This is a genomic window from Shouchella lonarensis (genome assembly GCF_900096965.1).
GTDB lineage: Bacteria > Bacillota > Bacilli > Bacillales > Bacillaceae_D > Shouchella > Shouchella lonarensis.
The window spans coordinates 57,672-115,173 of the sequence record NZ_FMYM01000009.1 but is presented as its reverse complement, the minus strand read 5'-3'; the positions used below and the strand labels follow the sequence as shown (position 1 = coordinate 115,173).

General features: G+C 42.1%; 66 protein-coding genes (2 of these 66 only partly in view). 8 read left to right on the top strand and 58 right to left on the bottom strand.

What is annotated here, in order from left to right; translation table 11 throughout:
- The 16 genes from BLT29_RS10570 to rocF all read right to left on the bottom strand — a co-directional run.
- A protein-coding gene (locus tag BLT29_RS10570) for a non-ribosomal peptide synthetase (protein WP_090776293.1) crosses the window boundary here: on the bottom strand, positions 1–582 show its beginning. 5,229 nt of this gene lie to the left of the window's left edge; 582 of the gene's 5,811 nt are visible here — the first part of the coding sequence; it begins with the start codon at positions 580–582; the stop codon falls past the left edge of the window.
- A gap of 24 nt (positions 583–606) precedes the next feature.
- Positions 607–3,885 (bottom strand): non-ribosomal peptide synthetase, encoded by a 3,279-nt coding sequence (locus tag BLT29_RS10565; protein ID WP_090776292.1) that lies wholly within the window; start codon positions 3,883–3,885, stop codon positions 607–609.
- A 12-nt stretch (positions 3,886–3,897) separates the two neighbouring features.
- Positions 3,898–9,756 (bottom strand): non-ribosomal peptide synthetase, encoded by a 5,859-nt coding sequence (locus BLT29_RS10560; protein WP_090776291.1) that lies wholly within the window; start codon positions 9,754–9,756, stop codon positions 3,898–3,900.
- A 633-nt stretch (positions 9,757–10,389) separates the two neighbouring features.
- A complete protein-coding gene (locus BLT29_RS14045; RefSeq protein ID WP_218124004.1) occupies positions 10,390–10,458 on the bottom strand; it encodes a class III lanthipeptide in 69 nt (22 codons plus the stop codon).
- 329 nt (positions 10,459–10,787) lie between these two features.
- Positions 10,788–12,077, bottom strand: coding sequence for an EF-P 5-aminopentanol modification-associated protein YfmH (gene yfmH / locus BLT29_RS10555; protein ID WP_090776290.1), 1,290 nt, complete (start codon positions 12,075–12,077; stop codon positions 10,788–10,790).
- Positions 12,074–12,301: a hypothetical protein gene (locus BLT29_RS10550; protein WP_090776289.1), complete on the bottom strand. Its 228-nt coding sequence runs from the start codon at positions 12,299–12,301 to the stop codon at positions 12,074–12,076. The genes yfmH and BLT29_RS10550 overlap by 4 nt, the downstream gene beginning before the upstream one ends.
- Positions 12,291–12,497 carry an insulinase family protein gene (locus BLT29_RS10545; RefSeq protein WP_090776288.1) on the bottom strand — a complete coding sequence of 69 codons (207 nt, stop codon included), beginning with the start codon at positions 12,495–12,497 and terminating at the stop codon, positions 12,291–12,293. Before BLT29_RS10545 ends, BLT29_RS10550 begins: the two co-directional genes overlap by 11 nt.
- Positions 12,498–12,623: 126 nt before the next feature.
- On the bottom strand, positions 12,624–12,968 hold the full coding sequence (locus tag BLT29_RS10540) for an insulinase family protein (RefSeq protein ID WP_090776287.1): 345 nt from the start codon (positions 12,966–12,968) through the stop codon (positions 12,624–12,626).
- On the bottom strand, positions 12,952–13,146 hold the full coding sequence (locus BLT29_RS10535; protein WP_090776286.1) for a hypothetical protein: 195 nt from the start codon (positions 13,144–13,146) through the stop codon (positions 12,952–12,954). Before BLT29_RS10535 ends, BLT29_RS10540 begins: the two co-directional genes overlap by 17 nt.
- A gap of 302 nt (positions 13,147–13,448) precedes the next feature.
- Positions 13,449–15,107, bottom strand: a complete 1,659-nt coding sequence (locus tag BLT29_RS10530; RefSeq protein WP_245701227.1) for an ABC transporter ATP-binding protein — start codon at positions 15,105–15,107, stop codon at positions 13,449–13,451.
- Between the two features lie 1,084 nt (positions 15,108–16,191).
- Complete coding sequence (locus tag BLT29_RS10520) at positions 16,192–16,641, bottom strand: hypothetical protein (protein ID WP_090776283.1); 450 nt, start codon at positions 16,639–16,641, stop codon at positions 16,192–16,194.
- 58 nt (positions 16,642–16,699) lie between these two features.
- Positions 16,700–17,281, bottom strand: coding sequence for an antiterminator LoaP (gene loaP / locus BLT29_RS10515; RefSeq protein ID WP_090776282.1), 582 nt, complete (start codon positions 17,279–17,281; stop codon positions 16,700–16,702).
- A gap of 37 nt (positions 17,282–17,318) precedes the next feature.
- Positions 17,319–17,696, bottom strand: a complete 378-nt coding sequence (locus BLT29_RS10510) for a hypothetical protein (protein WP_090776281.1) — start codon at positions 17,694–17,696, stop codon at positions 17,319–17,321.
- 248 nt (positions 17,697–17,944) lie between these two features.
- Entirely contained in the window at positions 17,945–19,621 is a 1,677-nt protein-coding gene (locus BLT29_RS10505; RefSeq protein ID WP_090776280.1) for a nicotinate phosphoribosyltransferase, read from the bottom strand.
- A gap of 67 nt (positions 19,622–19,688) precedes the next feature.
- A complete protein-coding gene (locus BLT29_RS10500) occupies positions 19,689–20,879 on the bottom strand; it encodes an ornithine--oxo-acid transaminase (protein ID WP_141769885.1) in 1,191 nt (396 codons plus the stop codon).
- 13 nt (positions 20,880–20,892) lie between these two features.
- On the bottom strand, positions 20,893–21,783 hold the full coding sequence (gene rocF / locus BLT29_RS10495) for an arginase (RefSeq protein WP_090776278.1): 891 nt from the start codon (positions 21,781–21,783) through the stop codon (positions 20,893–20,895).
- A gap of 201 nt (positions 21,784–21,984) precedes the next feature.
- On the opposite strand from rocF, the gene BLT29_RS10490 reads away from it, so the two are divergent.
- Together BLT29_RS10490 and BLT29_RS10485 are read left to right on the top strand one after the other, a co-directional pair.
- Positions 21,985–23,298, top strand: coding sequence for a sigma-54 interaction domain-containing protein (locus BLT29_RS10490; protein ID WP_090776277.1), 1,314 nt, complete (start codon positions 21,985–21,987; stop codon positions 23,296–23,298).
- 118 nt (positions 23,299–23,416) lie between these two features.
- Positions 23,417–25,075: a glycoside hydrolase family 13 protein gene (locus BLT29_RS10485; protein ID WP_090776276.1), complete on the top strand. Its 1,659-nt coding sequence runs from the start codon at positions 23,417–23,419 to the stop codon at positions 25,073–25,075.
- Positions 25,076–25,106: 31 nt separating this feature from the next.
- Here the strand turns inward: BLT29_RS10485 and murB are convergent, their stop codons facing one another.
- Complete coding sequence (gene murB / locus BLT29_RS10480; protein WP_090776275.1) at positions 25,107–26,030, bottom strand: UDP-N-acetylmuramate dehydrogenase; 924 nt, start codon at positions 26,028–26,030, stop codon at positions 25,107–25,109.
- A gap of 310 nt (positions 26,031–26,340) precedes the next feature.
- Between murB and ribD the strand changes: the two genes are divergently transcribed.
- On the top strand, positions 26,341–27,432 hold the full coding sequence (ribD, locus tag BLT29_RS10475; RefSeq protein WP_245701225.1) for a bifunctional diaminohydroxyphosphoribosylaminopyrimidine deaminase/5-amino-6-(5-phosphoribosylamino)uracil reductase RibD: 1,092 nt from the start codon (positions 26,341–26,343) through the stop codon (positions 27,430–27,432).
- Between the two features lie 59 nt (positions 27,433–27,491).
- Here the strand turns inward: ribD and brnQ are convergent, their stop codons facing one another.
- On the bottom strand, positions 27,492–28,853 hold the full coding sequence (brnQ, locus tag BLT29_RS10470) for a branched-chain amino acid transport system II carrier protein (RefSeq protein WP_090776274.1): 1,362 nt from the start codon (positions 28,851–28,853) through the stop codon (positions 27,492–27,494).
- Between the two features lie 487 nt (positions 28,854–29,340).
- Here brnQ and BLT29_RS10465 point away from each other — a divergent pair, with 487 nt between their 5' ends.
- From BLT29_RS10465 to BLT29_RS10445, 5 genes are all read left to right on the top strand, one after another.
- Complete coding sequence (locus BLT29_RS10465; protein ID WP_090776273.1) at positions 29,341–29,559, top strand: hypothetical protein; 219 nt, start codon at positions 29,341–29,343, stop codon at positions 29,557–29,559.
- An 85-nt stretch (positions 29,560–29,644) separates the two neighbouring features.
- Entirely contained in the window at positions 29,645–30,394 is a 750-nt protein-coding gene (locus BLT29_RS10460; protein ID WP_090776272.1) for an ABC transporter ATP-binding protein, read from the top strand.
- Entirely contained in the window at positions 30,369–31,838 is a 1,470-nt protein-coding gene (locus BLT29_RS10455) for a hypothetical protein (RefSeq protein WP_090776271.1), read from the top strand. Before BLT29_RS10460 ends, BLT29_RS10455 begins: the two co-directional genes overlap by 26 nt.
- Positions 31,831–32,688 (top strand): PqqD family protein, encoded by an 858-nt coding sequence (locus tag BLT29_RS10450; RefSeq protein WP_090776270.1) that lies wholly within the window; start codon positions 31,831–31,833, stop codon positions 32,686–32,688. Before BLT29_RS10455 ends, BLT29_RS10450 begins: the two co-directional genes overlap by 8 nt.
- The gene (locus BLT29_RS10445; RefSeq protein ID WP_090776269.1) at positions 32,685–32,975 is read left to right on the top strand and encodes a hypothetical protein; all 291 of its coding nucleotides are present in this window, start codon (positions 32,685–32,687) and stop codon (positions 32,973–32,975) included. The genes BLT29_RS10450 and BLT29_RS10445 overlap by 4 nt, the downstream gene beginning before the upstream one ends.
- A gap of 49 nt (positions 32,976–33,024) precedes the next feature.
- Here BLT29_RS10445 and BLT29_RS10440 read toward each other — a convergent pair whose 3' ends face one another.
- From BLT29_RS10440 to fusA, 40 genes are all read right to left on the bottom strand, one after another.
- Positions 33,025–33,621 (bottom strand): flavin reductase family protein, encoded by a 597-nt coding sequence (locus BLT29_RS10440; RefSeq protein ID WP_090776268.1) that lies wholly within the window; start codon positions 33,619–33,621, stop codon positions 33,025–33,027.
- Between the two features lie 509 nt (positions 33,622–34,130).
- Positions 34,131–34,523 carry a 30S ribosomal protein S9 gene (rpsI, locus tag BLT29_RS10435; RefSeq protein ID WP_090776267.1) on the bottom strand — a complete coding sequence of 131 codons (393 nt, stop codon included), beginning with the start codon at positions 34,521–34,523 and terminating at the stop codon, positions 34,131–34,133.
- Positions 34,524–34,543: 20 nt separating this feature from the next.
- Positions 34,544–34,981: a 50S ribosomal protein L13 gene (rplM, locus tag BLT29_RS10430; RefSeq protein ID WP_090776266.1), complete on the bottom strand. Its 438-nt coding sequence runs from the start codon at positions 34,979–34,981 to the stop codon at positions 34,544–34,546.
- 271 nt (positions 34,982–35,252) lie between these two features.
- The gene (locus BLT29_RS10425) at positions 35,253–36,146 is read right to left on the bottom strand and encodes a phosphotransferase family protein (protein ID WP_176763891.1); all 894 of its coding nucleotides are present in this window, start codon (positions 36,144–36,146) and stop codon (positions 35,253–35,255) included.
- A gap of 73 nt (positions 36,147–36,219) precedes the next feature.
- Positions 36,220–36,996, bottom strand: coding sequence for a tRNA pseudouridine(38-40) synthase TruA (gene truA / locus BLT29_RS10420; protein WP_090776264.1), 777 nt, complete (start codon positions 36,994–36,996; stop codon positions 36,220–36,222).
- Positions 36,997–37,015: 19 nt separating this feature from the next.
- Positions 37,016–37,810: an energy-coupling factor transporter transmembrane component T family protein gene (locus BLT29_RS10415; RefSeq protein ID WP_090776263.1), complete on the bottom strand. Its 795-nt coding sequence runs from the start codon at positions 37,808–37,810 to the stop codon at positions 37,016–37,018.
- A complete protein-coding gene (locus tag BLT29_RS10410; protein WP_090776262.1) occupies positions 37,807–38,664 on the bottom strand; it encodes an ATP-binding cassette domain-containing protein in 858 nt (285 codons plus the stop codon). Before BLT29_RS10410 ends, BLT29_RS10415 begins: the two co-directional genes overlap by 4 nt.
- On the bottom strand, positions 38,640–39,467 hold the full coding sequence (locus BLT29_RS10405; RefSeq protein ID WP_176763890.1) for an energy-coupling factor transporter ATPase: 828 nt from the start codon (positions 39,465–39,467) through the stop codon (positions 38,640–38,642). The genes BLT29_RS10410 and BLT29_RS10405 overlap by 25 nt, the downstream gene beginning before the upstream one ends.
- 127 nt (positions 39,468–39,594) lie before the next feature.
- Entirely contained in the window at positions 39,595–39,951 is a 357-nt protein-coding gene (gene rplQ, locus BLT29_RS10400; RefSeq protein ID WP_090776260.1) for a 50S ribosomal protein L17, read from the bottom strand.
- Between the two features lie 24 nt (positions 39,952–39,975).
- Positions 39,976–40,920 (bottom strand): DNA-directed RNA polymerase subunit alpha, encoded by a 945-nt coding sequence (locus BLT29_RS10395; protein WP_090776259.1) that lies wholly within the window; start codon positions 40,918–40,920, stop codon positions 39,976–39,978.
- Positions 40,921–41,087: 167 nt separating this feature from the next.
- Positions 41,088–41,480 carry a 30S ribosomal protein S11 gene (rpsK, locus tag BLT29_RS10390; RefSeq protein ID WP_090776258.1) on the bottom strand — a complete coding sequence of 131 codons (393 nt, stop codon included), beginning with the start codon at positions 41,478–41,480 and terminating at the stop codon, positions 41,088–41,090.
- A 20-nt stretch (positions 41,481–41,500) separates the two neighbouring features.
- Positions 41,501–41,866, bottom strand: a complete 366-nt coding sequence (gene rpsM / locus BLT29_RS10385; RefSeq protein WP_090776257.1) for a 30S ribosomal protein S13 — start codon at positions 41,864–41,866, stop codon at positions 41,501–41,503.
- Between the two features lie 21 nt (positions 41,867–41,887).
- A complete protein-coding gene (gene rpmJ, locus BLT29_RS10380; protein WP_090776256.1) occupies positions 41,888–42,001 on the bottom strand; it encodes a 50S ribosomal protein L36 in 114 nt (37 codons plus the stop codon).
- Between the two features lie 32 nt (positions 42,002–42,033).
- Positions 42,034–42,252 carry a translation initiation factor IF-1 gene (gene infA / locus BLT29_RS10375; RefSeq protein WP_010896341.1) on the bottom strand — a complete coding sequence of 73 codons (219 nt, stop codon included), beginning with the start codon at positions 42,250–42,252 and terminating at the stop codon, positions 42,034–42,036.
- Between the two features lie 75 nt (positions 42,253–42,327).
- Positions 42,328–43,074: a type I methionyl aminopeptidase gene (map, locus tag BLT29_RS10370; protein WP_090776255.1), complete on the bottom strand. Its 747-nt coding sequence runs from the start codon at positions 43,072–43,074 to the stop codon at positions 42,328–42,330.
- Complete coding sequence (locus BLT29_RS10365) at positions 43,071–43,724, bottom strand: adenylate kinase (protein WP_090776254.1); 654 nt, start codon at positions 43,722–43,724, stop codon at positions 43,071–43,073. Before BLT29_RS10365 ends, map begins: the two co-directional genes overlap by 4 nt.
- A gap of 113 nt (positions 43,725–43,837) precedes the next feature.
- Positions 43,838–45,151, bottom strand: coding sequence for a preprotein translocase subunit SecY (gene secY, locus BLT29_RS10360; RefSeq protein WP_090776253.1), 1,314 nt, complete (start codon positions 45,149–45,151; stop codon positions 43,838–43,840).
- Positions 45,151–45,591: a 50S ribosomal protein L15 gene (rplO, locus tag BLT29_RS10355; protein WP_090776252.1), complete on the bottom strand. Its 441-nt coding sequence runs from the start codon at positions 45,589–45,591 to the stop codon at positions 45,151–45,153. Before rplO ends, secY begins: the two co-directional genes overlap by 1 nt.
- Before the next feature lie 36 nt (positions 45,592–45,627).
- Positions 45,628–45,816 carry a 50S ribosomal protein L30 gene (gene rpmD, locus BLT29_RS10350; protein ID WP_090776251.1) on the bottom strand — a complete coding sequence of 63 codons (189 nt, stop codon included), beginning with the start codon at positions 45,814–45,816 and terminating at the stop codon, positions 45,628–45,630.
- A gap of 13 nt (positions 45,817–45,829) precedes the next feature.
- Positions 45,830–46,330: a 30S ribosomal protein S5 gene (rpsE, locus tag BLT29_RS10345; RefSeq protein WP_090776250.1), complete on the bottom strand. Its 501-nt coding sequence runs from the start codon at positions 46,328–46,330 to the stop codon at positions 45,830–45,832.
- A gap of 21 nt (positions 46,331–46,351) precedes the next feature.
- Positions 46,352–46,714, bottom strand: a complete 363-nt coding sequence (gene rplR, locus BLT29_RS10340; protein ID WP_090776249.1) for a 50S ribosomal protein L18 — start codon at positions 46,712–46,714, stop codon at positions 46,352–46,354.
- A 29-nt stretch (positions 46,715–46,743) separates the two neighbouring features.
- Positions 46,744–47,280, bottom strand: a complete 537-nt coding sequence (gene rplF, locus BLT29_RS10335; protein ID WP_090776248.1) for a 50S ribosomal protein L6 — start codon at positions 47,278–47,280, stop codon at positions 46,744–46,746.
- 29 nt (positions 47,281–47,309) lie between these two features.
- Complete coding sequence (rpsH, locus tag BLT29_RS10330; protein WP_090776247.1) at positions 47,310–47,708, bottom strand: 30S ribosomal protein S8; 399 nt, start codon at positions 47,706–47,708, stop codon at positions 47,310–47,312.
- 26 nt (positions 47,709–47,734) lie between these two features.
- Positions 47,735–47,920, bottom strand: a complete 186-nt coding sequence (rpsN, locus tag BLT29_RS10325) for a 30S ribosomal protein S14 (protein ID WP_090776246.1) — start codon at positions 47,918–47,920, stop codon at positions 47,735–47,737.
- Between the two features lie 30 nt (positions 47,921–47,950).
- Entirely contained in the window at positions 47,951–48,490 is a 540-nt protein-coding gene (gene rplE, locus BLT29_RS10320) for a 50S ribosomal protein L5 (RefSeq protein WP_090776245.1), read from the bottom strand.
- 28 nt (positions 48,491–48,518) lie between these two features.
- Positions 48,519–48,830: a 50S ribosomal protein L24 gene (gene rplX, locus BLT29_RS10315; RefSeq protein WP_090776244.1), complete on the bottom strand. Its 312-nt coding sequence runs from the start codon at positions 48,828–48,830 to the stop codon at positions 48,519–48,521.
- Positions 48,831–48,868: 38 nt separating this feature from the next.
- Positions 48,869–49,237 (bottom strand): 50S ribosomal protein L14, encoded by a 369-nt coding sequence (gene rplN / locus BLT29_RS10310; protein WP_090776243.1) that lies wholly within the window; start codon positions 49,235–49,237, stop codon positions 48,869–48,871.
- A 30-nt stretch (positions 49,238–49,267) separates the two neighbouring features.
- Positions 49,268–49,528: a 30S ribosomal protein S17 gene (rpsQ, locus tag BLT29_RS10305; protein ID WP_090776242.1), complete on the bottom strand. Its 261-nt coding sequence runs from the start codon at positions 49,526–49,528 to the stop codon at positions 49,268–49,270.
- A 14-nt stretch (positions 49,529–49,542) separates the two neighbouring features.
- Positions 49,543–49,746, bottom strand: a complete 204-nt coding sequence (gene rpmC / locus BLT29_RS10300; protein WP_090776241.1) for a 50S ribosomal protein L29 — start codon at positions 49,744–49,746, stop codon at positions 49,543–49,545.
- Positions 49,733–50,170 carry a 50S ribosomal protein L16 gene (gene rplP / locus BLT29_RS10295; RefSeq protein WP_090776240.1) on the bottom strand — a complete coding sequence of 146 codons (438 nt, stop codon included), beginning with the start codon at positions 50,168–50,170 and terminating at the stop codon, positions 49,733–49,735. Before rplP ends, rpmC begins: the two co-directional genes overlap by 14 nt.
- Positions 50,171–50,172: 2 nt before the next feature.
- A complete protein-coding gene (gene rpsC, locus BLT29_RS10290) occupies positions 50,173–50,835 on the bottom strand; it encodes a 30S ribosomal protein S3 (RefSeq protein WP_090776239.1) in 663 nt (220 codons plus the stop codon).
- A 2-nt stretch (positions 50,836–50,837) separates the two neighbouring features.
- Positions 50,838–51,182: a 50S ribosomal protein L22 gene (gene rplV / locus BLT29_RS10285; RefSeq protein WP_090776238.1), complete on the bottom strand. Its 345-nt coding sequence runs from the start codon at positions 51,180–51,182 to the stop codon at positions 50,838–50,840.
- Positions 51,183–51,208: 26 nt separating this feature from the next.
- A complete protein-coding gene (gene rpsS, locus BLT29_RS10280) occupies positions 51,209–51,484 on the bottom strand; it encodes a 30S ribosomal protein S19 (RefSeq protein WP_090776237.1) in 276 nt (91 codons plus the stop codon).
- A 60-nt stretch (positions 51,485–51,544) separates the two neighbouring features.
- The gene (rplB, locus tag BLT29_RS10275) at positions 51,545–52,375 is read right to left on the bottom strand and encodes a 50S ribosomal protein L2 (protein WP_090776236.1); all 831 of its coding nucleotides are present in this window, start codon (positions 52,373–52,375) and stop codon (positions 51,545–51,547) included.
- A 26-nt stretch (positions 52,376–52,401) separates the two neighbouring features.
- On the bottom strand, positions 52,402–52,689 hold the full coding sequence (gene rplW / locus BLT29_RS10270; protein WP_090776235.1) for a 50S ribosomal protein L23: 288 nt from the start codon (positions 52,687–52,689) through the stop codon (positions 52,402–52,404).
- On the bottom strand, positions 52,689–53,312 hold the full coding sequence (gene rplD, locus BLT29_RS10265) for a 50S ribosomal protein L4 (protein WP_090776234.1): 624 nt from the start codon (positions 53,310–53,312) through the stop codon (positions 52,689–52,691). The genes rplW and rplD overlap by 1 nt, the downstream gene beginning before the upstream one ends.
- A gap of 24 nt (positions 53,313–53,336) precedes the next feature.
- Complete coding sequence (rplC, locus tag BLT29_RS10260) at positions 53,337–53,957, bottom strand: 50S ribosomal protein L3 (protein WP_090776233.1); 621 nt, start codon at positions 53,955–53,957, stop codon at positions 53,337–53,339.
- A 60-nt stretch (positions 53,958–54,017) separates the two neighbouring features.
- Positions 54,018–54,326 (bottom strand): 30S ribosomal protein S10, encoded by a 309-nt coding sequence (rpsJ, locus tag BLT29_RS10255; RefSeq protein WP_017729599.1) that lies wholly within the window; start codon positions 54,324–54,326, stop codon positions 54,018–54,020.
- 277 nt (positions 54,327–54,603) lie between these two features.
- A complete protein-coding gene (gene tuf, locus BLT29_RS10250) occupies positions 54,604–55,794 on the bottom strand; it encodes an elongation factor Tu (protein WP_090776232.1) in 1,191 nt (396 codons plus the stop codon).
- Positions 55,795–55,909: 115 nt separating this feature from the next.
- Positions 55,910–57,502 carry the 3' portion of an elongation factor G gene (gene fusA, locus BLT29_RS10245; protein WP_090776231.1) on the bottom strand. It continues 486 nt past the right edge of the window, so only the last 1,593 of its 2,079 coding nucleotides appear in the window; its start codon lies beyond the right edge, outside the window — the gene reads right to left on this strand; it ends in the stop codon at positions 55,910–55,912.

Below are 57,502 nucleotides of genomic sequence, written 5' to 3'. Positions count from 1 at the left end.
CTTTCCCTTCCAAAAATCCAATTGGAGATCAAACTTCCCGTTTGTAACTTGTTTCCGTTGCCAATCCGCATAATCACCATACTGAATAGATAATTCCGGTAATGTTTCACCTTGATAAAGTCTAAATAACTCGTTCATGAACACTCCAATTGACCAACCATCTGAGATAATATGGTGCATATTCATAAACATGTGATGCTCTTTGTGATTATTTTTAATGAGAACTACTTTAAATAAAGGCCCCGTCGACAAACTGAAAGATTCTTCTACTAGTTGCTGTAGCGTTTGTTGAAATAATTCTGTGTCAATACTGCAATCTATATAATAAACCTTTGATTCTACTTGTTTTTTAACAAGTTGTTGTAACTCCCCATTTTTTAAAGAAAAACTCGTCCTCAATATCTCATGTCTGTCAACTAGTTGCTTCAAAGCAAAGTCCAACTTTTCAATACTGAGCTCTTTGTTTATCTTAATTAACTGGGGCATATTATAAGAAGGCGTACCACCACTATCCATATTTTCTAGAAACCAAATACGTTGTTGCTGAAAAGAAGCTGGAAACTTAATTACTTTTTCACTCAAAAAAATCACCCCATTGTTATTATGTTAAATCCTTCTACTCGAACGCGCTATTGTCACTTGACAATTACTTGATTGACTATTTTTAATAATCATTGCCATGTCCTCCACAGTTGGATTGTTGAATATTTCTTGAATAGTTATATCCGTGTTAAAATTACTTTTCACGCGTGAAATAATTTGAAATGCTTTCAAAGATTGTCCTCCAACCTCAAAGAAGTTTTGAGTAACACCTATTGAATCCTTATTTAAAACATCTTCCCAAATTTCCAGAAGCTTTTTTTCTATATCGTCTTTAGGTTTTACTAATGACAATTTTTCATCTCTTATCTCCGGAGTAGGTAATGCCTTTATATTTACCTTCCCGTTTGAATTTAATGGTATTTTATCTATTTCTACAATCATTTCAGGAATAACTGATAAAGGCAACAATCCTGCAATTTTTTTCTTAATTTCAATATGAATTAGTTCATCATCTCTTTTATAATTTTCTAAAACCACATAAGCTATTAAATATGTTGTATTCGTCTTGAGTACTTTTGATCCATCTATCACCACTGCATTTTTTACGTATTTTAATTGCTTTATCACTGAAGAGATCTCACTCAAATGTACCCTTACACCATTAATCTTAAGTTGATCATCCAACCTTCCTTTAATCTCTAAGAGCCCGGCAGAAGTAACTCTTCCTATATCACCAGTCCTATATATCATATCTTTACTCATAGAGATAAACGGATTTTCAATAAATTTATCCTTATTATTTGCTTTATCAAGATAACCCTTAGTCATATAAGGGGTTCTAATGACAATTTCACCTATTTCTCCAACTCCACAAACTCTATTTCCCTTCATAATAAATATCTGGGTATCGGAAATAGGCTTTCCGATTGGTTGTACACCTTCTTGAGTATTATCTATTACATGATATGATTTTGCCAACGTTGTTTCAGACGGACCATATAAGTTTACAAACTTGTAGTTACCTAAGAAAGCACCTTGGCTCTTATTAATAAGTATTTCAGTAAGAGGTTCACCTGCCGAAAAGATCCATCTAAGCTTACCTAAATAATATTGGAAACGGTTTTCAGCAATCCATGCTTCTAAAACAGACGGAACTGTATGAAAGAATGTAATTCCTTCACTTTTCAACCAATCAAAAAGGTAATTTAAATCATTTTTCTTGTTTTGATCGGGAATAACTAATGTAGCACCACTGATCAATGGTAGAAAAATATCCCTAATGACAACATCAAAGGATAAGCTAGTAAATTGCGCTCCCTTATCCTCTGCGCTTATACCAAATGTATCTTTCTGCCACTTAAGAAAATGAGATACTCCTTTGTGATCTCCCACAATTCCTTTGGGGGTTCCAGTGGATCCTGATGTGAAGAATATATAGGAAGGGTCCTCACCATTTACATCCCTCTCCATTATAAATTCATCTAAGTTTTTATCTTGGGACTCCTCAAATAAATAAACATCCATTCCATCTGCTTTAATGAAATTTCCATTTACATCAAGTATCTTTTTTACACCTGATCCACTTATCAGAAGTTCTTTTCTCCCTCTAGGTAACTCTTCATCAATATTAACAAGGACGGCCCCAGCTTTAAAGATCCCCAGCATACCAACAATTGCCTTATAGCTCCTTTCTCCGTACAATGCAACAGGCTCACCTTTCCGTACCCCTTTATTTATAAGAAAGTTCGCTAACCTTGCTGAATCTTGAGACAAATCCTCATATGTTTTGTTGGCTTCATTATGCTTAATCGCAACTTTATGCAAATTAAGCTTTACTTGCTCCTCGAATAATTCTATTAGTGTGTCATTCGGACCGGTGGCAATTGTTTGAGTCGGATCTGGAATATACTTATCACTGTCTCCATCAACTAACCTAAATTCAGCAACTTTTTTGGTTTGATCATTCAATATTTGTTCTAATATATTGATAAATTGATTCATAAACACATTCATTGTCTCCGCCGTTAAATAGGCTCTCTGATAAACAATATTAAATTTCAATTTATCTCTTTTTTCCTCAATATACAACGTGAACAGAAATTTGGATTTGGAATCTTTAAATTCTATTGGTTCATAACCAATTTGATCGTATACACCTTCAGAAGTTTGACTCACATAGTTAATCATTATATCAAAAAGCGAATTATTATTTGTTCTGTTTTTTTGTGTTTCTTCGATTACTTTTTCATACGGGATATCCTGGTTTTCAATAGCCGATAAAATTGTTTTCTTTAGCCTGTAAAGCAATTCTAAAAATGTTGGATCCCCACTCAAATCTGTCCTTAGGGCTAACGTGTTTAGAAAGCATCCTATCAAATCATGCGTTTCTCTTCTCGTTCTATTTGCTATTGGTGTACCTATTATAATGTCTTCCTGATCAGTATAACGATTCAACATGATTTTAAAGGCAGCGGTGATAACCATAAATAAACTCATTTCATTTTCTTGAGCGATCTTTTTCAGGCCCAAAGATAGTTCCGTATTTAGCTCTTTTTTCACCTCACAACCTTCAAATGATCTTTCTTTACCCATCATCTTATCCAGAGGAAACTCTAAGATCTCAGGAGAGTGATCTAATTTATCCTTCCAATATACTAATTGATCGTCATACACCCCCTTTTCTATTTGCTCATTTTGCCAGACAGAATAATCCGCGTACTGGATTTCAAGATCCTTTTCATCAAGTTGCTGATCGTTAGCAAGTTTGATGTAGTTATCCAAAAGTTCATTTATAAATATCTCTATAGACCATGCATCAGCAATAATATGATGAAATGTAAGATAAAGTACACTTTCGTCTTGATTCAAATGTAATAATTTCACCTTAAATAAAGGACCTTTTTCTAAATCAAATACAAAGCTACTTTCTTCCTTGTACACATCATTTATCTTCTCACCTATTTTGGAACCCTTAGAGCAACATTGCTCGTAATCAATGCTCATCTCCAAATTACCTTCCACGCATTGTTTGAGTTGATTGTCTATACTTATAAAACTTGTTCTTAAAGATTCATGCTTAGAAATTAAGTAATCAAGACTCCTAGATAATATCTTAATATCAAGTTTCTCTGATATCCGGTAAGCCGTTGGTATATTATATAAAACATTATTAGACTCAAATTTATTCATTATCCACAGTCGTTGCTGAGAAAAAGATACAGCTGATTTTCTCAGCCCGTATCTTTTAATTGTATTACTTCTTTTGTTACAACTTGATCTGTTGCCTAATTTCTGTTTTAACAACTCTTTCTTTTTATCGGATAATAATCCTAATCTGTTCATGATTTCACCTCATTAGTTATTTAACACTAACTCTACTTCTTCTTCGTTCATTTCTATAACTTGAAGTATAGTTTCCGATGTAGATGCAATATCTTGAGAAGCATCGGAGTTACTCAAAAGAAATTCAGATAGGCTTCTCACACTTGCATTTTCAAAAAAGTCTTCTATCATTATTTCTACCTCGAATAACTCCATAATTTGACCAATGGTTCGAGTGACTAACAATGAATTACCTCCTAAATTAAAAAAGCTTTCATTGGTATCTTTTATTTCAGCACCAATCATTTCTTCGAATATCATTTTTACTACTTTTTCTGTGTCATTCTCAGGCAACTTAACTTGATTACTTATTTCTGGGTCCGGCAAAGACTTCACATCTACTTTTCCATTCAAGGTAAGAGGAATACGACTTAAAGGGAAGAATTTTGAAGGCACCATATAATCTGGCAGCTGACTCTTAACCGCCTTCTCGACATTCTTCAAAGAACCTTCATTTAACACAACATAACTAACAAGGTACTTATTACGCTCGTGTCCCTGGAGAACAACAACACATTCTTGAACACCTTCCACAGCATTAATTGTTTCTTCAATTTCACCTAATTCAATTCTGAATCCTCTCAATTTTACCTGGTTATCATTTCTCCCAAGATAATCTAACTCTCCATTATCTAGTAGCTTAACCATGTCGCCAGTTCTATATAATTTCTTTTCATGACCAAAAACGTCCACCTCAATGAATCTTTCTATAGTTAAATCATGTCTATTCAAATACCCTTCTGCTAAACTTCTTCCCCCTATATACAGCTCCCCCCTAACTCCTATAGGAGCAACATTCAAGTTTTTATCTAATACATATACTTCTGTGTTATTAAGAGGTTTTCCTATTGTCGGTTTGACGACTTCATTATCATCAAAATGTTTCACTGTCGCCATAATTGTAGCTTCTGTAGGTCCATAGGCATTAAATAAATTTGTCTTTTCAGACCATCTTCTCACTATTTCTGTCGTACATGGCTCTCCCCCACTAATAACTACTTCTACTGATGGAACATCGTCAGGCCCCATTCCCTTTAGTACAGGAGGTGGTAAAACAACATGTGTGATCTTTAAGTCGTTAATCGTCTTAATTAATGGATTGAACGGTAAAATATCTTCATTATCGCTAATACATAGTGTTGCTCCATTTAACAAAGCAGAAAATATCTCCAATACAGAGGGATCAAACCCTAATGAAGCGAATTGTAGTACTCTTTTCCCTCTCTCTACACTTACTATTTTACAAGTAGCATTTACTAATTCAACTAAACTTTTTTGGCTAATCACAACTCCCTTAGGTTTACCAGTTGATCCAGAAGTATAAATCACGTACCCTGATGAGCTTGGTAGCGATGAGTCTACTACATGAGAATAACCGTTGTTTAAACGATTCTCGAGAGCGTCCAATTCTAATAAATGTATATTACTAATTGATTCTACATTTTCTTTTAGTTCTTCGTCAGTAATCATATAGCTGCTCATAGAGTCTTCTACTATAAACTTGAGTCTTTCATAAGGAACTTTGGGATCTAAAGGTAAATATTTCTTTCCAGCTTTTAGCACCCCTAAAATAGCAATAATCATTTTGTGTGAGCGATTAATATGAATTCCTATAGGAGTAGAATGTTGACTGATTTCCTTTCTACATAAATTCATAGCTACAATATCTGAACGCTCATCCAATTCTCGATAAGTAATCTCTTTCTCATAATACTTTAATGCTATAGCATCTGGCTGCTCTTTAACTATCTTTTTAAACTTATCTATTATATTTTCTGAATTTCCCCCTTTTTTGCTCTCGGTTGTTGATGGAGCGCCAGAATAATCCTTTATTTCTTGCATTTCATCTGACGATACGATACTTAATGTTTTAATTCGATTATATTCATCACAAGTGATGTGATCTAGTAGCTGAATAAAGTTACACGCAATCCTTTTAATAGTTCTTTCTATAAACAAATCTGTACTATATTCAATCGTACAAGCTAAACCTCTGTCTTCTTCAGTAATAAGTAAAGATAAGTCAAATTTAGATTTCTGATTGTTAACCTCATTAATGACCAATTCTAGATCTGAATTTGTATACTTCATCTTGTATGCATTCTGAAAGACAAACATGACTTGAAATAGTGGGTTCATACTTAAGTCCCTATGAGGGTTTATTTCTTCTACCAATTTATCAAAAGGAACATCTTGATTTGAGAATGACTCTAATAATTGCTTATTCATTCTTTCTAGTACACCGAGAAAAGTATCATCATCATTTACGACAGATCTAATTGGTAATGTATTCACAAAAAATCCGATGATGTCCTCCAATCTACTGTACTGCCTGTTAGCTACTGGTGTGCCGATAACGATGTCTTCTTGACTCGAATACTTATATAGCAATATGCCAAATGCAGTCAATAAAGTAGTATATAAGGTACAACCATTCTCCTTACTTAATCTCCTTAATGAATCAGAAAGCTCTTGTGAAATTGTAAATTCATATCTATTTCCCGAGTTTGATAGTTTTTTAGGTCTAGGTTTATCCGTCGGTAAGTCTATTTTTGGACTAGTACCCTTTAAATATTCTTTCCAGTAATTAAGCTGTTTTTGAGCTGAATCCGACTGTAAGTAATTATTTTGGTATCTAACATAGTCTGTGTATTTTACGTCCCGTCGTGACTGATTACATTGTTTGTTGATAATGATATTTTCGTAGTTATCCATAATTTCATTAAAGAAGATGTTCATTGACCACCCGTCAAATACAATGTGATGAAAATTAACTATAATATGATTAGTTAGATTACTGCTGCTTATTATATGAATCCTCGCTAGTGAATCTTCCGAAAGATCGAATTCATAATTAGATTCTATGTTTTTTAAATTTAAAATAAAATCATTGTCTAGATCTGAAATTAAGCTTTTATCATGTAGATAAATACAGTCACCTTCTGTTCTACTTCTAATCACTTGTACTGGTGTGTTATTCTTTTTGATAAAATTAGTTCTTAACATATCATGTCTCAAAATAACATTCATAATACTCTGTTTTAAAATAAGAATATTTAGGTTACCCTTAATTTCAGCCTCAAATATCACATTGTATACAGCAGGATCATTTTCCATTTGGTTCAAAAACCACAATCTTTTTTGGGGATACGAAAGCACCTCATATTCTCTACGCTCCCCATTCAGTAACTCTATCTTTGAAACATTCTCCTCTCTTAACTGCTCATTTATTAGACTGGCTAGACTATCTATTCGTTTAGCTTTTAAAATGTCACTGATCTTAATATCAGTTTTAAAATTTTCGTATATTCTAGTACATATTTGTGTTGCTATTAAAGAATGTCCCCCCAAATCAAAGAAATTGTCTGTTATGCCTATTACATCTGTTCCAAAGCATTCATTCCAAATGCCCACCAACTTTTCTTCAGTATAGTTTGTAGGACTGACGTAATTAAAGACGGTCTCATTAGATATGCTAGCTAATTTCTCTCTATCTACTTTTCCATTGGATGTGAGTGGAAAGTCATCTACTTTTACACATTGAGATGGTATCATATAACTTGGTAAAACATCTCCCAAATATTTTTTTACCTGATCACTGCTTAACTCACCAATAAAGTAAGAAATAATTGATTGATTATCGTTAGCATCATTCTTAATAATGGTCACTGTATCCTTGATGCCCGATATATCCCTCATTTTATTTTCTACTTCTCCTATCTCTATCCGGAACCCTCTTACTTTTACTTGATCGTCTTTTCTTCCAATGAAGTCAATGTTTCCATCCGGTCTCATCCTAGCAATATCTCCTGTTCGATACATTGTTTCGCCCAGAAAGAACGGATTTGGCAGAAATCTTTCCGACGTCAATCCCGGTTTGTTCAGATAGCCTTTCGCAACGCCATCTCCGCTGATATACAGCTCTCCGGCAACCCCAACTGGTTGCAATTCCTGACGATCATTCAAAATATAAATATGAACATTGTGAGCTGGCTTGCCGATTGGAACAGAAGATTGGAGATCCCGCCCAACATCATATTGATAAACCATGCATCCTACGACCGCTTCTGTTGGTCCGTACTCATTATAAATTTCTATTTTACCGTCAAATTCTGCAGTAATTTCTTTAGCCAATTCAGTTTTTAAATCTTCTCCCCCGACGATCAAGCGTTTGATGCTTGACCCACTAGCACACATGTCCTTCACAAGTCGTAAATGGGATGGAGTCAATTTGACAACGCCTGCTTGTTTGTCTCTGAACACTTTTCGAATCAGCGGTTCCCCGTCATCAGTATCCTGATAAACAATCACTCGATTTCCTGAGACTAGAGGCGTGAATATCGATGTTATCGTTAAATCAAAGGCAATGGATGAATAGAAGGCAAAATCGAGCTGTTCATCTCGGACATATACATGGTCAGCCCACATAATATAGTTTACCAAACCTCGTTGCGTGATCATCACCCCTTTCGGTTTACCTGTAGAACCTGACGTGTAGATGATATAGGCGAGGCTATCGACCCCACTGATCGGTTCCAAATTGTCAGCTGGGAAACTGCTAAAATCTCCATTTAATTGGATGACCTCTAAAGGAAACCTGCTCGTCTTCTTCCCGCTATCCACAAGAATGATTTCCACACCACTATCTTGGAACATATATTTGATCCTCTCTTCCGGATAATTAGGATCAATCGGTAAATAGGCTCCCCCGGCTTTGAGAATACCCATGATTGCGATTATCATCTCCGGTGAACGTTCTGCCATGACGGCAACAATCGTGTCTGCTTTGACTCCTCTCTCCCTGAGGTACCCTGCGAGCTGATTTGATTTTGCATTGAACTCGCGATAACTCAATTTATCATTGCCGCAGACAACTGCAGCAAGCTCTGGGGTTTTTTCCGATTGTTCCTCAAACAGCTGGTGAATGGTTTTATCTCTTGGATATTCGGCTTTCGTATCATTCCATTTGTACAACATATTATTTCTTTCGCCTTCCGAAAGGATAGTAATATCGTTTAATAACTGAGCTTCATTTTGGACCACTTGTTCAATAACTTGTTGAACATGTCCTTTGATACACGCTATGATATAGTCGTGATAGATATTTCCGTTGTAAATCAATTTAATGACCAAATGGTTTCCTGGAAACACCAAAATATTAAATCCGTAACTAGGTTGTTCTTCCACATGAGTTTCTTTAGAGATAAAACCCGCATAACGCTTGTCGCCTTCAAATCCATTCTGATCAACCGCGTATTCTTCGAAAACCAGGATATGATCTAACAGCTCTCTTTTTAATTTGCTAAGCGACTGCACTTCCGACAAATTCATGTCATGATACGTTCTTCCTTTCAAAACCTCTTCCTGAACGTTTTTGATGACATCTTTAAAACTTTGATCCTTTTCGAACCTAATTCTCGTCGGTATGGTATTGATTTGAGATGCTAATTTATTTTCGATTCCTACTGATTTTGTATCTCTTCCGAAAATGACTGTACCAAATACAACATCATCCGTTTGGTTATACCTTGCCAGCAACACCCCCCACATACATTGTAAAACAGTATGAAGGGTGACATTGTTCCGCCTGGCGAGCTTCATAATCCGACGGGTCAATTGTTCAGGAAACTCTATTATATCTTCCTTTCTATTATGTTGCGTGTTTTCGGGTGAACTTGTCAGAATCGAAATCGGTGATTTTTCAACAAAGCCCGATAAATAATTTCTCCAGTACGCTTTTGCATCTTCTTTGTCCTGTCGCTCCGACAAATAGTTATTACCAATGCCGTTAACCATATTATATGATTTGTTTTTTCCACTATCTTTAAACATATATTATTCCATCTCCTTATATCTATATTAAAAGATCACCTATAGTAGTTTTTAAAAGTGTATTGAGCCACATCAAGTTATCATGTCGTCGATCTATCTATTTGTTGTTTCATTAGTTCCATTTACTTCCTGTTAATTCGGCTGTTAACCTGATAGTTGGTTTTACTACAGGCAGTGTTGGCGTTGGAGGACGAAATAAGGGCGTCACCTCTACTCCTGGTTGACCCTATTCATCGGGCGCAAGCTTCTGCATTTCCAATACTTGATTCATTTCTTTTTCACCTTTTTTCGTCACCATTTTAACGCTGGAAACCTTCCTACTACTTATCTCGTATTGTTCTTGTTGTCTCGGTTGACCAATATGTTCTTGTCATCACCGTTGGTCGATATACTCTCTGGTCATTATTTAAAAGTTTTTGAAGATCTAATACTTGGTTCATTATGATTCACCTCCTTCTACATATATATTTGAATATCATTCGGCCATTCATACTATAGAATCCCACTGTCCGCCAAATTACATCTGTTGTTAGATAATTGATTAACCTTTTCTGCCCATTCTTGGTAAGCATCCTCTTGATGACTGAAATTTAATTGTTGGTCCTATTACAGTAGTGGTTACTTCTATATTCATTAATGGTTGACCTTTTCCTCCTCGTCACTTCCGTATAAGAGCTTTTGTAGTTCCAATACTTGGTTCATTCTTGTTTCGTCTAGTGGTTCTAAACTTCGTAGTAACAGTACAGGTAGCTAAAGGTATCCCGCCAATCGGGGTTGCTCGTAATGCTTCTGCAACTGGTTGACCTGATCCCATCTCATCACTTCCGTGTGGAAGCTTTTATAGTTCTAATACTTGATTTATTCTTATTTCACATCCTCCTACTAGTATTATTTTAAGCACTTTCCTATAGTGTATCAATAACGATTGTGCCTTCTTCATACCATATAAATGACTTTCTCGTATACATTTCTTTTTTATATCCTCATCTTGTGTTAAATAGTGACACGACCCATTCATTCACTAAAATAGATTACTTCTCTTCATCACGAACAATACAAATCGTTTGATATTCAGCCGTGAAGTGATCTATCAAAACCGATTGTAAATCATCGACCGTAAGCGCCTCTAACGTCGGTACAACATCAAACAAATTCATAGCATTAAACTGATATCTCGTAAACTCTTTGGCGATGAAGTTTGTAGAATTTAATGATCGCAAAAAAACACCAATTTTTTTCTTAATCGCACGATTTGCTTCTTCATCGCAAAAGCCAGATTTCTGATACATTTTAACTGTTTCGGTAATTATTTCTACCAACCGATTCGGGTTGTGGCTATCACCACTGATCATTGAAAAACCGAATCCCCATTCTGCTGTATAATTAAACGCAAGTGAGCCGTGAATGTCCCCTTCTTTATAAAGGGACTGATACGCTTTTGAACTTGATGAAAACAATATATCCAACACCACTTGAATTGCAAGTTGACGTTTCAGTAAATCTTTTCCTTGCCGTGTAGGCTCTTTTTCTTTGTAACCAACAGTACATGTCGGCATTTGCACCGGCATTAATATCGTCCTTTTTGCACAATGGGCAGGCGTGCCCTCTGGTATCACACGACGAATAATTTCTTCACGTACAGGAAACACCTTTGCAGCTTGATTTTCACGCACGAGCGTCATAAGTGATGCCGGATCAACGGGGCCAACAATGAACAGCACCATATTACTTGGGTGGTAAAATGTCTCATAACATGTATACAGATCTTCTTTTGTGATTTCTTTAAGTGATGAAAGATTTCCACCAACATCTATCCTCACAGGATGTTCCTCAAACATGTTTTCAATCACACCAAAGTAAGCACGCCAGTCAGGGTCATCAGCGTACATGATAATCTCTTGTGCGATGATCCCTTTTTCCTTATCCACTGAGTGATCTGTAAAATAAGGCCTTTGCACAAAATCTAGTAACTGTTTTACGTTCTTTTCAATTTGCTTCGTAGCAGAAAATAAATAGCCGGTTCGTGTAAAGCTAGTAAAGGCATTCGCAGCCGCTCCTTGCTCACCAAATGTATTAAAAACATCATCGTCTTTACCATCAAACATTTTATGTTCGAGGAAATGAGCAATTCCATCTGGTACTCTTATCGACTCTTTCTGTCCGCGCGGAACAAACACGTTGTCAATTGATCCGTATTTGGTTGTAAAGGTCGCAAATGCCTCATGAAAACCTTCCCTGGGTAAAATGTAAACATCCAACCCATTTTCTAATTGCTCCTGATATAATGTTTCACCTAATTGACGATATTCTATTCTCTTCATTCCTCTTCACCTTCTCTCGTCAAGAAGTAAATGGTGTCCAGTTCCCACTTATTCGCTGCTTGAACAACCTCTTCTTTTGTTACACTTCGGATCATTTCCGCGCCATCTAACAAAGAGCTATGATGACCAAAAATGATTTCGGAATACACAAGATCAACAAACCCCATTGCAGTATCAACAGAACTCCACAATTGGTTCATTAACACTCTTTTTTCATGTTCCATCTCTCTCTGTAAAACCCCCCCGCTTCATCGCTGCGACTTGTTCTTTAATTATTTCAACAGCTCGATCATACTTCTCAAGATCAATTCCAGATATTACCGTTAATACACCTTTGTGGCTCTCTAATTTAGAATCAACATGATAAGCAATATTTTCTCTCTCTCGAATATTGACAAACAACTTTGATGAGGGAACCACTAAAAATACATTTCACCACTCGCATTGCTTCATAATCGTCATCCATACACGTTGCATACGTGCGATACCCCATATATAACTGGCCTTGATTCACTTTGTCCTTCTCAAAAACTACGTTCTCTTTTATCACCTTCTTACCACTAGTTGATATATGCTCCATTTGGCGTTCTCGAACCTGGCGCTTTGCACCAAAAACGTAGCTACCGTTTCCTTTGCTTGAATCTCGTCAAAACAGCCTACAATAAATAAATCCATCCGATCGTGCGCGAGCATCTTTTTGTATACATCATAAATGTCTTCAGGTGCTAGTCTGTCTAAATCTTCTATCCGACCGTATTCAGGTACGCGATCTAACACTCGCGGGAACATTTCTTCTTCCATACGTAAAGAGGCATAAGCCATCTTATTATCATATATCGCTTGGAGCTGTTGTTTCAACGATCGCTTCTCTTGCTCAACAATTTCCTTCATAGAATACACCATTTCCTTGTTTCGGCCCAGTCAGAACCTCAAATAACAAAGAGAGTGCTTCTTGAAATAGTGACACTTTGCCTGATAAAAACCGCTCAGATGGTACATCTACCTGAACCGTGATGATGTGATGCCCACCTTCCTTTTGTACACCTGCTGAACGTACAGCACCATACATGTCATCATGCTTCTGATCAATTATTACATGATCAGAATAATCCTTTGTTCCACTTTGAAAAATATCTGGAATAAGTGCCTTGGCGTCACAGTTTCTATATCAAGGGTGCCCTCAACATTAAAATAATGGAAGTTGTTTTGAACTTGTCCGTTTCACATAAGTGAAGATGCGTATCACCAAACCTATGCGATGTCATTTTTATATCCTTCATTCATACACATCCTGTTCTGTATAACATAATACTAAAATCCCGAATGCAGCACGGCTATAGGATTCATTTTGGATTTTTTCTAACTTCATACCTAAACAATCTCCTGCAATGACCTCAAGTTCTGTCCATTAACAAACTCCGCATATTTTCGATGTGTTTCCATCAACTCATCATGGTTGCCAGCACCAGTCACTTGTCCTTGATCTAGGAAAACAATTTTGTCTGCATTTCTGATCGTTGATAAACGATGTGCAATGACTAACGTTGTACGATTTTCCATCAAGTTATACATCGCCGACTGCACAGACCTTTCACTCTCGTTATCTAGGTTTGCCGTTGCCTCATCAAGCAATAAGATCTTTGGATTCACCATAAAAGCACGCGCAATCGCAATACGTTGCTTCTGTCCACCTGATAACTTGATTCCTCTCTCACCAACGATCGTATCATATCCTTCTGGGAGATTACTGATAAAATCATGCGCATTTGCTAATCTTGCATAATGCATCATGCTTTCTTCATCATCGTCCTCCATCCCGTATAAAATATTTTCCCTAATCGTTCCACTCATAATCGCGCTATCTTGCATCACATAACCAATCATTTTACGCCAATTTGATAACGGAATATTTCCTACTGGAAACTGATCATATGAAATCATACCCTTACTCACCGTATACATCTGCTCAACTAAATGAAAGAGCGTCGTCTTCCCTGCACCTGAAGGACCTATAATAGCGGTGACTTGATTTGGTTCGGCAGTGAAAGAGATATTTTTTACTACATCGGATTCTCCATTATATGAATAAGAGACATTTTGAAAGCTCAGTTGTCCGTGTGGCACAAAGAAACCCTCATCATACTCATCTACCTTCTCTTCTGCCAATGAATAGATCTCATGCAACCTTTTTGTCGCTCCTGAAGTTGCTTTATACTCCGTAAAGAAAGAGAAAACTGAACTTATAGGGACGATTGCTTGTATGATATAAAAAATAACGGCTACAAAAGTACCTGGCGTGATCGTTCCATTTGTAAGACGCAATCCCCCGTACCCTACTAATACAAGCACAATTAACATTAATGTTGCGGATATGAGAGGAGAAACAATTGATTCTAGCTTTGCTGCTTTTAAATTAAGCCGAAATAAATTTTCTCCTGACTTCATCACACGCGTATATTCTTTTTTTTCACCACTGTAACTTTTTACAAGGCGCATCTCTCCTAAGACACGACTTAAATGCCCAATAAAACGCGCCATTTCATTTTGTGTTTTTTCCGCAACTGCATACGTCCATTTTCCTACAGGCAAAATAATGATCATTAAAATCGGTACCATCACTAATAATGCCAGTGTCAATTTCCAATCCAAAATAAATAAAAAGACCACTGATCCAATGACAAGTAGTACTTGTGAAATAAATTCAGGTATACTTCTAGACACAAAATTATTTAATGTCGACACATCATCAGTCAACCGACTGACCGTTTGACCTGTCTCGTTGTTGTCAAAGTAACTAATAGGTAGTTTCAGTACATGCCCCCACATTTTTTCTCGCAAACGGTAAATTGTATATTCACCTATGTAACACAGCATATAATATGAGGTGGCGCCTAAGGCTACATTAAATAGAAACACCCCAACTAATAAGAATACTTTAGCAACATCAATATTACCATCAGTAAAAGAATCAATAATGTTTTTCGTAAATAATGGAATGAGTAGCCCTAAAATCGCCGTGATTATCGCCAACGAAAAGGTACCAAAGACTATTTTTTTTGGCCATTTTATAAGCCGTATTAAGGTAAATAGATGAGACCTGTTCATTTTATATCTCCTCGTATAATATGTTTAGCCCCCACCGAAGAAGGGCCATCCTTAAGCAATTCATTCTCCCGATGTGTCCTTCGGACATTCGATCTGGATCGTCATGAACGCCCCACGATATCTCTAGATAATGGTCTTAGGATCATTTGGGACAATTCTTTCGGTCTTGCTTCCTTTATGATCACCTTTTTTTATCTTTCTTTCAGCGGTATATATCCCTCCACTATTAATAAACCGCAATGGCTTCTCAATTGTATACAAATCGAGCTGGCTACTTCCTCCGTCATTGTGGTTATCATTCATGGTGGATCATAGTACTCCGACCCTGGTTTCAAATAATAGTGATAGAGCATGTCATTTTTATCTTACATAAAATCTCCCCCTAAAAAATAATATAAACCTTATAGATAGTGCATTCTGCTTACAGTTAAATACGACTAAATCCCCCCACACACTCAGGCTCACTTACTTATTCAGTAAGTGCAATCATTATGTTCATTATCATGATATAGCTTCGCCCATTCACCCAAATTGTTCTATACACTACCTCAGAATTTTATATCTCCTTCATTCCATAGCTAAGAATACATCTCATGAATCAGTTTATTTACCTCAATTAAGACATAGCTTCGCCCATTCACCCAAGCCCTGCTTCGCGCTACCTCAAATTTTTATGTCCCCTTCATTTCATTAACGAGCCGAAACATCGATTAACGTCCTTTAGGATCTTGTCTGTTTGTCTGGATGGGCTACACTTAACTGGACAATAAAGATGAGGGGTAGCGGTCCTGTTTTAGGGAATATTATTCGAAAAAATAGGAAGCTCGAGTTAAACGACTTAACTACTCTCCCTCAGACATCAATGCTAAATGCACCATGCGAATGCCAAATTATGCCTAGGAAGTGCCCAATGGGCGACGAAGTCTCTTGTATCTTTCTTCATTCTCTCAAGCATCTCGAGCGCCCCTAGAAGAACGCTCTATTGCATTCATTGTATTCCCTGATACTCTCAAACCGCCCCCAACACCTCATTCTCTTCCATCTTAATCAACAAATTAAACCCAAACGCCAGTACCCGCTTCATTAACACATCAAAAAAGATTTTATCCAACAACGTCATCTCATAGCAATTATATAATTCTAAGCAGATATACTCATTCTCGTTTTTTTCAAGGTAATGTTGCAGCTGGTCAATTAATAACGTGAAGCTCGCCTTCATATTTGGCATATAAGCGTCGTCTTCGTCAACTTGTAAGATAAGCGTGGTACTTGGTCTCTCCCGAACTACAAACTGACGAACATCAGGATAAATCCGGGCAACGGTATCATAATGATCGATAAAGTAATCTTCTTTATTCTCCACCGCAAGGAAAATATGCTCTGCTAAGGCAAACACACTTTCACAGCCATGGTGATACTTTGAAAAGAAAATCGGAAACGTTTTTGTTTTTGTGTTCATTGATAGTCCCCTTTTCATTTATAAGCATTTCAGATAAACGATATATCATTGTTCATAATTAATGAGCAACTTCGCTCATAACAGATAATATTTCTACACTCATATCCATTTCTTGGTTATTGCCCATGAACGTAAACACGACTTTAGCCCGCTTCTTGCGCTTATTCACTCTTTTTATTAAACCTTCAAACCCTTTTAGTGGACCAGAGCGAACAGCAACACGCGCATTCTCAATATAAATCTCAGATACACCTATATTTTCGCCTTCTCTCGTAAGTCCTAACAATAACTCCATCTCTTTCGCAGGGATGGCGCTAAAGCACTCGCTTTGTGTCATCACATTAGCAGCATCTTGTGCATCGTAATCAAGATGATAACGGCGAGTGTTTAATAAATGGAAACAACCTGGGGTTGCTTTTAGGCGGTTGTATAAATCTATATTCATACGGGTTTGCAGGAGCAAATAACCCGGAAATAATTTTTTTATTACTTCATGACGTATCCCTTGACGTCTTTCCCACATTTTCCGTCTTGGAATGAGTATTTGCTTAATATGCTCACTTAAGTATTTACCGATCAAGCAGCGGGCTTGTTCTTCTCTCCCTGATCGCACGTATAAGGCATACCACAAAGATTCCATAGTTCCCGCCTCCCGCAATTCATTTTCTAGAAGCTATCTAGGAGAATGCTAATTGCTTTTCTAAACGTAGTAAACGCGCTAACTCGTCTAAAGCCTCTCCTTTTACCCGGTGATAATGTCGGTGACTGATTGAGAAATTTCTCGCAATTTGTTGCACTGTTATTTTCTCTCGGTGGAAATTACGTAAGAAAAATAGTTCGCGCTCTAATTGTGGTAGTTTATTTAACGCTTTCAATATGTTGGAAGTTTGTATACATTGTTCCTCACTTAATATTCCTTGTCTCACAGCAGAAACTATTTGTTCTTCTTTCCAATCGAACTCAAATATTTCGCTCATGTGTGGCATCTCTTTTTGATCTAATAAATCAAGGTTTTCACGACATTCTTGCAGTAGTTTATCCACTTTTTTACGCATTCTCTACTCCTCCTTTTAATATCGACAAGATTTTCTTATCTCTATAAAATATAAACGCAGTGATCAACGATCTCACCCCTATTCGACAAATACGCTTACTTCTCTACGCTGATCATGTCCCACCTTCTCGAACATTGTAGCACGCTATGTTTAATAGAGCAATACAATTGCCTAAAGTGTGCACAAAAGTGTATAGGGAACATTTGTACACAAAATGAAAAAACACCTGTTCCCAGGTATTTTTTCATTTACCTATGCCCTTCTCCCCCGCGATGTTCCGCGATCAGACGCGCTTTCATTTGCCGTAGTTCATCCGACAACGCGACACGGTATACTTCCGGGACTTCCAATCGTAAATATTCTTCCCAAAAACACTGCTTTTGCTGTTGGTGATACTGACGAACCGTTTGCAAAGTTGGGACCTGGTACACAAGCTTTCCTCGCTGGAAAATCGATTTGTGCAAGAGCGTTGCTTCAAAGTTTCCGACTTTCTTCACTTTAAGGGGATTCGTCGGGTGCTTTAATGTGATTTCTTGCTGCTCTTCTAGCGTTTCGTGTTCAAGACAAATGTAATCGCCTTTCGCCATACCATCTTTACCAAATAAACGGTACACTTTTTTACGCCCTGGGTTTAAAATCTTTTCCATGCTCTCAGAAATTTTAATAAGGGCAATCCAGTCATCAAAGGTGTACACACCACGCTCGAATTCGTCTGCAAACGGACGGCGGGCAACAATTTTATGCACGCCGCCGAGCGCTGGATTGTCGTAGGCGGTAATGTATTTCGTGCCAACGCCCCAAATGTCGATTTTTGCGCCTTGTTGCTTTAAAGATGCAATCGTATATTCATCTAGGTCATTCGTGGCAGCAATTTTGACGTGCTGTAATCCAGCTTCATCAAGTCGTTTGCGAACTTCTTTTGATAAATAGGCGAGGTCACCGCTATCGAGGCGAACTGCTGCCATGTCGTAGCCTTTTTCCGCAAGGGCATGAGCCGTTGTGATTGCGTTCGGTAAGCCGCTACCGAGGGTATCGGTTGTGTCGAGGAGCGGAATCGTTTTTTCTGGAAACACATCCGCGTACGCGAGAAACGCTTCCAGTTCAGATGGGTGGAACATAATATAGACATGGGCTTGGGTGCCTGTCACCGGCACATCAAATTGTTTGCCTGCTTTCACATTGCTCGTCGCTGCAAACCCAGCAATGTACGCCATTTTGGCACCGTACACACTTGCGTCGCGTCCTTGGGCGCGGCGCTTGCCCATTTCCAGTAATGTGTCCTCGCCGGCAATCGTCTTCATGCGTGAACCTTTCGTTAGGACGAGTGATTCAGCGTTAATGATATTCAGTAGCATCGCTTCGATCCAAATGCATTCCCACACCGGCGCTTCAACTCGGATAAACGGTGTATTGGGAAAAATGAGGTTGCCTTCTTCCACTGCATACAAATCACCGCTGAACCGGAGCTTGCGTAGATCTTCTAGAAACGCCTCATCAAAATTTTCTGGTCGGGTACGTAAGTAAGCAATGTCGCTCTCGTTAAAGTATAAGTTTTCAATCGTATCGATAAGGTGACCTAAACCGCCGAAAGCGACGTAGCCACCGAGTTCCCCAGTCACATCACCAACCGCTTTGACAAACGGGGCTTTGCGGTAAAAGTCATCAAAGACTACTTCGGTTTTATGTAAGCCTTCTTTCCAGAGCGCGTACATCATTGTAATCGCATAGTAGTCAACATCGAGGGCGTAGTCTTCGGCTGGATTATAGTATGGCGTCACGTGAAAGTGCGTACCTTCACAAGCAAGGCATGAACGGTTTGCCACTTCCTCATTGGAAAAGTGCGGCTGATCACAATTGGTACAAATATGTATGTAGCGGAATTTTGTTGGTTTAACGTAGTCAAAAATCGTTTTATCGGGTTTCATCACATATCATTCCTTCACATTTGTTACGAAAACACCGCCGCGGTTTTATCCGCGACGGACGACCATTTTATTTCAGTACTTCTTTAATTTGCGCGAGCGCCCAATCAAGCTCTTCTTTTGTAATGATGAGTGGTGGGGCAAAGCGGATCACCGTGTCATGTGTTTCTTTGCACAGTAAGCCGCGTGCTTTTAATTGCTCACAATACGGGCGCGCTGCTTCAGTCAACTCAATGCCGATAAACAAGCCGCGTCCTCGTACTTCTTTGATGCTTGGATGCGTCAATTTTTTCAGTTCGGCCATGAAATAAGCACCTAGTTCTTCTGCTTTTTCAACGAGTCTTTCTTCCTCTAATACATTGAGTGCCTCAATGGCCACTGCACAAGCAAGTGGGTTCCCACCGAATGTCGAGCCATGCGAGCCGGGTTCAAATACACCTAATACATCGCTATTGGCACAAACAACGGAAATTGGCATCACGCCGCCACCGAGTGCTTTTCCTAAAATGTACATGTCTGGCTCGACGCCTTCGTGGTCACAGGCAAAGCGCTTGCCCGTACGTCCAAGTCCGGCTTGGATTTCATCTGCGATCATGAGCACATTTTCTGTACTACAAATATCACGAACCGCTTTTAAGAAGCCGTCTGGTGGAATGATGATGCCTGCTTCTCCTTGGATTGGTTCAAACATAAAGGCAGCCGTATTCGGTGTGATTGCCGCTTTTAGCGCGTCGATGTCGCCGTAAGGAATGATTTTAATGCCTGGTAAGAGTGGACCAAATCCGCGTTTGTATTCTTCACTCGACGATAAAGATACGGCCGCCATCGTCCGTCCGTGGAAGTTGTTTTCACAAACGATGATTTCCGCTTGATTGTCTTGTACGCCTTTGACATCATATGCCCAACGACGTGCCGTTTTAATGGCAGTCTCGACCGCTTCTGCACCGGTATTCATCGGCAACACCATATTTTTATTCGTCCACGCCGCAATTTTTTCGTAAAATGGTGCGAGTTGATCGTTGTGGAATGCACGCGACGTGAGCGTGACGCGCTCCGCTTGTTCTTTCAATTTATTGATGAGGCGCGGGTGACAGTGTCCTTGGTTTACCGCAGAATACGCACTTAACATATCCATGTAGCGGTTGCCTTCCGGGTCTTTTACCCATACCCCTTTTGCTTCAGAAATGACGATTGGTAGTGGATGATAGTTATTTGCACCATATTTTTCTGTTGTTTCAATAATCGTTTTTGTTGCTGTCATCACGAACGCCTCCTTATAAGTATGTTTTGCCGAGTAGTGATGCCGTCAAGGCCACTGCAATTTCCGCTGTTTTGTTCTGCTCATCCAATAGTGGGTTTACTTCCACAACATCAATGGATGTGATCAGTTCTGATTTGGCAAGCATTTCAAACGCGAGCTCTGTTTCTCGGTATGTCGGGCCAGCAGCAACCCGTGTGCCCGTCCCGACTACTTCACGCGCATCAAGGGAATCTACGTCAAAACTAATATGAACACGGTTTGTTTTTGCACGCAAGTAAGCGATCGCTTCTTGCATAACCGCGGCCATCCCTTTTTCATTGATGTATGGCATTGTATACGTTTGAATGCCGTGCTCGCGAATCAGTTTCTTTTCTCCCTCATCGATTGAGCGCGCCGCAATGAGGACGACATTTTCTGGCTTAATGAATCCACCGGTAAAGAGGCTTTTTAAACGCTCGTGCCCGATGCCCAGCCCAGCTGCAAGTGGCATCCCGTGAATATTGCCAGATGGAGACGTTTCATCTGTATTTAAATCAGGGTGCGCGTCATACCAAATAACACCGACGTTCGGATCATGCTTGACAACCCCGGCTAATGTACCGAGCGCAATGCTATGGTCACCACCAAGCGTAATCGGTAGCGCTCCCTCTGTCAACATCTCATACACTTGATCGCGCACTTCATTTGTTGTTTCAACAATCGCGCGTCCGTTTTGCAAGCCATCTTCTTTCCCTGATGCAGTGGACGGCACAATGTCGCCTTTGTCGATGACGGTTGTATATAATGTCTTTAACATATCAATAAATCCGGCGTGCCGCAATGCTTGCGGCCCAAGATCGACCCCACCGATGCCTTGACCGAAATGCATCGGCACCCCGATAACGGAAATGGTTTTATTTTTCATTCGTTACACCTACCTTTTAAACTTACACATCCATGATGCTGTACATCAAACTTTTTATGCAAAATAGATGCCAGCGTCTCTAATACGAATGTTGCGTGCGTTTCCATGACTTCCTCTCTCTATTTTAGCAAAAAATCTTGGCATATGCGCAGATTTTTTTTACAATCATCTTATATACAAATGTAAAGGGGCACAACAACGATGGATCAAGCAGAAGAAAAGGCATACGTTTATGAACGCGTCTTAGCAAAAGCAGATATTGGCGTCCACATCATTACAAAAGATGGTCGCACAGCCTTTTATAACGAAACGATGTCGCAAATTGAACATCTTGCGCAAGAAGAGGTCATCCAATCGAATTTGCTCGACATTTTTTCTTTTAAAGACGGACAAGAAAGTACTTTATTAAAAGCATTACATGAAGAAGAGGCAACACTGAATCGTGAGCAAACATACTACAATGCACACGGTGACCAGATCGTCGCTGTTACGCACACATTTCCCATTTATTATCATGGTGAGGTGATTGCTGCAGCTGAATTGGCGCGCAATGTCACATCAACAAAAGAGCATGTGCATACACGCGGACAAACGGGGACAGCACGCTACCAATTTGAAGATATCATTGGCACCAGTGACGTAATGAAGCAGGCTGTGCAGCGTGCAAAACAAGTGGCGCAGTCGGACTTGCCAGTGCTCATCACTGGTGAAACCGGGACAGGAAAAGAGTTGTTTGCCCAAAGCATTCATGCAGCGAGCAGCCGCGCTGAAGCGCCTTTTATTGCAGAAAATTGTGCCGCGATTCCTGAGTCATTAATGGAGAGTTTATTGTTCGGTTCTAAAAAAGGGGCCTTCACCGGGGCCACAGATCGACCGGGTTTACTGGAGCAAGTAAAATACGGAACGTTGTTGCTTGACGAACTTCAGTCATTAAATCCAATGCTGCAAGCAAAGCTGTTACGTGCCATTCAAGAACGCGTTTTTCGGCGTGTTGGCGATACAGTTGAGCGCCCATTTAACGGACGTATTTTATCAACGATGAATGAATCACCTGAACACGCAATGCAGTCAGGCACATTACGTCCTGACTTATATTATCGCCTTGCTGCGATTCAATTACACATTCCACCACTAAGGGAACGCCCAGCAGACATTGAACCACTGTTGCAACACTTCATCACAAAAAACGCGCCCCACGCGACGTATGATCCGCGCTTAGTCGCGTCATTACAAGCATATCCTTTCCCGGGAAATGTCCGTGAACTTGCACATGGGGTCGAAACTGGCTTATTGTTTGCCAGAAACGCGCCACTGGCCCTCACTCATTTCCCTCCTCATATTGCACAAGGCAATCAACAAAAATCAGCAGCAACGTTAAAAGATATCGTCGCCCGTGCTGAACAGCAAGCAATCACCACCGCCCTTCGTGCACACGACGGCAATATTACAAAAGCAGCAAAGTCACTTGGGGTGAGTCGCCAAAGTTTACAATATCGGTTGAAGGAACGGCCATAAACCCCTGTAAACGGTACAACTTGCCAGGAAAACGCTTCACTTTTTTCTTGAGATTTTCACCCGCACCCCTTATAATAACAGTGATGCAAACGTTTGCACTAGAAATGGGGAGATCATTATGAAACACACATGGTGGAAAGAAGCCATTTGTTACCAAGTTTATCCGCGCAGCTTTTACGATGCAAATGGCGATGGGATTGGCGATATCCGCGGCGTCATCGAGAAGCTCGATTACTTACATTGGCTTGGCATTGATGTCATTTGGCTTAGCCCGATGTATGATTCACCTAATGATGACAACGGGTATGATATTCGTGATTATCAAGCGATTATGTCCGAGTTTGGCACAATGGCAGACTTTGATGAGTTATTAGCAGCTGTCCACGCGCGTGGCATGAAGCTCATCATCGACCTTGTCATTAATCATACATCTGATGAACACGCATGGTTTGTGGAATCACGCACATCTCGCAACAGCAACAAGCGCGACTGGTACATTTGGCGCGATGCTTTGCCAGATGGGCGCGAGCCGAACAATTGGGCTTCCATTTTCAATGGCTCCGCGTGGAAATGGGATGAAGCAACGAACCAATATTACTTACATTTATTTTCTGAGAAACAACCTGATTTAAATTGGGAAAATAAAGACGTCCGCCATGCCTTATATGACATGATGCGTTGGTGGCTTGATAAAGGGGTAGATGGCTTCCGCGTTGATGCAATTAGTCATATTAAAAAGGTGCCCGGACTCCCAGACTTACCAAATCCAAATGAAGATGACTACGTCGAATCTTTTGCTGGCCATATGAATAGACCAGGTATCCACCAATTTTTGCAAGAAATGAAGAAAGAAACGTTCGACCACTACGATATTATGACGGTTGGCGAGGCAAATGGTGTCAGCATTGATGACCCTACTGATGCTGATGCGTGGGTCGGTGAAGAGAACGGTGTCTTTCACATGGTCTTTCAATTTGAGCACTTAGGCTTGTGGGGCAAAGACGCTGAACAAAAACTAGACTTAGCCGCGTTAAAAACCGCCCTCTCAAAATGGCAAACTGGCTTAGAAGGTACTGGTTGGAATGCGTTATTTTTAGAAAATCATGATCAACCACGCAGCGTTTCTACTTGGGGAAATGACACAACGTACTGGCAAGAAAGCGCGAAGGCACTCGGGACTTTATTCTTTTTTATGCAAGGCACACCATTCATTTATCAAGGCCAAGAGATCGGCATGACCAATGTTCGCTTCCCATCAATTGATGATTATGATGATGTATCGATGCGCAATTTTTACCGGATTGAACGGGAAAAAGGCCGTAGTCACGATGAGATCATGGCTATTATTTGGACGCAAGGGCGCGACAATGCCCGGACGCCGATGCAATGGTCAGCAGAAACGCAAGGCGGATTCTCAACTTCGGAAACAACCTGGCTTGGGGTAAACGATAACTTCAAACAGATCAACGTTGTCCAGCAACAAAACGATGCGCACTCCATTTTACATTACTATAAACAAATGATTTCTTTGCGGAAACAAGAAAGAGCCCTCACGTATGGGGCATATACACTCGTTGCCAAAGAGCATCCTGACGTGTTTGCCTACGAGCGGACATATGAAGGGACAACTTGGACGGTCGTGGTAAACATGGGTGCCCGAGACACCGACTTTTCACTCGATAAAGAAGCCATTTGTCGGTTACACAATTACGAGACCTGCCCAGAAAACGGCCAGCTTCGTCCTTATGAAGCGCGCGTCTACCAATCTAAAAAATAACCATAAGCCGATCACTTTCATTGTGGTCGGCTTAATTAGGCGCATCCTCACCAATCGTAATCACTTCTGTTTCTAAGTCAACCGCAAACTTTTCTTTCACCGTTTGTTGTACGTGTCGAACCAAATTCATGTAATCCGTTGCGGTTGCACGGTCAACATTGACGATAAACCCTGCATGCTTCGTAGACACTTCTGCTCCGCCGATGCGCGTGCCTTGCAAGCCACTGTCTTGAATCAATTTCCCTGCAAACATACCAGGCGGGCGCTTAAAGACACTGCCACATGATGGATACTCAAGCGGTTGCTTCGTTTCCCGGGCAATAGTCAATTCGTCCATTTTCTTCTGGATCGCCTCTACATCACCATGCGCAAGTGAAAATGTCGCTTCAAGGGCAATATAATGCTTTTCTGAGAAAACGCTTTTTCGGTAAGCAAACGCAAACTCATCTCGGTAAAGCATCTTCTCCTCGCCCGTCGGTGTGAGCACACGCACACTTTGCAGGACGTCAGAAATTTGCCCACCGTATGCACCTGCATTCATATATAACGCGCCGCCAACGGTTCCGGGAATGCCGCACGCGAATTCAAGTCCCGAAAGAGACGCATCTCGTGCAGTGCGTGATGCAGCGATAATCATTGCGCCTGCTTGCGCAACCATGTCTGTTCCTGACACGGTCATCTGGTTAAAGTTTTTCAAGCTCAGTGTAATGCCCCGAATGCCACCATCTTTGACAATGACATTTGAACCTTTGCCGAGCAATGTCACTGGTACACCATACTTTGCAGCAAATTGCAAAATGCGCTGCGCTTCATCATACGTCTGTGGCGTCAAAAATAAGTCAGCTGCACCACCCATTTGTGTGTACGTATGTTTATATAAGTATTCATCAACATGTATCGTCTCTTCCGGCAACGTCGCAAGTAACGGCCGACAAATATCAATGTATGTGTCCATTCGTCATCTTCCTCTATGCTTATTTATCCATGAGGGTTGTCACGCATGTTCCTTTATTCTTTCACCTATAATGTAGCCTATGCATGGCACATATTTTCGTGCGATAAAATCAAGTCACTCGTGTGCGCCAAAATGACATACCCATGTCCCATTATGCATGATTCCTTCCAAAAAAGACAGGAGAAAGGATGTTCTTGCGGTACGAATGTTGCCATGCGGTGTGCTGCACATTCATCTGCCGTTGCTAGTTGTCCCTTTGTCCGTTAATATAGAAGGACGAGATCCGTCATTCGCAAGAGGAGGAATAATCATGACGACAACGGACGAACAGTACATGCAACTAGCACTCACTAACGCTCGCGCTGCAAAAGGACAAACCGCCCCTAACCCACTCGTTGGTGCCGTCATCGTCAACCATAACGAAATCGTCGGGATTGGTGCCCACTTAAAGGCAGGGGAAGCACACGCTGAAATTCATGCACTCCGCATGGCCGGCGAGAAAGCACGTGGCAGCACTGTTTATGTCACGCTTGAACCATGCGCCCATACAGGCAAAACAGGACCGTGTGCACAAGCATTAATTGATGCGAACGTGAAAAAGGTTTTTGTTGCGACACGTGATCCAAACCGCCTTGTCGCCGGGAAAGGCATTCACATGCTCGAACAAGCGGGAATCGAAGTCAACGTTGGTTTATGTGAACAAGAAGCACAACAATTAAATGAAGTGTTTAACTATGCCATTGTTAAGCACATGCCTTTTGTCACATTAAAAGCAGCCATGACACTAGATGGAAAAATTTCCGCCTATACAGCAGATAGTCAATGGATCACTTCTGAGGCTGCACGAAAAGACGTTCACCACTTACGCCATGAACATCAAGCGATTGCCGTCGGGGTCGGAACCGTTTTAAAAGACAATCCCTCCTTAACAGCACGCATTGAAAACGGACGACACCCGCTGCGCATCATCGTTGACTCACGGTTGCGCACACCGCTTGATGCCCATGTCGTCTGCGACGGTACTGCAGAGACATGGATCTTTACTGCAAGCGAATGTGATCACAAAAAAAAATTAGCATTGGCTGCTAAGAAAGGTGTCCGCATTTTCCATACCACTGGAGGCTCCGAAGTAAACTTGCGCGACATGCTGCATACATTATATGAATCAGGTATCACATCGCTATTGCTAGAAGCAGGGGGGACATTGAACGCTGCCTTTTTAAATGATTCTCTCGTCCAAAAACTGATTGTCTATGTCGCGCCAAAATTGATTGGCGGTAAGAACGCACCGACTTTTTTTGAAGGCGCGGGACTTTCTGCAATGAGTAATGCTCATGCACTAGACATGACCGCTTTCGAACAAATTGGTCCCGACTTAAAGATTACGTGCTATCCTACATGAGCATTTAAAGTAAGAGCATGAAAAAGGACGCTACAAGAGCGCCCTTTTTTTGATGATGCTTATGACTTTTTAAAGAACGAGATGGTTACACCAAGAACGAGTCCAACCGCCGCGGGGAGGAGCCAGGCTAGACCTTGGTCCATAAGTGGCAAAGTCATCATTTTACCCAGCACATCCCAATCCTTATTGAACGCCATTAGTCCAGCATTAAAACTAACAATCGCCGTAAACAAGACGGTGAACTGATAAATGGCGCGCCGCTTCCCAATGAGCTTGTCAAAGAAGGCAAGGAAGATGAGGACAATAATAATTGGATAAATAAACTGTAAAACAGGAATAGAAAAGCGAATCAATTGATCCAATCCAACATTGGCGATAATCGCACTAAACAACACAAACACAAACACAAACACTTTATACGAAATACCAGGGAAGTATTTCCGGAAATACATTGAGCAAGCAGACGCGAGACCCGCTGCAGTTGGGATGCAGGCAAACAAAATTGTGAGTCCTAAAATGACATTACCTGTTAAACCAAAATATTCTCGCGCTACAGCAACTAGTAAGGAGGCACCATTACTTTCAAAGTCACCGACTGCAGAAGTGCTCACCGCCCCTAGATAACCTAATCCAGCGTAAATAAGCGCGAGCGGGATCGCTGCTACGAGACCTGCTTTCCATGCCACTTTACGCACATGTAACGGATTTGATACACCTCGGTCTTTAATTGCCTTCACAATGATAATCCCAAAAACAAACGAAGCAATGGTATCCATTGTTAAATACCCTTCTGTAAATCCTTTAAATAACGGGTAGGACGCATAGGCATCCTTTGGCGCTTGGAACGTTCCAAGTGGACCTGTCATCACAGATACAAGCAAAATACCGATCACTGTAAATAACAATGGTGTCAAAATCTTTCCGATTCGATCGACAAATTTCCCCGGACGCAGCGCCAGCACATACACAATCGTAAAATAAATGATTGTAAATAAAAATAACGGCCAACTTTGTATACCGAAAGCCTCTAGAAATGCCGGACTACTTTGATTTACGCCAAACTGCTCCAGAAAAGGTACAACCCCAATTTCATAAGCGACATTCCCTGTCCGCGGCATTGCAAAAAACGGTCCAATCGTCAAAAATGTCAGACTAGTAAATGCGATAGAAAATCTGATGCCTACACGTTTGCTCAACCCTTCTGCATCGTCACTCCCTAAATAAGTAATGGCCAGCACCCCAAGAATAGGCAAGCTCACACCAGAAATAAGAAAACCGACAATGGCCGACCATGCATTCATGCCTGCATCTTGTCCAAGTACAGGAGGGAAAATTAAGTTTCCAGCACCAAAAAATAAAGAAAATAGCATGAGACCAATAAAAATGGTTTCTTTGTTTGAAATTTTCGTTCCTGTATTCATCAAAAACAGCCCTTCCTTTTAGAAATATCATTAAATTAACACCATGTAAATATAAGGTAATTTAACTAATAGATTTTTCAAATTGTAGCACATCTTTTTTTCGCTGTCCATACCTATGAACATTTTTTCTCATTTCAAGCAAAATCATTTTAAAGACAAAAAACTCCCAAAAAATGACTGCGTAAAAAAACACTTTCCACAAAAAACACCACAATCAACAAAAAATATGTAAAAAATAAAAGCTAAATTTCCCTTTATATCAATGGTTTCATCCTACTACACAAAAAATATTTATTAAGTTTTTATTTTTTATAGTGAAATCCATATATTTATATATTATAATAACGTTATCAAGACCCCATGTCTTGGTAACGCCTTCCATCTACTGACAATCGGTGAGACAAGGAGGAAATCGTATGAATCACATGTCGGATCGGCGTGCCTTTAGCAGTAAAACATCCATTTATTTAACTAGGGGGAAATACTTATGACGACAGCAGCATATGAAACACCGGTAGTTGATTTGCACTCTTATGAAGTAACAGAAGACTTTGCCTGGTTCTCTGTCTTTGTTGTTGTTCTTATCGCACTAGGCGCAACAATCCTTCTAGGCGCAGGCATTTGGTGTCTTGTGAACGGAAACGGCTCTTTCACTGGCGGGCTCGAGTGGGAAGGCGGCCTCCGCGTTGCTTTGGAATGTAAATAGAATTTGAATATTTTAGACATATCGGGGCGGGGGCTACTCCGTTCCAATGTCTTCATCACCTTACATACATAAAGGAGGGTTCTCAATGCTTCATGTACAAGCAATTAAAAAAGTTTATGACAAGCATATCGCAGTTCATGACGTGAGCTTTCACATCGGACAAGGAGAAGTTGTTGGGCTTGTCGGTCCGAATGGGAGCGGGAAAACGACGACCATTAATGCCATTTTAAATGTCATTAACTTAACTGACGGTGCTGTACATATGGGAGACTTTCCATGCACGAGCAAATCATTCAAGAAGCAAGTCTCTTATGTTCCTGATGACCTCCTCCTTCCCCATGTGCTTACAGGGAAAGAATATATTGAGTTCGTCGCTGCAATGTATGAACTCGACATTGCCAACAATGAACGCTTGGCCTCTTTAATTGACATCTTTGATATGAAAGAAGCATTAAAGAAACCAATCGAGGCGTATTCCCACGGCATGAAGAAGAAAATCCAACTCATTTCCGCAGTCATGCTTGACACAAAACTACTTGTCTTAGATGAACCATTCCGTGGGCTTGATATTGAAGCAAGTATTATTACAAAAAAATTAATTAAAAATTTCACCAGACAAAACTGCTCGTTGCTGCTTTCAACACATGATTTGCTTACCGCTGAAGCACTTTGCGATCGGATTGTCATTCTTTCTAAAGGAAAAAAGGTCGCTGAAGGGTCCCCAGAAGAATTGAAACAGACGTACGGCGCAACCGATTTAGAGGAAGTGTTCTTAATTGCATCTGGACTCAAAAGCAGGAGTGATCGGTATGAAAAAATCATTCAAAATATGTAAGATTGTACTCAAAATGTGGCTAAAAGAGTTCGCCAAAGTCATTAACTCCTATCAAAAACTCATTTTGCTTGTCTTTTTCTTAGGATCGATCCTGTTTGTTGGTGCTTATGGTAGTTATCAATTGACCAGCCCGATTATGGAAACCTTTTTACAAGGAAATCATGAATCGCTGACGTTACTTGTGTTTGCGGCACTCATGAATACATCGGTCATCTCTGTGGCACTTTATATTGCTTTTAAAACGATCACACCAGAACAAGACCGCTTATCGACACAATTAAACTGGTTCCCGCTCTCGAAGTTTGATATTCAAGTAGGGTACTACTTGCCTTTCGTCGCGATGATTACATTCACCACACTACTATTTACATCGATTATGATGTTGCCATCGTTGCTTGTACACGGCATCGACATTGGTTTTATTGGTTGGTTATATGCGGTCATTTTGTTGCAAACATTGATGATTGTTTCTTTGGCGCATGCCACTTATACCATCCTCTATGTCTCGATGAAAAAAGTTGGTTTGCCGTTGCCGAAGTCGTTGTCATTGTTTGCGCTCACGGCCATTTGTGTCATACTCGGTTTGTCTTTATTCGATCTAAACGAAATTACGACAGCAGCAACAAATTTTGACTATAAACTTTTTTATTTGCTTGCGCCACTATTTTTGGTCGTGTTTGATCTGATGGTGACGAGCCCATCCATGATTTTTGCAGTGACAGGTGTCCTTTTGTTGGCAGTGGCAATCCCTTTTATTACGATGTTGCTGCCATACAACCAACCAGAGAAACGACAAGTCACCCTCCTTTCTAGTGTAGAAGGACCGAAAAACAAATATTTAGCTCTGATGATGAAAGAACTGAAAACGGCGATCCGACACGAAGAAACGATCTCCACATTTGTGATGATCGTGACACTCCTTCTCATCGCTGTCATTTCTTTCGAATTCACGCCAACGGTTTACGCGATTTTACCATATTTCCTTGCTGCCCTTGCTTCACTGCATGCACTGCAATCGTATGGCAATGATGTGCACATGTTCCCGCTCTATCGCTTTTATGCACTCGAGACGCGAGTGGTATTTGGGGCAAAGCTTTCCGCGCTTGTCGCAGTTGCATTATTTCAGCTCATCGTCTTTTTCTTATTTATCGTCAGTCCGTATCTCACCGTCAACATGTTACTCATTTGTGTTGCTGTGTTATTGACGGCGAGTTTGATACTTTATGCCATCGGCTCAATTATTCCGATTAATAAAGACAACCCCTTGACAGGGGTGTTCTCGTTTGCAAGTTTGTTGGTGTTCGTGATCCCAATGTTCTTTATTATTAATACCTTTTTTCCCAACTTATCGCTTGGCGTTAAAATAGGGATCATCATCGTATTTGAAAGCATCCTGCTTTATCTCGCTTTCTATGTGACGAAATGGAGACTACATTATGTTTAACTACATTCCTGTCATTCCTCATAGCGTGGAGGTTCATACAGACTGCATTGAAGATAAGCAGACAACACAGTCATTTCCACTTAACGCAACGGCAAGAACGATGTTAACTGTCATTGACGGTAAAAAAAACATCGCGATGATTATTGAAGCACTTAACGACATTTTCCCTGTGAGTAAGGAGCAATTACAAACAGATTTCATTCAATTATGTCGCTCCTTGAACGAAAAACATTTGCTAAATTTTCGTGTCACTTCTTCTAATAAAGTGATCTCAGTCTTACGATATTACGCACAGCAATACCACCCTCGTTTCCATGAGCGAACAGATATTTCCGAAAAAAACTTTTTGCCGATTTTCATGCACTTGTTCGTCCTGTTATTTAAAAAGTTGTCGCTCTTTTGGTGCTTTATCACCCTCATGTTTGCTGGGGCTGCAGTTATTTTTCAAACACCACAATTGCTTCTGTACGTTTATTACTTTTCAGTGCTTCACATCGTCGTCGTTGTCAGCTTCGCTCTCCATGAAGCCCTTCATACGTATCTCGGCAGAAAAATTGCCGGCACACCTTTTGGTTTTATCGCCAATGATTGGCTTTCAATCAAATTTGTCCGTCCTGCCTCTAGTCAAAAGATGCCGCGGATGTGGCTGGCGACATTACTCGGTCCACTCATCCCTGGCACGATCGGGCTCATCGGGCTGATTACCTTAGTAAGCACCACTTCAACACCACCTATTGTTGGCGTGTTCAGTTGCATCTTATTTTCACTTCATTTACTTTATCTTAATCCATTCTTTGGCGACGGACGCACCTTAGTTCAACAACTTTTACTTAGGAGGCTTTCATTATGATGAAAAAACCATTGCGAGCAGCACTAACAGCCGGTGCCTTTAGTTCACTTATTATCATTCCATTCGTAACCGTCATGTTCACACTCTATTACATGTTTTCAGGAACAGCAAAAAGTTTTTTGTTCAATACTGTGACAATTGATGCTGATGCAGACGCGGGGCGCTTATCTTTTGAAATTAGCCAAAACTACTTTTATCTGCTCATCGCAACCTTTTTCATCGTATTTGCCGTTATGTGGCTCTTCACCTCTTGGCGGACAAAAAGAGCAGAAGCTATCAGTAAGTAAATGTAAAAGGTCAACCGAAGCACAAATGATGTGCCCCGGTTGACCTTTTTTATGCGCGGAATGTTTTTCCTAGCGATTGTTCAGCTAAACCAAAATAGTGACGGAAGTTGTAAATGAGTGGGCTCCATTTACTCGGATCGACATGGTGCTCATCTAGCACAATATCTTTACGTGCGTGTACACAAACGACTTCCGTTTCAACAATTGCAAAAAATGAAGCATACTCTGGCTCACGAATGTGATGTACTTTCGCTTCAAGTTGCAGTGGACATTCAGCTAGCCGGGAAGGTGCGACATCATGCGCACCCACTGCTGTTAAGCCACTCGCTTCATGCTTGTCCTTTTTGTATGTAAATCCAAGTTCATGCTTCCAGTCCGGTACTGGGTCTGTCCCAGTATAAGAAGCGATCCGCTCAACATGCTTCCATAATGCCGGGCTTGGTACGTTGATGACACATTCGGGATGACGTTTTAAGTTTTCAATGGCTTTTCCGCCTAAACCTATACCAAGTGTTACAAAAGAACCAAGTGCCCACGAAGAAGACATCGGGCTAATATTGACGGTGCCATCTTCGTTTAACGTATTTAATAGAATGACTGGTGTACCATAATACAAGATTTTCGGTTCGATCACTGTTGTTTCCATTATTGTTCTCTCCTTGTTGGTGTTTATGAACCTCAAAAAAGAAAGCGTATACATACGTTTTTATGCTACATAACTACTAGTTGAACAAGCTAGATGAGGCGTAACGTCACCTCCTGATAGAAGGGAGGTGATACGCATGACGACGTTCGAAACAATGATGCTTATGCTGCAAACAGCGATTGTTGTTGTCTTGATCCTGTCGTTCCGCGATAAAGAAGAAAAATAAGCCCTCGAGCCGCTCAAGTTCGTCGGGCTTATTTTTCAGTTCCAACGTGACGTTAGCGCCACTAGCATTCAACCATGCCGGTGGATCTATGATCTGCCGGTCTTTTTTAGCTTATGTCTTTATACCAATATTATACACTGAAAAAAGGAAACGAATCAAGGGGCATATTGACTAGAAGCACCAGCAACATAAGGGTATTTACCAAAAGTGTGAGCACCTAATCTTTTCCAACAAAAACAACCTCCCCACCACAAAGGTGAGAAGGCTTGGAAACATTGCTGTATTAACGTTTTGAGAACTGAGGTGCACGACGTGCTGCTTTCAAACCGTATTTCTTACGTTCTTTCATACGTGCATCACGTGTAAGGAAACCAGCAGATTTCAATGATGGACGGTTTTCTGGATCAACTTGTAATAGCGCACGCGCTACACCGTGGCGAATTGCGCCCGCTTGTCCAGTGAAGCCACCACCGTTTACATTTACATGTACGTCATATTGTCCAGTCACACCTGTTTCTACAAGTGGTTGCTTGACAATGAGTTTCAATGTTTCTAGACCGAAATATTCATCAAGGTCACGACCGTTTACAGTGATTGCACCGTCGCCAGGAACGAGGCGTACACGGGCAACTGAATGTTTACGGCGACCTGTACCATAATATTGTACTTGAGCCAAAGTCATTACCTCCTAACAGATTAACCGCGAAGCTCGTATGCTTCTGGTTTTTGTGCATGATGATTGTGTTCAGGGCCTGCGAATACGTGCAATTTCATGCCTTGTTTGCGACCAAGTGTGTTCTTTGGTAACATCCCTTTAATCGCTAACTCTAGCATACGCTCGGGCTTGTTTGCGCGCATATCTTGTGCCGTCGTTTGCTTTAAGCCACCTGGGTGGTTTGTGTGACGGTAGTAGATTTTGTCTTGTAGTTTCTTTCCTGTCAAGTGAATCTTGCTTGCATTCACGATGATCACATGATCGCCTGTATCAACATGCGGCGTGAACGTTGGTTTATATTTTCCACGTAAGATGGACGCAACTTCTGATGCAAGACGACCAAGTGTTTGACCTTCTGCATCAATTACATACCATTTACGCTCAACTTCATTGGACTTTGCCATATAGGTTGTACGCATTGATGATCCTCCTTCATATTAAACAGCTTCCTATTGTTCTTTTTATTCATGCAGACGCACATCAAATCCGGTGAGACTGGCTGATCTACTGAGGATATGTGCATGCTTCTATGCATATTCATTCCGTAACCCGGGGCAGTGGGTCTTTAGAATTACCATCTAACATCATACAATATATAGCGGGTGATGTCAACTACTTTTCCCTTCATGGAACCGCCATTTCCTCAGCAATACAGATGTCAATCCAGTTCAATCATTAAAATATGGATCATCATTTACGCACCGTCGCCTTCCCTACTTCTTCCTGCAACGCACCGACAATGTTGTAAATGCGCTTTACTTGTTGTTTAAATCGCTGTTCATTTCGTTGCTCCGAATAAAAAACAATGGCCAACATGACCGCCGTATCCAACCGGTACAATAATGCACGTACCGTTTTAAATGCCGCTTTTTCAAATGGCAACGCAAGATCAAAGTCCCCATACTCCATCATTCTGCAAAACTCTAACAAAGGTGGCCCAATTAACGCATTACTCCAATCAAGGAAAAAGAGCTCTCCATCTTGACTTTCTAAGAAATTTTGTGGGCGCACGTCCATGTGAAGCAAACAATATTGTTCATGTTCCTGTCCCGGAACCAAAAAGGGGCGGACTTGGTCTAAAGAGAAAGGGAGTGATACAAAGCTTTCAATCACTGTTAACCGCCGCGAAAGACGCGCTACGATCACTTCATTAACATCATTATAGTCTTCCATGCCTCGCAATAGGAACGTTGGCAATGGCATAGCGTGCACAGACGCGAGTACATTTGCGACTTCCTTGTTACTGAGCGGTTTTGCTGGGTACAAACGATCCATTACCAATAGAGGCTCTCTGCTCGTCTCGATAAACGCCAATCGTTTAGGACTATGCGTAAATCCATTTTTCTGCAAATGCTTAAGTAATGCATATTCTTGCGCAAGAATTTCTCTACTCTCATGTATGAGATCGTTACCATTATTGATGTGTGCCTCTCTCGTTTGTTTGATTGCTACTTGCTCATTCGTGACATGGTCGAAACCTTCATACACAATTGATTCAAGTCCTTCACCAATTTTTGTTGTTGCAACGATGCGACGTTCTTGAAGCATTTTATTTAACATAAAAAGTTTATCCTTGTCGGTCATTGTAACACCTCTTTTGGAGATTTCGCACATCATAAAGCATCAAGTTTCTACCTCACCACTTGATGCTTCCCTTTTAACATCCTTCCCGCCTATCAAACGTAAAAAGTGACTCCTCATAATCCACCTGCCATAAATACAACCCATGCGCCGGTGCGGTCTTCCCTGCTTGCTCGCGGTCTTCTGCCACAATAATCTGCTTTAAATCATCAGCATGACGCTTTCCTACCCCTACTTCTAGCAGTGTTCCTACAATAATTCGAACCATATTATACAAAAAACCGTCCCCACGAGCAATAAACACAAGCTCATCCCCTTGCGGCTGCACACAAGCGTGCGTAATCGTCCGTACTTTGTGGCTAATGTTCGTATTCGCAGCGCAAAATGACGAAAAGTCGTGTGTCCCGAGTAAATGTCGCGCCGCCGTTTGCATCGCTGGCACATCAAGCCGTTCTCGAATGTGTACAGCTTGATGGCGCCTAAAAATATTCGGACGTGCCCCGCACATCACCATATAGCGATATTCCTTGGCAACCGTATCATAACGGGCGTGAAATGTGTCTGGTACGGTCTTTACTTCTTCTACTTGAATATCTGCTGGCAACTTTGGATTGAGCGCATACGGCCATTTTTCATCTGGGAGTGCGAGCGGTGTATCAAAATGAATCACTTGACCATAGGCGTGCACACCGGCATCGGTGCGTCCTGAGGCAACGACAGGGATGTGCATCCCTTTATGGACCTCCGTTAGCGCTTGTTCAAGCGCAGCTTGAATTGTCCGTTTTTGCGGCTGTACTTGATAACCCGCATAGTTCGTGCCTTCGTAACTAATTTTACATGCGCGTCTTCCCATGTCTTTCTCCCCTTTAACTTTACAGCGATATCATCACGACGATGAGCACAAATGATAGTAGCAACGTCAATGTATCACGCTTTGTCCACTTCATTTTTTTCCACATCGTTCGGTGCTTCCCCGGAACATACCCACGTGCTTCCATTGCTTGCGCCAATTCTTCTGCTCGTTTCAATGAACGGACCATCAATGGAACCAATAAAAAACTGATTGTGCGTACACGTCTCCTTAATGGCTGATCACGAATGACAACCCCTCTTGCTGTTTGCGCGCGCACCATTTTCTCTAGTTCTTCTGCCAGTGTCGGTAAAAAACGGATCGCGACTGACATCACAAGTGCGAGTTCACTTACCGGCACCCGCGCCTTTTTCAGTGGCATGCATAAGCGCTCAAACGCCGACGTCAATTGCAGTGGCAAGGTTGTCACCGTTAGGAGTGTTGCGGCAATGAATAATAATAACGTGCGCCAAACGACACGGAGTCCGCCAAAAACACCTTCTTTATACAACGGAAATGAAAATATGGTCACCAGCTCCTCACCTGTACGCACGAAAACCACTTGCATCATAAAGAAGATGAACAAGAATATACCTAATAACTTGAACGTTTTCATTAAAATACGCCAAGACACACCGCTGAGATGCCAGCCCAGCGCGACCGCAATCGTTGCCACTATAAACGCAAGGGCACCATTTATAGCGAATAACGCAAGTGAAAACAGAAACGCGCTCAATAACTTTACCCGGGCATCAAGTGTATGTACGAAAGAGTCACCTGGTATATAGCGCCCAAGTAACATTGTATGTGCCTTCATGTTGTTGGTCCTCCCACCTTCTCTAGCCACGCTGCAAGTGCTGCCGCATCTTTTAAAAATGGGTATGGTTGTGACAGCGCCATATTTTTCGCAAAACGCATCGCTTCTGGCTGCGAAAGATGCGCCCGGACACAAATTTCTTCTGACTGGAAAATACGTGCAGGTGTGTCCACGGTCAACACACGACCGTCATGCATAACAACACATACATCAGCAAAGCGGGCAACGTCATTCATGTCATGCGTCACAAGCCACGTTGTCAGTCCGTTGTCACGATGATACGTCATAAGCATTTGCATAAATTGTGCTTTTGATAATGGATCAAGCCCCGCTCCAGGCTCGTCCAAAACGAGCATTTGTGGCTTTTGTGCGAGCACAGATGCCAGCGCCACCCGCCGTTGCTCGCCCCCAGATAAGTGGAACGGAGAGCATGTCTTAAGTGACTGCGCTACACCCATGATGTCCATCGCATCATCTACGTACCGCCTGACCGTTTGCTCATCAAAACCAAAATGGCGCGGACCAAACGCAATTTCTGCTTCAACCTTTTCCGCAAATAATTGGTTTTCGGGATATTGAAAGACAAAACCGACTTTCTGCCTTAACGGAAATAACTCATGGGCGCGCTTAGCATATGAAAGGTCATATTCACCCACACGAATCTTACCTACATTTGGCGTAAGCAGCCCGTTTAAATGTTGAATCAGCGTCGATTTCCCTGAACCTGTTTGACCAATGACCGCAACAAAAGCGCGCGAAGGAATTGTAAAAGACACATCGACTAACCCTGGAATAGGCTGTCGACCAGTTTCTACCTCATAATTGTACGTTACATTTTCAAATAATACGTCCATAGCGCTTCAATCAACGCCTCCTCGCGATCACAGTGCGGTAGATGCACGCCACGCTGCTTCAGTTGTTCCTGTAGTTCATAAACAAATGGGCGCGTCACTTGCAATGTTTGGACGAGCTGACGGTTAGAAAATAGCGCATCCGGTGTCCCGTCATAGACCACTTGTCCATCATTAAAACCGAGAATACGATCTGCACGTTGCATTTCTTGCACATCATGCGTTACAGAAATGATTGTCATCCCTTTTGCATGCAACTGATCTATGCACGCGTTTACTTGCGCTTTCCCTTCTGGGTCGAGCATTGAAGTCACTTCATCCAGCACAACAACCTCTGGAGACAGTGCAACAACACCGGCAAGCGCGACACGTTGTTTTTGTCCGCCGGACAACTGATGTACACTTCGTTTTAGCAATGGTTCGATCCCAAACTGCCGCGCAACTTGTTGCAAGCGTTCCGCTATTTGTTCCGCTGGCCATTCGGCATTTTCTAGCCCAAACACAATATCATCTTCCACAATGCTTGTCACCAACTGATGGTCAGGATTTTGGAAAACAAAACCGACCTTGCTCCGAATGAATGCGCATCCTTCCTTACATTTCGTGTCTAATCCGTCCACCATCACTACACCGCTTGTCGGGATAAGCAGTCCATTAAGCAAGCGGGCAAAAGTTGACTTCCCTGAACCATTGCCACCAACAATCGCCACTCGTTCTCCTTGCGCAATTTTCACATAGACATCTGTCAATACGTGTTTTGTTGTATCAGGATACTGGAACGCATCACAGTGCACGGTAAGGTACATTTCCTTCCCCTCTTTCGCGTACAAAAAAAGGGCATAGAGAATTAAACCTCCTGCCCTTCCTATCACTGTCAAAACGCACGACTCACCTTGCGTTTTTGCGCAAGGTGGCTGCATTTAAACGTGCACATTAAACAAATTCAATAATTGCCATCGGTGCGCCATCTCCACGACGAGGACCGACTTTCAAAATACGTGTATAGCCACCTTGACGCTCACTAAAGCGTGGTGCAATGTCAGCAAACAGCTTTTGAATCGCATCTTGCTCTTCATTTGCCATCTCTTTACGAACAAATGCAGCCGCTTGACGACGCGCATGCAAATCGCCACGCTTACCTAGTGTGACCATTTTCTCAACGATCGGACGCAATTCTTTCGCTTTCGCTTCTGTTGTTTCAATGCGCTCATTAATGATTAGATCTGTCACTAAGTCGCGAAACAACGCCTTACGCTGTGAACTTGTCCGACCTAACTTTGAGTATGCCATGCTCATTCCCTCCTTTAAAACCTGCTATTCTTCATTCCGTAGCCCAAGTGTAAGCTCAGCCAACTTTTCTTGTACTTCTTCTAAAGACTTCCGTCCTAAGTTCCGTACTTTCATCATGTCTTCTTCTGTTTTATGCGTCAGCTCTTGTACTGTATTAATCCCCGCTCGCTTCAAACAGTTATAAGAACGAACAGAAAGGTCAAGTTCCTCAATCGTCATTTCTAGCACTTTTTCCTTCTGATCTTCTTCTTTTTCAATCATGATTTCTGCTTTTTGAGCTTGATCCGTGAGACCTACGAAAATATTTAAATGCTCCGTTAAAATCTTCGCACCAAGGGCCACTGCATCCTCAGGACGCGTGCTCCCATCAGTCCATACATCAAGGGTTAGTTTATCGTAATTCGTGACTTGCCCAACACGTGTATTCTCAACTTGATAGTTTACACGTGATACAGGGGTGAAAATCGAATCAACAGGTAATGTACCAATGGATTGATCGTCACTTTTGTTCGCATCAGCGAGTACGTAACCACGGCCACTTTTCGCTGTTAAACGCATGCGAAGTGATGCCCCTTTTGTCAGTGTCGCAATGTGCAGGTCAGGATTTAAAACTTCAACATCACTGTCATGAGTTAAATCGCCTGCTTTTACAACCCCTTCTCCTTGAACATCGACTTCTAGCGTCTTCACATCATCCGAATAAATCTTCAAGGCTAGCTTTTTCAAATTCAAAATAATTGTTGTCACATCTTCCACAACGCCTTCAACTGTTGAAAACTCGTGTAGGACACCATCAATTTGAACATTGGAAACAGCAGCCCCCGGAAGAGAGGATAAGAGAATACGGCGCAACGAGTTTCCAAGTGTCGTTCCATAACCACGCTCTAGTGGCTCAACAACAAACTTACCATATGTGGCATCTTCACTCACTTCGACCGTCTCAATATTCGGCTTTTCAATTTCAATCATTAAACAAACCCTCCTTCAAAACGTCGAACTCCGGAAAACGCAAGGATTGCTCAGAAGGCATTTTTTACCTCCCGATGAGCAAACCCGTCAGTCTTACCTTCATTGTCAAATAGATGTCGTCTCATCCATTATAGACACTAGCAGGAAATCTATACAATGATTGATTATTACACTCTACGACGTTTCGGTGGACGGCAACCATTATGAGGTACAGGTGTCACATCTTTGATCATATTCACTTCAAGACCTACAGCTTGTAATGAACGGATCGCTGCTTCTCGACCAGCACCAGGCCCTTTTACAGACACTTCTACTGTTTTCATGCCATGTTCCATTGCAACTTTCGCGGCAGATTCTGCTGCCATTTGCGCTGCATATGGCGTCGATTTACGAGAACCTTTAAATCCAAGTGCTCCTGCGCTTGCCCATGAAATCGCGTTCCCGTGTGGATCTGTGATCGTCACAATCGTATTGTTAAAAGTGGAGCGGATATGCGCAACACCTGAATCAATATTTTTACGTTGACGACGCTTTGGACGAGTATTCGTTTTCTTAGCCATGGTTTAACAAACCTCCCTTACTATTTTTTCTTATTCGCGATTGTCCGCTTAGGACCCTTCCGCGTACGCGCATTGTTTTTAGAATTTTGACCACGAACCGGTAAGCCGCGACGATGGCGAATCCCACGATAACAACCAATCTCAATCAAACGCTTAATGTTTAAAGACGTTTCCCGACGAAGATCACCTTCTACTTTATGTGCTTCAATCGCTTCACGAATACGTCCTAGCTCTTGCTCTGTTAAATCTCGAACGCGCGTGCTTTGATCAACGCCAGCTTGATCAAGAATTTGCGCTGCTGTCGATTTGCCAATTCCATATACGTATGTGAGTGAAATAATGACGCGCTTATCACGCGGAATATCCACACCTGCAACACGTGCCATACATAGCACCTCCTTTAATTATTAGCCTTGTTTTTGTTTATGCTTTGGGTTATCACAAATGACCATAACATGACCATTGCGACGAATCACCTTGCATTTATCACAAATCTTTTTCACAGATGGTCTTACCTTCATAGTACAAACCTCCTCATATACGGAGTGTGGATTTATTTATAACGGTACGTAATTCGTCCGCGCGTCAAGTCATAAGGAGAAAGTTCGACCGTCACTTTATCACCCGGTAAAATCCGGATAAAGTGCATGCGAATTTTTCCAGATACATGCGCCAGAATTTTATGACCGTTTTCAAGCTCAACCCGAAACATTGCGTTTGGCAATGGTTCAATGACGGTTCCTTCCACTTCAATCACATCTTCTTTTGCCATGAATGGGTATCCTCCCTTCGAGTAAGATGCTAGCAAACCTAAAGGTCTCTTCGAAGCTTATTTGAGACTGTTTACTCATCGCTGCGTCAAGATTTCATATCCTGTCTCTGTGATCGCAATCGTATGCTCAAAGTGAGCACAGTTTTTTCCATCTACAGTCACAACGGTCCACTGATCCGCAAGTGTTTTCACATAGCGACTGCCTGCATTAATCATTGGCTCAATTGCTAACACCATGCCAGGCTTTAAGACGGGGCCTTTCCCTGGTGGTCCATAGTGAGGAATTTGTGGGTCTTCATGCAAGTTTTGCCCAACCCCATGTCCTACATACTCTCTCACAACCGAGTAACCAAGTGGCTCAACATACGATTGGATCGCATGTGAAATGTCAGAAAGACGATTGTCCGGTCGCGCTTGTTCAAGTCCTTTAAACAGCGCTTCTTCTGTCGCTAGGAGCAATCGTTTGTCTTCTTCACGAATTTCACCGACAGCATATGTCCATGCTGAGTCTCCATGATAGCCGCGGTAACAAGCACCAATATCCAGGCTAATAACATCGCCATCCTTTAGCACGCGACGTCCAGGAATGCCATGCACCAACTCTTCATTGACTGACGCACAAACGCTGCCTGTAAAACCACCGTATCCTAGAAAAGAAGGTACCGCATCGTGCGAACGAATAAACGCTTCGGCCATTGCATCTAACTCACCGGTTGTCATCCCAGGATGAATGTGTGGCTTGAGATGTGCATGCGTCAAAGCAACAATACGTCCTGCTTCACGCATAATTTCAAGCTCACGTGCTGTCTTAATCACAATCATGAACGCTGCTCCAAAAAGAGTGCTTCAATATCGCGAGAGACTGCCTCAATGTCCTGATCACCATCGATGTTTTTCAGATAGCCTTTCGCAGTGTAGAAATCAATCAAAGGCTGCGTTTGTTTTTTATTCACTTCAAGACGTTTCTTGACCGTTTCCGGTTTGTCATCGTCTCGTTGAATTAAGTCACTACCGTCAATATCGCATTTACCCGGTACTTTCGGTGGGTTATACGTGAGGTGATACGCTTTGCCTGATGTCGGTGAAACCCAACGTCCTGACAAACGCTCGATTAACACTTTCTCTGGCACATCAATGTTAATGACGTAGTCAAGCGTACGCCCAATCTTCTCAAGTAGTTCCTCAAGTGCCTCAGCTTGTCGCGTTGTACGCGGAAATCCATCTAGCAGAAATCCGTCCGTACAATCAGCTTGCATGAGTCGTTCACGCACAATCCCTATTGTTACTTCATCTGGAACGAGCTCACCTGCATTCATGTACGATTGCGCTTTTAAACCAAGCTCCGTTTCATTTTTAATCGCCGTCCGAAACATATCGCCCGTAGAAATATGCGGGATTCCGTGACGTGCAGTAATTTGCTCTGCCTGTGTCCCTTTTCCAGCACCTGGCAAGCCCATGAGTATTAAATTCATTGACATCCCCTTCCAGAGTACAGATCACAGTCGCCAGAAGCCAGGTTTGCGGCATCACTCATGCAACATTCTAAGACATGACTTCTGACTTTCAGAAAAGTACCTGTAACGTTTTACTTCATAAAGCCTTTATACGACCGTTTAATAAGCTGTCCCTCAATTTGTTTCATTGTATCTAATGCTACACCAACAATGATTAACAATCCAGTCCCGCCAATTTGAACTGCAGAAGGCAAATTCATTACGGCAATAAACACGACTGGGATTGTAGCAATTGTCGCAAGGAACAACGCACCTACAAACGTGAGTCGGTATAAAATTTTCGTTATAAAAGTTTGTGTCGCTTGACCAGGACGAATGCCAGGAATGTATCCACCTTGCTTTTGTAAGTTCTCTGCCATTTTTTCCGGATTCACTTGCACAAATGTATAGAAATACGTGAAAGCGATGATGAGTGCAACAAACACAGTACCGCCAATCCATTTACCTGGCTCAAAATTGGCTATGATCCACTTTGCAATATCATTTTCTTGCCCCACAAACGATGCAATCGTTGATGGAAAGTAAAATAGCGCTGAAGCAAAGATGACTGGAATCACGCCGGCTGCATTTACTTTAATCGGTAAATGCGTCGATTGACCGCCCATCGTTTGTCGGTTAGCCACTCGCTTCGCATATTGCACCGGAATTTTCCGTAATGCCTGCTGCACATAAATGACCCCGATGATAATGAGCAATACGACCAGCGCCAATAACGCGACGGTGACGACACGCAAGAACAATTGATCACCAGCGCCTTCAAGTTGCGATACGTATAGCTGCTTCAACATACCCGGTACGCCAGCTGCAATCCCTGCAAAAATGAGCAAAGAAATCCCATTGCCGACACCATACGCAGTAATTTGCTCACCTAACCACATGAGAAATGCAGTCCCAGCTGTTAAAACAAGCGCAATTGTCAAGAACGTCGTGACATTTGTGTTTAACAAAAGTGGTTCTCCCGTCGAGTTAGCCGACGACATCGTATTAAATCCGATAGACATCGCAATTGCTTGAATAAAACCTAAAACGATCGTTCCATATCGTGTGACCTGTGTGAGCTTTTTCCGGCCAGCTTCACCTTGCTTTGCCCATTCCGCAAACTTCGGTACAACATCCAGTTGTAATAACTGAACGACGATCGATGCTGTGATATAAGGCATGATCCCCATCGCGAAAATCGAGAAGTTACTCAAGGCACCCCCGCCAAATGAGTCAAGAAAGCCAAACGCTGTGGCTCCTTTAAACATTTCGTCTAACGCAGCACTATTGGTGCCTGGGACTGGAATAAATGACCCAATTCGAAACACGACAAGCATCATAAGCGTAAAGATGATTTTGCGACGTAAATCTTTTACACGGAAGATGTTGGAGATCGCCTTGAACATTAAACCACCTCTGTTGTTCCGCCAGCTGCTTCAATTGCTTTGACTGCAGAGGCAGAGAACTTGTGTGCTTTGACAGTTAAGTTCTTGTCTAAACTTCCATTACCAAGAATTTTAATGCCGTGTTTCACGTTTTTAACAACCTTCGTTTCAACCAAAAGTTCCGGTGATACGACTGTACCTGCTTCAAAACGATTCAACGTATCGACGTTTACGACGGTATACTCTTTACGATGAATATTTGTGAAACCACGTTTTGGTAAACGACGGTAAAGTGGGTTTTGTCCACCTTCGAACCCTGGACGAACGCCACCACCTGAACGGGCATTTTGACCTTTATGTCCCTTACCGGAAGTTTTACCGTTACCAGAACCAATTCCGCGCCCTACACGCTTGCGGACTTTACGTGAACCTTCTGCTGGTTTTAACTCGTGAAGTTTCATGCTTCCTACACCTCCTCGTTACTTTAAAATCTCTATTTACGCATCCAACTCGTTGACTGTTACAAGGTGATTTACTTTGTTCACCATGCCACGAATCGCTGCGTTATCATCTTGTATAACGGTTTGGTGCATCTTGCGCAAACCGAGTGTATTCACTGTCACGCGCTGATCGCTCGGACGACCAATCAAACTACGTGTAAGGGTGATTTCTAATTTCTTCGCCATCATAATCCCTCCCTTATCCTAACAGTTCTTCTACGGATTTACCACGTAGTTTCGCTACTTCTTCTGCTCGCTTCATACTTGTCAAGCCAGCAATCGTCGCGCGAACCATATTAATTGGGTTATTTGAACCAAGTGATTTTGAAAGAATATCACCCACACCAGCAAGATCAAGTACTGCACGCACTGGTCCACCAGCAATAACACCCGTACCTTCAGAAGCTGGCTTAAGTAATACGCGACCAGCACCGAAATGACCAACCGTTTCATGCGGGATTGTCGTATTCACAATCGGCACTGTGATCAAGTTCTTTTTTGCATCTTCTACTGCTTTACGAATCGCTTCTGGCACTTCTTGGGCTTTGCCCATTCCGAAACCAACGTGTCCGTTTTTATCCCCTACAACAACGAGTGCAGCGAAACGGAAGCGGCGCCCCCCTTTAACGACCTTTGCAACCCGGTTAATGGCAACCACTTTTTCTTCAAGTTCCAATGTGTTTGGATCGATAGAACGCATAAAAGTTTCCCTCCTTCGTTGTTAAAATTTAAGTCCTGCTGCACGAGCAGCATCTGCTAATTCCGCAACACGGCCGTGGTATAAATAGCCACCACGATCAAAGACAACGACTTCGTGACCATTGTCCATCGCGCGTTTTGCAACCAACTCGCCGACTTTGCGAGCCGCTTCTTTATTGCCGCCGTTCTCTAGCTTTAGCTCTGTATCAAGCGTAGACGCTTGCGCTAAAGTGACACCATTCACGTCATCAATCAATTGCGCGTAAATGTGCTTAGAAGAACGGAATACGTTAAGACGTGGACGTTCAGCCGTACCGCTTAATGTGCGGCGTACGTGCGCATGTCTTTTCTTACGGCCTGCATTTCGATTAGGCTTCGTAATCATGAGACGTCATTCCTTTCCTTCAAAACGAATTATTTTCCAGTTTTTCCTTCTTTACGACGCACATATTCGCCTTCATAACGAATTCCTTTACCTTTGTAAGGCTCTGGCTTGCGTACAGCGCGGATATTTGAAGCGAGCGCACCGACACGTTCTTTATCAATTCCTTTTACAACAACCTTTGTATTTGACGGTACGTCAATCTCTAAACCGTCTTCTGGTGTGATCTCCACAGGATGAGAGTAGCCAACATTTAAGACTAGTTTTTGACCAGATTTAGATGCACGATAACCGACACCATTTAGTTCAAGGGCACGTTCAAATCCTTTTGTCACACCTTCAACCATGTTATTGACAAGCGCACGCATCGTACCGTGAAGTGAGCGATGCTCCTTATGATCTGAAGGACGCTCAAATGTCATTTCGTTCCCTTCAATCACTACTTTAATTGCTGGATGCAATTCACGGCTTAATTCACCTTTAGGTCCTTTCGCAGTGAAATGATTTCCTTCTAACGTGACCGTTACACCTTCAGGAATAATGACTGGCTTTTTCCCTACACGAGACATTCATGTCCACCTCCATTCATGCAAACTTATTACCAAACGTAAGCAAGTACTTCGCCACCAATTTGTTGGTTACGCGCTTCCTTGTCCGTTAAAATTCCTTTTGATGTTGAAACAAGTGCAACACCAAGTCCACCTAGCACACGTGGCAGCTCATTTGCTTTTGCATATACACGCAAGCCTGGCTTACTAATACGCTTCAAGCCTGTAATGACACGTTCATTTTTCACACCGTACTTTAAGAAGATGCGAATGACACCTTGTTTATTATCTGCAACATACTCGTAATCACGGATGAAACCCTCTTGTTTCAAAATCTCAGCAATTTCCTTTTTCACCGTAGAAGCAGGTAACTCAAGCTTTTCATGGCGAACAAGGTTCGCGTTACGAATACGTGTTAACATATCTGCAATTGGATCAGTCATGACCATTGTTATTTACCTCCTTCCGAGTCGTATTACCAGCTTGCTTTTTTCACGCCAGGAATCTGCCCTTTATAGGCAAGTTCTCTAAAGCAAATACGACAAAGTTTGAATTTGCGTATCACTGAATGAGGACGACCACAACGCTCACAGCGTGTATATTCCTGCACTTTGTACTTCGGCGTACGCTTTTGCTTTGCAATCATTGATTTCTTCGCCAACGTCATCCCTCCTCTTCTTTTAGTAAGAGATTATTTCTGGAACGGCATGCCTACTTGAGTAAGCAACTCACGCGCTTCCTCATCTGTTGCCGCTGTCGTCACGATGACGATATCCATACCACGTACTTTATCGACTTTATCGTAATCAATCTCTGGGAAAATCAATTGCTCTTTCACACCGAGTGTATAGTTTCCACGCCCGTCAAAGGCTTTCTTTGATATACCGCGGAAATCACGTACACGTGGTAAAGAAACTGACACTAGTTTATCTAAAAAGTCATACATCCGCTCACCACGTAACGTGACTTTTGCACCAATCGGCATGCCTTCACGTAGCTTAAAACCAGCGATGGATTTCTTTGCTTTTGTGATGACTGGCTTTTGTCCAGTAATTGCTTGCAATTCTTCCACTGCCTTATCTAACACTTTTGCGTTTTGAACAGCTTCACCTACACCCATATTCACAACGATCTTTTCGATCTTTGGAACAGCCATGACCGATGTATAATTGAACTTTTCCGTTAAGGCGGGAACAATTTCTTTTGTGTATTTCTCTTTCAAACGGTTCATTTCCGTGATCCTCCTTTCACACTACTGACTATTTATCAATCGCTTCGCCAGATTTTTTTGCAACCCGTACTTTTTTGCCATTCACTTCTTCATAGCCAATACGTGTGCGCTCACCAGTCTTCGGATCAATTAACATGACATTGGAAGAATGGATCGCAGCTTCTTGCTCGATAATCCCACCTTGTGGGTTCTCTTGTGACGGTTTCGCATGTTTCTTTACGAGATTGACACCTTTAACGAGCACGCGGCTTTTCTTTGGATATGCTGCAAGGATTTCCCCTTGCTTCCCTTTGTCTTTACCAGCAATGACAACGACGTTATCACCCTTTTTGACATGCATAATGTTGCACCTCCTTGATGCTTAATGCTGTTTCTACCTTACAGTACTTCTGGAGCAAGGGAAACAATTTTCATAAACTGATTGTCGCGAAGTTCGCGCGCAACTGGGCCAAAAATCCGTGTGCCTCGTGGGCTCTTATCGTCACGAACAATGACTGCTGCATTTTCATCAAACTTAATATATGAACCATCGTTACGACGCACACCGCTCTTAGAACGAACGATCACCGCACGTACAACTTCGCCTTTCTTAACAACGCCACCTGGTGTTGCTTGCTTGACGGAACAAACAATGACATCACCAATGTTCGCTGTCTTACGGCCTGAACCTCCTAGCACTTTAATACAAAGTACTTCACGTGCACCAGAGTTATCAGCTACTTTCAAGCGACTCTCTTGTTGAATCATTTCGCTTTCCTCCCTTCTAACAGCTTACCTTTAGATAATGATCGCTTCTTCAACGATCTCGACTAGACGAAAACGTTTATCCTTAGAAAGTGGGCGTGTCTCCATAATCCGAACGATATCGCCAACTTTTGCTTTGTTTTCTTCATCATGTGCTTTAAATTTCTTAGAGTACTTCACACGTTTACCATAGAGACGGTCTTTTTTGTATGTCTCAACAAGAACTGTAATTGTCTTCTCCATTTTATCAGATACGACACGCCCTTGGTAAACTTTACGCTGATTGCGTTCCATGTAACAAACCTCCTTTAGCCGTTATTAATTCCGAGCTCACGTTCACGCAAAACCGTTTTCGCACGCGCAATTGCTTTACGGACTTCACGGATGCGAATTGGGTTGTCAAGTTGTCCTGTTGCTAATTGAAAGCGTAAGTTAAACAGCTCTTCTTTCAGCGCTTCTGTTTTTTGTTCGATTTCAGCAGTGGTTAAGTTGCGGATATCAGTTGCTTTCATTTGAGTCACCACCCACTTCTTCACGTTTTACAAATTTACATTTGATCGGTAATTTGTGAGAGGCAAGACGTAACGCTTCACGGGCAACTTCTTCAGGCACACCCGCAATTTCAAACATGATCTTACCAGGCTTCACAACAGCAACCCAACCTTCAGGTGCCCCTTTACCAGAACCCATTCGAACTTCAAGTGGCTTTGCCGTGTACGGCTTAGATGGGAAGATTTTGATCCAAACTTTCCCGCCACGTTTCATGTAACGTGTCATTGCAATACGCGCTGCTTCAATTTGACGGTTTGTAATCCAAGATGCTTCAAGCGCTTGTAAACCAAACTCACCAAAATGTACATCTGTACCGCCTTTGGCACGTCCACGCATTTTCCCACGATGTTCACGACGATATTTCACACGTTTAGGTAATAACATGATTAGTTGCCTCCTTCCTCTTTGTTCGTTCCTTTCGTTGGAAGGACTTCACCACGGTAAATCCAGATTTTAACACCAATCTTACCGTATGTTGTATCTGCTTCCGCTGTACCGTAGTCGATATCAGCACGCAGTGTGTGAAGTGGAACCGTTCCTTCATTGTAATGCTCAGCACGCGCAATATCAGCGCCACCAAGACGTCCGGATACTTGTGTTTTGACCCCTTTTGCACCAGCACGCATCGTCCGTTGCATTGCTTGCTTCATTGCACGACGGAATGAAATCCGATTTTCTAATTGACGAGCAATATTTTCTGCAACAAGCTTTGCATCAAGGTCTGCTTGCTTAATTTCGGAAATATTAATGTGGACACGTTTACCAGTAAGATCATTTAATGATTTACGTAATGCTTCCACTTCTGAACCGCCTTTTCCGATCACCATTCCTGGCTTGGCAGTTGAGATTGTAATGTTTACGCGGTTCGCCGCACGTTCGATTTCCACTTTAGACACAGAAGCGTCTTTCAAGCGACTTTCGATGTGGTCACGAATTGCAATATCTTCATGCAACAAATCTGCATAGTCTTTTTTGCTTGCGTACCACTTTGAATCCCAGTCACGAATGACACCGACACGCAACCCAATTGGGTTCACTTTTTGACCCATGCTTATCCCTCCTTCGTTTCTTTTACAACCAATGTAATATGGCTTGTGCGTTTATTAATCCGGCTCGCACGGCCTTGTGCGCGTGGACGGAAACGTTTCAACGTTGGTCCTTCATCCACAAATACTTCTGAAATGTATAAGCCATTCGGCTCCATTTCATAGTTGTGCTCTGCATTTGCAACCGCCGAGTTTAAAAGTTTTTCAACGACTGGAGAAGCAGCTTTTGGTGTGTGCTTCAAAATCGCAATCGCTTCACCGACTTGTTTACCGCGAATAAGATCAATGACAAGACGGACTTTACGAGGCGCAATGCGTACTTGTTTCGCTACAGCTTTTGCTTGTTCCATGGGAATGGTCCTCCTTCCTTACTTACTTAGCGTCTTGTTTTCTTATCTGCGGCATGCCCTTTGTACGTACGCGTAGGAGCAAATTCGCCAAGTTTATGTCCAACCATATCTTCAGAAACATAAACCGGTACATGCTTGCGTCCGTCGTGGACAGCAAATGTGTGACCAATGAAATCAGGGAAAATTGTTGAGCGGCGTGACCATGTTTTAATGACTTTTTTATCGCCTGTCTCAGTTGCTTTCTCCACTTTTTTCATTAGATGACCATCAACGAAAGGTCCTTTTTTCAAGCTACGACCCATGAGAGTGCCTCCCTTCGTGATTCGCCCACGGTTCCATATAAGAACCGTAGCCAAACCGCGTTATTTTTTCCGACGACGTACAATGTACTTATCGGAGTGTTTGTTTTTCTTCCGTGTTTTAAAACCAAGTGTTGGTTTACCCCAAGGTGTCATTGGTGAAGGACGACCAATTGGTGCTTTTCCTTCTCCACCACCGTGTGGGTGATCGTTCGGGTTCATAACAGAACCACGCACTGTTGGGCGAATCCCTTTATGACGTGAACGTCCTGCTTTACCAATGTTGATGAGCTCATGTTCAACATTACCGACTTGACCAATGGTCGCACGGCATGTCGCCAAGATGTAGCGTGTTTCCCCTGAGTTCAAACGAACAAGCACATACTTATCTTCTTTACCGAGCACTTGCGCTTCAGTTCCTGCTGAGCGTACAAGTTGTCCACCTTTTCCTGGACGCATTTCAATATTATGAATGACTGTACCAACTGGAATATTTACAAGTGGTAGTGCATTCCCTGGTTTAATGTCTGCCTCCGGACCTGACTCAATCATTGTACCTACAGTAAGACCCTTTGGCGCTAAAATATAACGCTTCTCTCCGTCTACATAATGGATGAGCGCGATGTTTGCTGAACGGTTTGGATCATATTCAATCGTAGCAACGCGACCTGGGATGCCATCTTTGTCACGCTTGAAATCGATGATCCGGTACTGCCGCTTATGACCGCCACCTTGATGACGAACTGTTAAGCGACCTTGGTTGTTTCGTCCGCCTTTTTTATGAAGCGGCGCAAGAAGCGACTTTTCCGGTTTGTCTGTTGTCAACTCAGCAAAGTCTGATCCTGACATATTACGACGTCCGGGACTGGTCGGTTTATACTTTTTAATAGCCATTTTTGATACCCTCCTTCTCTTATTGATTAGCTTTCAAAGAAGTCTAGTTCTTTGCTGTCAGCAGAAAGCTGGACGATCGCTTTTTTACGACGAGCAGTAAAGCCTGTGTAACGACCGAATCGCTTTGATTTCCCTTTGTAATTCATTGTGTTCACGCGGTCAACTTTCACCTCAAAAATCTCTTCAATCGCATCTTTGATTTGTGTTTTATTTGCGCGTACATCCACTTCGAATGTGTACTTCTTTTCTTCCATTTGACCAGCTGAACGTTCAGTAATCACAGGGCGCTTAATGATATCACGTGCATTTGACATTACGCAAGCACCTCCTCTACCTTTTCGACTGCATCTTTTGTGATAATGACCTTGTCGTGCTTAAGCAAATCAAGAACATTGACACCTGCAGCAGTGACGAACGTTACATTCGGCAAGTTGCGAGCTGACATTGCCACTGTTTCATTGAAATCAGCTGTCACAACGAGCGCCTTTTTATCTACTGAGAGATTTGCAAGAACATCCTTCATTGCTTTTGTTTTAATGGTTTCAAACTGTAATTGATCTAGGACAATCATCTCATTTGCACCCACTTTGGCAGACAGTGCCGATTTCAGTGCAAGACGACGTACTTTTTTAGGGAGTTTAAAGCTATAGCTACGTGGTGTTGGACCGAAAACAACGCCACCACCAACCCATTGTGGCGAACGAATGGAGCCTTGACGCGCGCGCCCAGTCCCTTTTTGACGCCATGGCTTTCTACCACCACCACGTACTTCCGAACGTCCTTTTGTTTTGTGTGTTCCTTGACGAAGAGATGACTGCTGCATAACAACCGCGTCGTGAAGAACGCTTTGATTTGGTGTAATCCCAAATACGCTATCCGCAAGCTCAACGTCTCCTACTTGTGAACCTGTTTGGTTATAAAGTGCTACTTTTGGCATTCGAATGGCCTCCTTTCTTAAAAATTACCCTTTTACTGCACTACGAATCGTAACGTAGCTTTTTTTCGCACCAGGAACGTTCCCTTTAACGAGCAATAAATTGCGTGCTTCGTCTACACGAACGATCTCCAGGTTTTGCATTGTCACTTGCTCTCCGCCCATGCGACCCGGTAACAACTTCCCTTTGAATACACGGTTCGGCGCGACCGGCCCCATTGAACCAGGACGACGATGATAACGTGATCCGTGTGACATTGGTCCACGAGATTGGTTATGGCGCTTAATTGCCCCTTGGAAACCTTTCCCTTTTGAAGTCCCTGTCACATCAACGATATCTCCCGCTGAAAATATGGCGACGTTGACTTCTTGCCCTACCTCATGTTCGTCAACGTTTGCACCACGGATTTCCTTTACGAAGCGCTTAGGGGCCGTTTCAGCTTTCGCCGCGTGACCTTGTGCTGGTTTGTTTGGTTTTTTTGCATCTGCAAACCCAAGTTGAATCGCTTCATATCCATCAGATTCAACTGTTTTCTTTTGAAGCACGACATTTGGTGTTGCCTCAATCACTGTTACTGGAATGACGTCACCAGTTTCAGAAAAAATTTGTGTCATGCCGATCTTTTTACCTAAGATTCCTTTGGACATCCGTTACACCTCCTAAAATAATTGTCATATCATATCATTCTTTCTATTTCTATCCAAACATCAAAGTTTAATTTCGATATCAACACCTGATGGTAGATCTAAGCGCATTAACGCATCCACTGTTTGCGGCGTTGGGTTCACAATGTCGATCAAACGCTTATGCGTACGCATCTCAAACTGCTCACGAGAATCTTTGTACTTATGCACTGCTCGAAGAATTGTATAAACCGACTTCTCTGTTGGAAGTGGAATCGGTCCAGACACGCTCGCACCTGAACGTTTTGCTGTTTCTACAATCTTCTCTGCTGATTGATCGAGCACACGGTGATCATACGCTTTTAAGCGAATACGAATCTTTTGCTTTGCCATGATAGCCCTCCTTTATCGTCCATTTTTAAAATAGACATGCTCCGCGAAAATTTCCTCACCCGCCCATGGCAAAGGGTCCGGGTGTGTCAGCAACCTTTCGCATCAACGCTGCCACGTATGTCTAAAACACATAAAATGATATCTCAGGCACACTTATACTATTATACAGACATGTATGGGTGATTGCAAGGGGTAAAAGGAAAAAGTTTTACTGGTAGTAGCTTTCTAGCAATCAAATAAAAAGCACCCTACAAGGGCGCTTTTTACCGTAAATCAATTACTTCTCAATTGTTGACACAACACCAGAACCAACTGTGCGGCCACCCTCACGAATAGAGAAACGTGTTCCCTCTTCAAGAGCAATTGGTGCAATGAGTTCTACAATCATTTCCGTGTTGTCTCCAGGCATGACCATTTCCGTACCTTCTGGCAAATGAACAACGCCTGTTACGTCTGTTGTACGGAAATAGAATTGTGGACGATAGTTCGTGAAGAATGGTGTATGACGTCCACCCTCTTCTTTAGAAAGTACGTATACTTCCGCTTTGAACTTCGTGTGCGGTGTAATTGTACCTGGCTTTGCAAGCACTTGACCACGTTGGATGTCTTCACGGGCAACACCACGCAAGAGCGCGCCAATGTTGTCACCAGCTTCTGCATAGTCAAGAAGCTTACGGAACATCTCTACCCCAGTTACTGTTGTAGATTGCTTCTCTTCTGCAATACCGAGGATTTCAACCGTGTCTCCAACATTCAATTGTCCACGCTCAACACGACCTGTCGCAACCGTACCACGACCTGTGATTGAGAATACATCCTCAACTGGCATCATGAATGGCTTATCTTTGTCACGCTCTGGTGTTTCGATATACTCGTCAACTGCATTCATCAATTCAACGATTTTCTCTTCCCACTCTGCTTCACCTTCGAGTGCTTTCAATGCTGAACCTTGGATAACCGGAACATCGTCACCAGGGAAGTCATATTCAGATAGAAGATCACGAACTTCCATTTCCACAAGCTCTAGTAACTCTTCATCATCAACCATATCACACTTGTTCAAGAATACAACAAGCGCCGGTACACCTACGTTACGAGAAAGCAAGATGTGCTCACGTGTTTGTGGCATTGGGCCATCTGCTGCAGATACAACAAGAATTCCGCCATCCATTTGCGCAGCACCCGTGATCATGTTTTTCACATAGTCAGCGTGTCCTGGGCAGTCAACGTGCGCGTAGTGACGTGCTTCAGTTTCATATTCAACGTGTGATGTATTAATTGTAATACCACGCTCTTTTTCCTCTGGCGCATTATCAATACTATCGTAAGAAGCAGCGCTCCCTTTACCTGAACGTTTTGCAAGAACAGTTGCAATTGCAGCTGTTAATGTTGTTTTACCGTGGTCAACGTGTCCAATTGTGCCAATGTTGGCATGCGTTTTGGAACGGTCAAATTTTTCTTTTGCCATGCTTCATTTCCTCCCTTAATTGCAATCATTATTTATTGATAGGAAAGAGGGATAAATATATCCCTTACCTCTCCTAGGGTACAACAAAATTGCTTTAGGCGCAATGAGAAACGGTTTAAGCGCCTGTTTGCTTTTTAATGATCTCTTCAGCGACACTCTTTGGCACTTCTTCATAGTGATCAAAGAACATCGTATACGTGCCGCGACCTTGTGTACGTGAACGAAGTGATGTTGCATATCCAAACATTTCAGCAAGTGGTACAAACGCTTTAACAATTTGTGCGTTCCCACGCGCTTCCATACCTTCGACACGGCCACGTCGTGCAGTCACATCACCCATGATGTCGCCCATATACTCTTCTGGTACAACGACTTCCACTTTCATCAGTGGCTCAAGTAAAACTGGGTTACATTTTGTTTTTGCATTTTTAAGCGCCATCGATGCAGCAATTTTAAATGCCATCTCCGAGGAGTCAACGTCATGATAAGAACCGTCATAAAGTTTCGCTTTCAGGTCAATCACCGGATAACCAGCAATCATCCCGTTATCAAGCGCTTCTTCAATTCCTGCTTGGACAGAAGAAATGTATTCTCGAGGAACAACGCCCCCAACAACCGCATTTTCAAACTCAAATCCAGCGCCTTCTTCATTTGGTGAAAACTCAATCCAAACATGACCAAATTGTCCACGCCCACCAGACTGACGAACAAATTTCCCTTCCACTTGTGCCGTGCTACGAATCGTTTCACGGTAAGAAACTTGCGGTGCACCGACATTGGCTTCGACTTTAAACTCACGACGCATCCGGTCAACGATGATGTCCAGATGAAGCTCACCCATTCCACCAATGATTGTTTGACCCGTTTCTTCGTCTGTATGTGTTTTAAATGTCGGATCTTCTTCTGCTAATTTCGAAAGGGCAATCCCCATCTTATCCTGGTCAGCCTTCGACTTCGGTTCAACTGATAAGTGAATAACCGGATCTGGGAAGTTCATAGACTCCAAGATGACTAAATGCTTTTCATCACAGAGAGTGTCTCCTGTTGTTGTATCCTTCAAGCCAACAGCAGCTGCAATATCACCGGAATATACCGTTGAAATTTCTTCTCGTGAATTTGCGTGCATCTGTAAAATCCGACCTACACGTTCACGCTTATCTTTCGTTGCATTACGGACGTAAGAACCAGAATCAAGTGTTCCTGAATACACTCGGAAGAAAGTCAACTTTCCAACAAATGGGTCTGTCATCACTTTAAATGCAAGCGCGGAAAACGGTTGATCATCACCGGACTCACGCGTTACTTCCTCATCCGTATCAGGCACATGCCCTTTAATTGCTGGAACATCTAACGGAGACGGGAGATAGTCCAGTACCGCATCAAGCAAAAGTTGTACCCCTTTGTTTTTGAACGCAGATCCACAAATAACTGGGTAAAAATTGACTTCGCATGTTCCTTTACGGATCGCTGCTTTAACTTCTTCCTTTGTTAAAGGCTCCCCTTCAAGGTACTTCATCATCAAATCTTCATCAAGTTCAGCAACGGCTTCATGTAAAGACTCCTGAAGTTTCTCTGCTTGCTCTTTATATTCATCTGGAATTTCTGTCGTTTCCCAGTCCTGTCCAAGATCGTCTTTAGAAATATGAGCGACCATCTCAATCAAGTCAATCATACCGACGAATTCATCTTCTGCACCGATTGGCAACTG

What these genes read in the sequence shown, in the direction of transcription:
- BLT29_RS10565 (WP_090776292.1), bottom strand. Translation starts at nt 3,885, where the DNA reads ATGAACAGATTAGGATTATTATCCGATAAAAAGAAAGAGTTGTTAAAA.
- BLT29_RS10560 (WP_090776291.1), bottom strand. Translation starts at nt 9,756, where the DNA reads ATGTTTAAAGATAGTGGAAAAAACAAATCATATAATATGGTTAACGGC.
- yfmH (WP_090776290.1), bottom strand. Translation starts at nt 12,077, where the DNA reads ATGAAGAGAATAGAATATCGTCAATTAGGTGAAACATTATATCAGGAG.
- BLT29_RS10550 (WP_090776289.1), bottom strand. Translation starts at nt 12,301, where the DNA reads ATGGAACATGAAAAAAGAGTGTTAATGAACCAATTGTGGAGTTCTGTT.
- BLT29_RS10540 (WP_090776287.1), bottom strand. Translation starts at nt 12,968, where the DNA reads ATGAAGGAAATTGTTGAGCAAGAGAAGCGATCGTTGAAACAACAGCTC.
- BLT29_RS10535 (WP_090776286.1), bottom strand. Translation starts at nt 13,146, where the DNA reads ATGTATGGTGCTGTACGTTCAGCAGGTGTACAAAAGGAAGGTGGGCAT.
- BLT29_RS10520 (WP_090776283.1), bottom strand. Translation starts at nt 16,641, where the DNA reads ATGAACACAAAAACAAAAACGTTTCCGATTTTCTTTTCAAAGTATCAC.
- loaP (WP_090776282.1), bottom strand. Translation starts at nt 17,281, where the DNA reads ATGGAATCTTTGTGGTATGCCTTATACGTGCGATCAGGGAGAGAAGAA.
- BLT29_RS10510 (WP_090776281.1), bottom strand. Translation starts at nt 17,696, where the DNA reads ATGCGTAAAAAAGTGGATAAACTACTGCAAGAATGTCGTGAAAACCTT.
- BLT29_RS10505 (WP_090776280.1), bottom strand. Translation starts at nt 19,621, where the DNA reads ATGAAACCCGATAAAACGATTTTTGACTACGTTAAACCAACAAAATTC.
- BLT29_RS10500 (WP_141769885.1), bottom strand. Translation starts at nt 20,879, where the DNA reads ATGACAGCAACAAAAACGATTATTGAAACAACAGAAAAATATGGTGCA.
- rocF (WP_090776278.1), bottom strand. Translation starts at nt 21,783, where the DNA reads ATGAAAAATAAAACCATTTCCGTTATCGGGGTGCCGATGCATTTCGGT.
- BLT29_RS10490 (WP_090776277.1), top strand. Translation starts at nt 21,985, where the DNA reads ATGGATCAAGCAGAAGAAAAGGCATACGTTTATGAACGCGTCTTAGCA.
- BLT29_RS10485 (WP_090776276.1), top strand. Translation starts at nt 23,417, where the DNA reads ATGAAACACACATGGTGGAAAGAAGCCATTTGTTACCAAGTTTATCCG.
- murB (WP_090776275.1), bottom strand. Translation starts at nt 26,030, where the DNA reads ATGGACACATACATTGATATTTGTCGGCCGTTACTTGCGACGTTGCCG.
- ribD (WP_245701225.1), top strand. Translation starts at nt 26,341, where the DNA reads ATGACGACAACGGACGAACAGTACATGCAACTAGCACTCACTAACGCT.
- brnQ (WP_090776274.1), bottom strand. Translation starts at nt 28,853, where the DNA reads ATGAATACAGGAACGAAAATTTCAAACAAAGAAACCATTTTTATTGGT.
- BLT29_RS10465 (WP_090776273.1), top strand. Translation starts at nt 29,341, where the DNA reads ATGACGACAGCAGCATATGAAACACCGGTAGTTGATTTGCACTCTTAT.
- BLT29_RS10460 (WP_090776272.1), top strand. Translation starts at nt 29,645, where the DNA reads ATGCTTCATGTACAAGCAATTAAAAAAGTTTATGACAAGCATATCGCA.
- BLT29_RS10455 (WP_090776271.1), top strand. Translation starts at nt 30,369, where the DNA reads ATGAAAAAATCATTCAAAATATGTAAGATTGTACTCAAAATGTGGCTA.
- BLT29_RS10450 (WP_090776270.1), top strand. Translation starts at nt 31,831, where the DNA reads ATGTTTAACTACATTCCTGTCATTCCTCATAGCGTGGAGGTTCATACA.
- BLT29_RS10445 (WP_090776269.1), top strand. Translation starts at nt 32,685, where the DNA reads ATGATGAAAAAACCATTGCGAGCAGCACTAACAGCCGGTGCCTTTAGT.
- BLT29_RS10440 (WP_090776268.1), bottom strand. Translation starts at nt 33,621, where the DNA reads ATGGAAACAACAGTGATCGAACCGAAAATCTTGTATTATGGTACACCA.
- rplM (WP_090776266.1), bottom strand. Translation starts at nt 34,981, where the DNA reads ATGCGTACAACCTATATGGCAAAGTCCAATGAAGTTGAGCGTAAATGG.
- BLT29_RS10425 (WP_176763891.1), bottom strand. Translation starts at nt 36,146, where the DNA reads ATGACCGACAAGGATAAACTTTTTATGTTAAATAAAATGCTTCAAGAA.
- truA (WP_090776264.1), bottom strand. Translation starts at nt 36,996, where the DNA reads ATGGGAAGACGCGCATGTAAAATTAGTTACGAAGGCACGAACTATGCG.
- BLT29_RS10415 (WP_090776263.1), bottom strand. Translation starts at nt 37,810, where the DNA reads ATGAAGGCACATACAATGTTACTTGGGCGCTATATACCAGGTGACTCT.
- BLT29_RS10410 (WP_090776262.1), bottom strand. Translation starts at nt 38,664, where the DNA reads ATGGACGTATTATTTGAAAATGTAACGTACAATTATGAGGTAGAAACT.
- BLT29_RS10405 (WP_176763890.1), bottom strand. Translation starts at nt 39,467, where the DNA reads ATGTACCTTACCGTGCACTGTGATGCGTTCCAGTATCCTGATACAACA.
- rplQ (WP_090776260.1), bottom strand. Translation starts at nt 39,951, where the DNA reads ATGGCATACTCAAAGTTAGGTCGGACAAGTTCACAGCGTAAGGCGTTG.
- BLT29_RS10395 (WP_090776259.1), bottom strand. Translation starts at nt 40,920, where the DNA reads ATGATTGAAATTGAAAAGCCGAATATTGAGACGGTCGAAGTGAGTGAA.
- rpsK (WP_090776258.1), bottom strand. Translation starts at nt 41,480, where the DNA reads ATGGCTAAGAAAACGAATACTCGTCCAAAGCGTCGTCAACGTAAAAAT.
- rpsM (WP_090776257.1), bottom strand. Translation starts at nt 41,866, where the DNA reads ATGGCACGTGTTGCAGGTGTGGATATTCCGCGTGATAAGCGCGTCATT.
- rpmJ (WP_090776256.1), bottom strand. Translation starts at nt 42,001, where the DNA reads ATGAAGGTAAGACCATCTGTGAAAAAGATTTGTGATAAATGCAAGGTG.
- infA (WP_010896341.1), bottom strand. Translation starts at nt 42,252, where the DNA reads ATGGCAAAAGAAGATGTGATTGAAGTGGAAGGAACCGTCATTGAACCA.
- map (WP_090776255.1), bottom strand. Translation starts at nt 43,074, where the DNA reads ATGATTGTGATTAAGACAGCACGTGAGCTTGAAATTATGCGTGAAGCA.
- BLT29_RS10365 (WP_090776254.1), bottom strand. Translation starts at nt 43,724, where the DNA reads ATGAATTTAATACTCATGGGCTTGCCAGGTGCTGGAAAAGGGACACAG.
- secY (WP_090776253.1), bottom strand. Translation starts at nt 45,151, where the DNA reads ATGTTCAAGGCGATCTCCAACATCTTCCGTGTAAAAGATTTACGTCGC.
- rplO (WP_090776252.1), bottom strand. Translation starts at nt 45,591, where the DNA reads ATGAAACTTCACGAGTTAAAACCAGCAGAAGGTTCACGTAAAGTCCGC.
- rpmD (WP_090776251.1), bottom strand. Translation starts at nt 45,816, where the DNA reads ATGGCGAAGAAATTAGAAATCACCCTTACACGTAGTTTGATTGGTCGT.
- rpsE (WP_090776250.1), bottom strand. Translation starts at nt 46,330, where the DNA reads ATGCGTTCTATCGATCCAAACACATTGGAACTTGAAGAAAAAGTGGTT.
- rplR (WP_090776249.1), bottom strand. Translation starts at nt 46,714, where the DNA reads ATGATTACGAAGCCTAATCGAAATGCAGGCCGTAAGAAAAGACATGCG.
- rplF (WP_090776248.1), bottom strand. Translation starts at nt 47,280, where the DNA reads ATGTCTCGTGTAGGGAAAAAGCCAGTCATTATTCCTGAAGGTGTAACG.
- rpsH (WP_090776247.1), bottom strand. Translation starts at nt 47,708, where the DNA reads ATGGTCATGACTGATCCAATTGCAGATATGTTAACACGTATTCGTAAC.
- rplE (WP_090776245.1), bottom strand. Translation starts at nt 48,490, where the DNA reads ATGAACCGTTTGAAAGAGAAATACACAAAAGAAATTGTTCCCGCCTTA.
- rplX (WP_090776244.1), bottom strand. Translation starts at nt 48,830, where the DNA reads ATGCATGTCAAAAAGGGTGATAACGTCGTTGTCATTGCTGGTAAAGAC.
- rplN (WP_090776243.1), bottom strand. Translation starts at nt 49,237, where the DNA reads ATGATTCAACAAGAGAGTCGCTTGAAAGTAGCTGATAACTCTGGTGCA.
- rpsQ (WP_090776242.1), bottom strand. Translation starts at nt 49,528, where the DNA reads ATGGAACGCAATCAGCGTAAAGTTTACCAAGGGCGTGTCGTATCTGAT.
- rpmC (WP_090776241.1), bottom strand. Translation starts at nt 49,746, where the DNA reads ATGAAAGCAACTGATATCCGCAACTTAACCACTGCTGAAATCGAACAA.
- rplP (WP_090776240.1), bottom strand. Translation starts at nt 50,170, where the DNA reads ATGTTATTACCTAAACGTGTGAAATATCGTCGTGAACATCGTGGGAAA.
- rpsC (WP_090776239.1), bottom strand. Translation starts at nt 50,835, where the DNA reads ATGGGTCAAAAAGTGAACCCAATTGGGTTGCGTGTCGGTGTCATTCGT.
- rplV (WP_090776238.1), bottom strand. Translation starts at nt 51,182, where the DNA reads ATGGAACAAGCAAAAGCTGTAGCGAAACAAGTACGCATTGCGCCTCGT.
- rpsS (WP_090776237.1), bottom strand. Translation starts at nt 51,484, where the DNA reads ATGGGTCGTAGCTTGAAAAAAGGACCTTTCGTTGATGGTCATCTAATG.
- rplB (WP_090776236.1), bottom strand. Translation starts at nt 52,375, where the DNA reads ATGGCTATTAAAAAGTATAAACCGACCAGTCCCGGACGTCGTAATATG.
- rplW (WP_090776235.1), bottom strand. Translation starts at nt 52,689, where the DNA reads ATGTCAAATGCACGTGATATCATTAAGCGCCCTGTGATTACTGAACGT.
- rplD (WP_090776234.1), bottom strand. Translation starts at nt 53,312, where the DNA reads ATGCCAAAAGTAGCACTTTATAACCAAACAGGTTCACAAGTAGGAGAC.
- rplC (WP_090776233.1), bottom strand. Translation starts at nt 53,957, where the DNA reads ATGTCCAAAGGAATCTTAGGTAAAAAGATCGGCATGACACAAATTTTT.
- rpsJ (WP_017729599.1), bottom strand. Translation starts at nt 54,326, where the DNA reads ATGGCAAAGCAAAAGATTCGTATTCGCTTAAAAGCGTATGATCACCGT.
- tuf (WP_090776232.1), bottom strand. Translation starts at nt 55,794, where the DNA reads ATGGCAAAAGAAAAATTTGACCGTTCCAAAACGCATGCCAACATTGGC.